The organism is Providencia sp. wls1914 (assembly GCF_009706645.1).
In the GTDB taxonomy this organism is placed as follows: Bacteria; Pseudomonadota; Gammaproteobacteria; order Enterobacterales; family Enterobacteriaceae; genus Providencia; species Providencia zhijiangensis.
The window spans coordinates 57,672-115,342 of sequence record NZ_WLUN01000006.1; the positions used below are offsets into that span (position 1 = coordinate 57,672).

Genomic DNA, 57,671 nt, shown 5'->3' on the forward strand with positions numbered 1-57,671 from the left:
TACGCTTCACCGTAGAAACTTAATGATGGCAGTGCTTGCCAGCTTAAGCCGCCGCCTAATGCAGCCGCTGCACCATCTGAACCATCTTCAGGAGATAAATACAGTGCTTTACCGCCAACATAGGCATTAATTGGACCTAATGGCAGGCCGAACGTTGCACCTAGGCTACCTAGCTGACCATTGTGATCGCTGCGCGCCCATGAGCCATTAAATGCTAAACCAGAACCTTGAGTACCAAAACCACCGCTTAATTCGGTAAAGTGCTCACCTGCGCTGAAATCAGCAGAAATTGCTTGAGCAGCACCCATATAAAATGCAGAGGTCGCTGCAACAGCTAAAAGAACTTTGCGCATTATCATTTCCTTTATTATTAAAAATTAAAGTATCGTGACGATGTTACGTGATTTAGTGCACGTACTCAGTCTTTTTTGCTTAAATTTACGTTAGAACACCGTTTAACGCACAATAAGTGAAATTCATCAGTGATTTACTTCAATTTAATTCTTCATTTCCTGACTAAACTTCTTACTATGATTACAGTGATTGGTCAGAGCGATTAGATAATTAATTCTTTGCTTATTATACTGTTCATCAAGTTTATTATAGAGATGAAGTGATATTCTACAAATATTCATCCAGTTAGTTACTTTTGTGTAGTCTATAAATCTAATAGCTTGGGAGTATTGTGATGAAAAAAAGAGGTCTAACTACCGCTTCAGGCGCACCTGTAGTGGATAACAATAACGTGATGACTGCGGGCAAACGTGGCCCGATGCTGTTGCAAGATGTTTGGTTTTTGGAAAAGCTCGCCCACTTCGATCGTGAAGTGATCCCAGAGCGCCGTATGCACGCTAAGGGTTCAGGCGCATTCGGTACTTTCACGGTCACCCATGACATTACCCGCTATACCCGTGCTAAATTATTCAGTGAAATTGGCAAAAAAACTGATTTATTTGTCCGCTTCTCCACCGTAGCAGGTGAACGTGGTGCCGCTGATGCCGAGCGCGATATTCGTGGTTTTGCCATGAAATTTTATACCGAAGAAGGTAACTGGGATATGGTGGGCAACAACACCCCTGTATTCTATCTGCGTGACCCGCTGAAATTTCCAGACTTAAACCACGTCGTTAAACGCTGCCCTTACACCAATATGCGTAGTGCAGCCTATAAATGGGATTTCTTCTCTCATTTACCTGAAGCACTGCATCAATTAACCATTGATGTGAGCGACCGTGGATTACCAAAAAGCTATCGCTTTATGCATGGCTTTGGTAGCCATACCTATAGCTTTATCAATGCGAATAACGAACGTTTTTGGGTGAAATTCCACTTCCGTAGCCAGCAAGGTATCGAAAACCTTATGGATGACGAAGCAGAAGCGCTGATTGGTAAAGATCGTGAAAGCTCTCAACGTGACCTGTTCGATGCTATCCAACGTAAAGAATATCCTCGCTGGAACTTACAGATTCAGATCATGCCAGAAAAAGAGGCGTCAACCGTCCCTTATAACCCATTTGATCTAACCAAAGTGTGGCCACACAAAGATTATCCATTGATTGATGTGGGATATTTTGAACTGAACCGTAACCCAGATAACTATTTCTCAGATGTGGAACAAGCGGCATTTAGCCCTGCGAATATCGTTCCGGGAATTGGGTTCTCTCCAGACAAAATGCTGCAAGGCCGCTTATTCTCTTACGGGGATACTCAGCGTTACCGTTTAGGTATTAACCACTATCAAATTCCGGTGAATGCGCCGCGCTGCCCATTCCACAATTATCATCGTGATGGTGCAATGCGCGTTGATGGCAATAGCAGCAATACCGTAACCTATGAGCCAAACAGCGCAGGTATGTTCCAAGAACAACCGGACTACAGCGAACCGCCATTATCCATCGAAGGTGCGGCTGATCACTGGAATCACCGTGAAGATGAAGATTACTTCAGCCAGCCTCGTGCACTGTATGAATTACTGGACGATGCCGAACACCAACGTATGTTCCAACGTTTAGCGGGCGAGTTGATTGAAGCGTCAGAAGAGACGCAAAAACGTCAAATCGAGTTGTTTAAGAAAGTGCACCCAGAATATGGTGCGGGTGTTGAAAAAGCGTTGAATGCACTGAAATAAACAAGCATTTCCTGTTATAACCAAGCGCTAGAGCTTTCTAGCGCTTTTTATCTATTCCTTAATTCATTCCGCGTTTAATTCATCACTGTCTTTGTGTTAACACCCACTGCTTCACCTGCTTGCGAGACACTTTAATCCCCCCAGCTTTCAATTCAGGATCTAAACGATAAAATGCCATTGGGAATTGATACGGGGCTAATTTATCTTTTAGCCAATCCGCCAGCATGTTTAAATCCATTGATTCATCCTCGTCAATAACTGCCACCGGGCGCTGCCCAAATTGCACATCATCAACAGGAACAACAAAGCTTTGGTGCACATCAGGGTAAGCATTGATCACCGCTTCAATATCTTCCGGCTGCACACACTCCCCACCACTGATAAACAGATTATCCAAACGGCCTAAAACCTGATATTCACCATCAATAAAGGCGCCTTTGTCATTGGTTTTAAACCAGCCATCCACTAAATTTAAAGGGTGTAATTGCCCATCAAACCAATACCCTAAGGATTGGCTGTCCGACTGAATTTGAATTTCATCATCCACCAGCCGTACTTGTTTACCCGTTAACGGAAGCCCCACGCCTTTCTTACCATCTGTACGTTTAGCACACACGGTTGACGCCATTTCCGTCATCCCATAACCGCTCCAGCATACAATACCGCGCTGCTCGGCTAGCGCCGTTAAACTGGTAGGGATCATGGCCCCACCCAACAACACTTCTTTCAACGAAATATTTAATGGCATCTCGTCATTCAGTAACCGCCATAGCTGAGTCGGCACTAATGATGCATGGGTGACACCCTGTAATGCCTCTGGCAATGGTGTAGAACGAATGGCAAGTTTTGCACCGCTCAGTAACCAACGCCATACAATTCCTTGCCCTGAAACGTGAAATAATGGCAACGAGAGTAACCAGCAATCCTCTTGCTGATAATTCATGGCATTCAGTACGCCAGCCGCACTGTTCAAGTGAGCCGAAACACTGTGAACTGCCGCTTTAGGTAACCCTGTTGAACCTGAAGTTAAAATTAACGTTGCAGGTTGCTCAGCGATTTTCTGAAAACTCACCGAAGGGAAATCATCATATTCAATAAAATGATAATAAAGCTGGTGATCCAAATGGCGATAATCCGCTAACGCGTTCTGCTCATCGGTAAAATCAATCACTGCACCAATATCAAGATGCGGTAATAATTCATTTAATAGCCGCTCAGGAAGGCGAGGATTGAGAGGCAAAACTTTCGCCCCACAAGCTAACAATGCCAATTGACTGAGTAGCAGTTCGACGGAGTTTTTACCGCGCAAAGCGACACATAGCCCTTCTTGCACACCTTGCATCGTAAAGTAAGTGACTAAATCGGCAATCTGCTGATTTAACGCCGCCCACGTTACCGATTCGGTATCCGTAAAAAGTGCGATGTTATTTGGTTGAAGACTGGCCCAATGCTGCCAAGGCCAGTCGGTAAAGCGGCTAGACGATGATGCTAACTCTGCCATACAACGGTCAGCTCATCTAACTGTTGAACAGGAATTTGGCATTGTGGCCAAGGCCTCACTAACTGAGATTGGATCAGTGAAACCGTATCTAAACCAGGGATGGTGTTCGGTGTTAACCAATTTGCGACCCGTGCCAATTGGGTTAAACCAAAGCTACTTTCGATGGAGGAACTGATCACGGCTTGCATCCCTAACTGATGAGCTTGTTCCACCAAACTACGGCAATAACTCAAGCTGCCCGTTAAGGTCGGCTTAATGATAATCGCCGCCACACCCGGCTGTGCTTCAACTTTGAAGCCTTCTTCACGCACACTTTCATCCCATGCGATAGCGATGCCAGTCTCCGCGGAAAATTGCAAAGATTCCTCACGGGTTTTACATGGCTCTTCAAGGAACGCAATTCGTGCACGGTAATCTGGATTCACATATTTAGCAAAGCCATCTGCTTTTGCTCGAGTCCAGCTACGGTTAGCATCTAAACGCAGCTTTAGCTCAGGCACCGCTTCCAATAATAAGTTTGCCACCATGCCATCACGTACCGCTTCGTAGAGCCCCACTTTCACTTTGGCGACTTTTTCCCCGTCCATGGCATCGAGACTTAGGATCAGGTCATCAGGGTCACCGCTGCATAATGGCGCTTTACGATAATCCGCTTGTTGTGGAAGCTCACCGGTCAGCTCTGCTAATGCACAGCTACAGCCAAAGGCAACTGAAGGTAAATGGCTTGGCGTCATTGTGCCTTCATTCACCCATTCATTTAGCCATGCGATGGTGTCTGCGGTTGCTTCTTCCAAGGTTTCACGGCTAAATTCTGGCAGAGGTGAAATTTCCCCCCAGCCTTCGCTATCCCCATATTGTAAACACACCAAAAGCCCATCACGGGTTTTTAGTCGTTGATAGCGAAGGATAACGCCTGCCTCCATCGGCAGGCTGAACGAGTAAAGTTTGGCTTTTCTCATTATGGGTTACGCTTATATTTAGAGAAATCTGGCGCACGTTTTTCGTTGAATGCGTTACGCCCTTCTTGACCTTCATCCGTCATATAGAACAGCATCGTTGCGTTACCCGCTAGCTCTTGCAGACCCGCTTGACCATCACAATCAGCGTTCAGTGCTGCTTTCAAGCAACGTAATGCCATTGGGCTGTTTTCCAGCATTTCACGGCACCAGCGTACGGTTTCTTTTTCTAAGTCAGCATAAGGGACAACGGTGTTTACCAGACCCATGTCTAACGCTTCTTGGGCATTGTATTGACGACACAGGAACCAAATTTCACGGGCTTTCTTTTGACCGACGATACGCGCCATATAAGATGCGCCCCAACCGCCATCAAACGAGCCAACTTTAGGGCCGGTTTGACCGAAAATCGCGTTATCGGCTGCGATAGTCAAATCACACATCATATGTAAAACGTGACCGCCACCGATAGAGAAACCAGCAACCATTGCCACGACAGGTTTTGGACAGGTACGAATTTGACGTTGGAAATCTAATACGTTCAGATGGTGCGTACCGCTTTCATCGCGATACCCGCCGTAGTCACCACGGATTTTTTGGTCACCACCTGCACAGAAGGCTTTTTCGCCTTCACCCGTTAGGATGATAGTTCCGATATGGTCGTCATAACGCGCGTCTGACAATGCTTGGATCATCTCTTTCACGGTTTGAGGACGGAATGCATTGCGCACTTCAGGGCGGTTAATGGTAATTTTAGCAATCCCTTCTGGGGATTTGTGATATCGAATATCGTCAAAACCTTCTGAGCAATCTTGCCACTCAATCGGTGCGTACAGTTTTTCTTCGCTTGGATAAATCATTATCAAGTTCCTTTAACCACAGTGTGATAAAAAATAGTGAAGTGCAGCTGCATAATGTTGGGGATTTTCCCGATGCGCATTATGCCCTGCATTCTCAATTAGCGTAAACGGCAATGCATATTGTTGCGAAACGCCTCGAAATTTTTGGTCTTTCTCACCGCAAAAATAGCAGTAAGGGACCGATAATTGCTTTAGTGACTCAACTAAAAATGGTTGTTTGGATAGCGACGTATTTTCCAGCATATCAGCAACCGCCAATGGGTTATTTTGACCTCGGAGTGCTACCAGCTTTTCACGTTGGGCAAGAGTAAGGTCGGCAAAAACCGCTTGTTGGTACCAGTCATTCAAAACCTGTTCGATAGGCTGATGTCGAAAACGTTCTGCCCAGCGATGGTCGTTATCCGCACGCGCAATACGTTCTTGTTCACTCTGTAAACCGACGTTGCCCCCCTCTATCACCAAGCCTTGTAGCCCTTTATGAGCGCTAAAGCAGGCAAAGTGCATCGCTAAGCGTGCACCGAGCGAATAGCCAATCAACACAAATTGTGAAGCCGAGTAATGCGCTAACAGCTGAGTCAGTTGCTTGTCAAAATCTATAAAGCCTTGGCAATCGATGCGGTGTGAATCACCATGCCCCGGCAAATCGACCACTAAACGCGGATAATTGGGGCAAGCCGCAACAATCGATGACCAATCATCGTGACTACCTAATAAACCATGAAGGAAAACTAACCACGGTGTTTTTCCGCCGTTGGCAGGCTGTTCCTGACTCGGATAATAGTGCGCCGCTAGCACGGTAAACTTTCCACGTCTTGCAGTAGCTGTTTGAGTGTTCGGGCACCTTCATCCCCATCAACCACTAACTCAATCAGCAGTGTACCGTGTTGCTTGAGCCAGAATTCTTGCACTGTCTCTTTTAAGCTCGACCAATCTGTTGGCGCGCAGTATTGCAGACCAAACATCATCGCCGCACCTTCAAAGCTCACATTTTGTGGCATGCAATAATAGTTTTGGCGAGCTTCAGGGGAAGTTGGCAGCATCGAGAAAATTTGTCCGCCATTATTGTTTACTATAATCAATACGCTAGGAGCTGAAGGTTCACGCAACAATGCCAAACTGTTTAAGTCATACAAGGCAGAGATATCCCCGACGATACCAAGTGTTGGCTTCGCTGTTGCTCGCTGTACGCCAGCCATCGTCGAGATCAACCCATCGATACCACTGGCGCCACGGTTACTAAATACCGGGTAACCCGCAGGCAATTGAGCCAGTGCATCAATTAAACGCACAATTAAGCTATTCCCCACGAAAAGTTGCCCGCGAGGCGGGAGAAGCTCAGGGAGTTGATGCGCTACCGCAGCTTCAGAAAACTGGTTTTGCAGCTGAGTTTGAACATGTCGCAAGGTACGATTTGTTAAGTCCATTAAGCCTTCGCACCATGTACCGCGCGGTTGAGCTTGATGTTGCTCTATCCACCCTTTTACGCTGCAAGTGAGCTTACGGCCCTGATGGCTGGCAGGATCTAAACGCCCAGGGATGGTATCAATTATCCAGTACTCTTGAGGATGACACTGGCTTTGCCACTGTAATGCGCGTTTTCCTGTTATGCTGGAGCCAAATTGAACCACTAATTCTGCTTCATCTAACCACGCTTTGGCGTTTGGGTGCTGTAACCATAAATCAGCACATGGATAAGGTTGTCCAGTCTGAGAGAGCACATCACCGATAACTGGCCAGCCAAGTTCTGCAGCCCATTTTGCAACAAGCTCGCCATCACTGCTGCTCATACGCCCAGCGATAACGACCCCTTTTTTCTGGCGCCAAAAATACCAATCCGCCACCAATGCGACTGTGTGAGTCGGAGGTTCACTTAGCCACGGGTGAGACGATTGCCACCAATCACCTAAACTCGCTTGCCACTCAGTTTCCCCTTCCGTTTCACCATATAATGGTTCAGCAAAAGGACAGTTCACATGAAATGCACCATGGCGTAACTGATTCATACCGTTATCTAGCGCAGAAACCAACCATTTCGCTGAAATATCGCGAGTAGGTCTTGGTAACATGAGATTTTCAAACGGATGACTAGCAAAAATATGGGTTTGGCGAATAGCCTGATTAGCACCACAGTCAATTAATTCTGGTGGCCTATCTGCCGTAAGGAAAATGACTTTTTCCCCCGTTAATCCGGCTTCTATCAATGAGGGATACAGGTTAGCGACCGCCGTACCAGAGGTGACAATCACGCCAACAGGTTCGCCACTCGCTTTCGCAAGCCCAAGAGCAAGATGGCCTAATCCGCGCTCATCAAAGTGCGTATGGCAATGAAGTTTTGCATTATTTGCAGCAGCTAACGTTAACGGCGTGGAGCGAGAGCCGGGAGCAATACAGATATTTTTCATTCCGTGGCGGGCTAGCGCCTCAATAATTACCTCAGCCCAACGGAGATTAAATGCTGAATTCGACATAATGTGCTCGGTAAATTATTCATGATGCTGAGTGTAATAGGATTGAGAAAAATTTCTTGATCTCAAAACAATTTTTCATGAACTAATTGAAAATAAAAAAGAAATAACCATTTTAGCTATAGGGTTTTTAGCCTGTTTTTCATTGTGCTTGGTTTTTCATTGCGTTTTCAGTAAGGATTTTAGCCCAGCCGCTTTGTTTTCAATTTCTTCCCACTCTTGCTCGGGATCTGAACCGCTCACAATCCCTGCGCCTGAATAGAGGGAAATTTGGGCGCCATCAATTTGAGCACAACGCAGCGAAACCGCAAACTCACTGCGATTTAAACTGATAAAGCCACCTGTTCCAGCATACCACCCACGAGAAAATGGCTCGTGCTCAGCAAGGAATTCACGGGCAACGCGACGGGGTAAACCACATACCGCCGCTGTCGGTTGTAAACGCTGCAAACAGTCACTGTCTGAAGGCGCTAGCAGCGTTGCTGCAATAGAGCGATATAAATGTTGGATTTTTCTCAGTCGGATCACCTTCGCGGGTGAAACATCAATACCTGTTACTGCACCTTGTAATTGCTGACAAATATCATCAACCACCACTAAATTTTCATGCTGGTTTTTACTGTCTTCCATTAACCATTTGGCATTTTCAGCCGCAATCGAATCATCGACATGGTTCGCAACCGTGCCAGCTAATGCTTCAGAGTTAAGTTGAGTACCTTGGCGCAAGTAAAGACGCTCTGGCGTCGATGACATAAAGCCGGAATGCGCACTAAACGCCATCATAAAATGGTAGCAATGGTGATTCACTTTTTGGCTAGCGGATAGAAACTCCGCCACAGTTATAGGCTGAGATAGAGACAATTTGGTTTCCCGTGCCATCACCACCTTTTCCATTTTGCCTGCGCGCATATCGTGAATTGCCCCAGTGAGTAACGCACACCATTCATCATGATCGGGAATATGCTGCTGCCCAATGATTTGAGTGGATAATGGGGATACATCGTTCGATACCGAATTTAGCTGCCGTACAAAGGCAATTGCGGCTTGGAGATCCTCAGCACCATCAATGTTTAGCGCAACAGTCACCGTTGAGCGCAAGCGGAAGATTTCTAATCGAGGTAGAAAATAGAATGCGGATTCTCGCTTAAGGGTTTCACTGATACCTTCACCCACACCATTCCAACCATTTAGCCCCCATAATCGCATATCAGGAATTTCAGTATGCTCCGAGATAAATTGCTCAGCATCCGTGATCGCATTAAATGATTTTACTGTGCCTAAAGCACTGCATTCCTCGGAACCAGTACGATGATACCAATAGAACTGAGGGTAGCTATCTTGAGACGATAACCACGCTAATCCCGGAAACGCCTCTTTTGCGTCCATCTTCCACGCTAAGCGGATATATTCGTTAGAATTGAGTACTAATGTAGACAAATGGGTCAGAATTTCAGCTAATAATTTATCAATTTTTGTTTTTGTCACTTTAGATTCCCACTGCACATCACAACGACATCGATTTACTTATAATTATTATATATCGCAATGTAATTTATTAATACATTCATTATTAATAGCACAAGATGTTTAAAAAACCGTCAGGTAAAAATCAAAAATGATACGCTTACGACATGTGCACGTTTTCGAAATCATGTCATATCAAGCTGTTAAATAAGAGCTTATACCCTTCTTATTTGTATAAATTGACTATCAAGTTACGAATTAAATATAAAATATTAATAATTCACCTTATAAACTATTTTTATTCTCTAATTGATTCTAGATATTGAATTCTAATTAAGACTAATTTCTTATTATTTAAAAACCATAACATTCACTTAGAAACTCAGTGACGGCTCTATATCTAGATTTGAAAATGGTAATTTATGTAATAGATAAATATTTAAAACTACAACCAATGAGTTATTTTTTAGCGCTGATTTTCATTTTTTAATATCAACATAAGCTCTACGTTTCTAGTAGGTTATGCGTTATAACTTTGAACGTGATAAGCCTATTGTTTATTACTATTAAAAACTTATAACGATAAAAATTTCACAGTAAATCGAAATTCATCATCATTAGAATCTTATAACTATTAAAAACGAAACGTAAATCGATAAATTAATCATCTAAGTAATAAGATAATTAGCTCTCTAACTTTATCATTCCATCTTTATTTAATTAATTGGAAATCCAGAATGAATACTCAGCTTAACTATGACCGAATTATTGAAAAGGAAAACATTGGCGATGCAACATTGGCATTATTAACCAATCAAGATTCCTTATCCGCAAGATCCGCAGGTATATTCACCCTTGAAGATTTAATTAATATTCACCGGCACGTCCAGTTTGCTTTAACCCTTCCCACTAAAGAAATTGATATTTTCAAATGGTTCGGTATTAATGATGAAAATGATTCATTACTGCCAGCTAATGAGTTAACTGAGATAATCCTGAGTATTCGTAAACACGCCAACACCTGGGATAATGTTGAGCTCAAAGTGAAAGAGCAATCTATCGATTTATCTTTAACCAGTCGTAATATCATACAAACTGGCGCCCAAATTCTTGAATATATTAACCATATGCCGATTATTCAAAAAATCTCAGACAGTTTAGAAGATTTATCGGAGAGTGATTTAAATCAGATTACATACCAAAACGACGACCAACAAATTGCCACCGAGCTTTTAAGTATTCTGCATTTAATAAAAGGAGATATAAAACAGCAATCAATTAAAACCATTCAAATTAAAAACACAGTCTCAGATTTTCGATCTCATATTACCGGTGGATATCTTTCAGACTATACCCATGTAGATTCATTACTCTTCACAATAAAAGGACTATATCAACAATTAGAATCTAACGAGGACCCCAGCAATAACGAGTCATTCTATAAAGAACTTATCGCCTTTAAGAAAAATGAACTACACCAATTAGAGCAGGAGTATAACCACTTTGTTAAGCTTTGTTTTACAGGACTTGCTGGAGGCATTATTGGTTTAGTGATTACAAGCAGTATTTTTGGCGTAAAAGCAGAAAGCATCCGAGATAGGAAGAATAAGTTAATTAAAGAAATCGAAGAAATAAATCACAAATTGCATCAAGAAGAGCTACTACAGAAAACTATCTTTGATATTCAAATTAATTTGCAAAAAATTGAAGGCTTATTTAAAGATGCACGCCTCGCTATTGACCACTTAGATTATATGTGGCTCGTGATCCTCACAGAGGTTAAACAATCTATTGATATATTTGCAAGGATAAACAATGCAGAAAAACTGATCCGGTTTATCACGCAATTCAAACGTATCATCACATCTTGGACTTCTATTCAAGATTATTCAGTTCATTTGATTAAGCTATTTGATGAGCTACAAATCAATGAAAAAAACTCACAATAAAAGGCGTTAATATGCATGATAACCTCGATTTACCTATGTTACCCTCCATTGACATCTACCAATTAAGGTGTATTTCAAATAGCATTAGTTCTTTTAATAAAAATATCCTTAACTATGATTATATTATCTATGGTCGAATTCAAAAAATCGCAATTAAGATTGAAAGGCTCAATGAACTGATTAGAAATTCCGTTCCTATTCTAAAAATTAAATTGAATTATATTATTAAAAATGATGATTATGCATTGCTATCGTCTGAAAATAGTGATGATTTATCAGATATGCGCCGAAAGATTGCGATTACAGGCTTTGTAGATGACTTAATGGATGTCAAATTCGAACTTGAAAAACTTATTTCAAAAACACGCTATACATTAGAATCATTATTGGTTTTTCATTTAAATGAGCCAAACAAACTAAAGCTTTCACAATATACCAAACAAAAAGAGTTTCTTGTGAACTCTAAAAATAGTAAGCAATCCAAGGTTAATGAATTAAATAACAATCTCTCTGTAATCCTTGCAGCGGAAGATATTATATTAAAACATAAAATTACAGATTTCTTTGACCGCTATTTTCAAGGAAAAGAGCTTATCGATTCTATTGATATCCAACCCAATAAAAAAGATATTCTGAAAGCAGCTATTAGTTATATCCGTAACTTATTAACGATGGTGGATGATGGGCTCGAATTTAGTCAACTTGTTGATGTAAGAATCTATATCAGTGACCAAATTATTGAAGCGCGAGAAGAGATAAATACGATGGATAATAATATATTTCGACTCTCGCAGCTCATGAGCTATGCCAATGATATCAATCAAATAGAAGTCCACAAACAGACCATTATCACTCAATCTAGTGCTTTAAAATCTTATTGGGAATCTTGGTGTGGGTTTATGAGTGAGAAAGTCTCTGAGGAGTGTTTGAATTTCAGTCAAATTAAGACCGTTAGCCAAATGCTAATGACCTATTTGAACGATATTGAGTATCAATATCAACGACAATTACCAGATTAAAAAAAGCCCCGTTACTGTTAAGTAGCGGGGCTTTTATCGGAACTGATTTGTTTACTCTAAACGAGTTATCTATCTAAACTTAGTTAAGAGATGGCAGTGTTGATGTTGCAATATCAATAATCGGTTGTGGCCACAGACCAAACACGATAACCGCTATCGCACACAGCGCCGCAAACACAGTTCCCAACGTCATTTTTTGTGGGCCAGTATAACGGTCTGCATGTTCTGCATCACGGCTATACAAGCTCGCCATAAAGCGCAAGTAGTAGAATAATCCAAGTGCACTACCTACCACAACAGCCCCTGTTAACCACCACAATTGTGCGTAAACGGCCGAAAGAATGGCATAGAACTTACCAATGAACCCAAGCGTAATTGGAATACCCGCTAGAGATAACATCATCACTGTCATCACCATTGCCAAGACTGGCTTGTGCCAGAATAAGCCGCGGAATGCACTGAAGTCATCTTGGTCATCACCACGGTATGGGCTCGAAATCACGCTAACCACACCAAATGCACCCAAGCTCGCTAATAAATAGCTCACCAGGTAGATAGCAATAGTGACTTGTGCCAATTGAGCATCCACACGCATTGCCACTAACGTAACCAGTAAGTAACCCATATGGGCGATAGATGAGTAACCAAGCAGACGCTTAGCGCTCTTCTGAGTCAATGCCAGTAAGTTACCAAACAAGATTGACGCAATTGCAATCACACCAACAACAGCTAATAACGTATCTGTTTGCGCGATACCATCAACATGTGTAATCGGTGCTTCTAAGAAGATACGAACCAATACCGCAAAGATAGCGATTTTACTGCCGGTTGCTAAGAAAGCGGCAACAGGCGCAGGCGCACCTTGATAAACGTCTGGTGTCCATAATTGGAATGGGAACAACGATAATTTAAAGCCGAAGCCCACAATCATCATGCCTAAACCAACTAAAATTAGAGGCGCGTGAATGCTGCTATTCGCTAAGCTTTGACCGACTACGCTGAAGCTTAAGCTACCTGATTCTGCGTATAATAAAGCGATACCAAACAGCAGGAATGAAGACGCGGCTGCGGATAACACCATATACTTGATACCCGCTTCCAAAGTACGGCTGCGCTCAAAGGTATAAGCAACCAAACCAAACAGTGGGATAGAGATCAATTCGATACCGATGAACATCGAAGCCATATGGTTCGACATTCCCAGCAGAACGCCACCCGTTACCGCAATGCTCAATAAGAGGTAAAACTCTTCTTTGTTATCATTAAAGCCTTCTAACCAATGATAAGCAAAAATAGCGGTACCCATACCTGCGATCAGAACCAGTCCTGAGTAGAACAGAGCAAAACCATCAACTAACAGCAGTGAAGTCACTGCTCTTGGCAGTAATGCTTCCTCGCCCACCGGTGTAGGAATGGCATAGCCATTAACCCAAATCAGTGAAACAAATGTCAGGAGAAAGCCAACAACCGTTATTGCGGCACTGGTTAAATGATCTCGCCGCCACGCAATTGACAGCATCACAATCACTGCGGTCAATCCGGAAAGGATTAACGGCAGCATTGCTAACAATTCTAAAGTTGTTATTGTCATGGCGAATTACTACCCTTGTGTTGAAAGTGAAGCAGAATACAGGTTATGCAGTGTTTCCATCGAACCCGCAGACGTATCTAAGATAGGTTGTGGGTAGAAACCAATGATAACCAATAAAGCCGCCAGAACCAGTAAAACACCAAACTCACGAGCCGTTAGCCCTTTCAGTTCAGTTTCTGATTTCGGCGTTCCGTAGTAAGTCTGCTGCATCATCCATAGTGCATAGATAGAGGCAAACACCACACCAAACACCATAATGCAGGTCACTAATGTGAATTGGCTGAAGCTACCGAAGAAGATCATGAATTCGCCGATAAAGTTACCTGTGCCCGGCATACCTAAAGTTGCTGCGGCAAAGAACAAGGATAAACCCGGTAACCATTTGATACGTTTCCATAATCCACCCATCATACGCATATCACGGGTCTGAGTACGTTCGTACAACTGACCACTGATAATAATCAGCGCCGCACCCGACAGACCGTTAGTAATCATTTGCACCACAGCACCTTGATAGGCCAGTGTTGATGCTGCGTAGATAGCCACAGTCACAAAGCCCATGTGGGACAAGCTACTGTACGCCGCTAAACGTTTAATATCCGTCTGTTTGAATGCTAACCATGCACCGTAGAAGATACTGATCACACCCAGCGTCATTGCCACTGGCGTGAATTGCAGTGAAGCTTCAGGAAACAGTGGCAGTACAAAACGTAATAAACCGTATGCGGCTGTTTTCAGCATGATACCGGAGATATCGACAGAACCCGCCGTTGGCGATTGTTCTTGGGTATCGGCCATCCAGCCGTGGAATGGCACTAATGGCATTTTTACTGCGAAAGCAATAAAGAAGCCCAGCATCAGTAAGAAACTAGCAGTACCTGACAACGCACTTTCAGTACCTAATAACGCGTTATAGTCGAATGTCAGTTCATTGAACGCAATCCAGTGAAGGATAACCAAGCCGACAATCGCCACCAGCATGATCAAACCGCTGACTTGCGTATAGATAAAGAATTTTGTCGCTGCCTTAACATGCTGACGGTTACCTGACCCTTTGTGTCCCCAATTCGCAATCAGGAAGTACATCGGGATCAACATCATCTCCCAGAAGAAGAAGAATAAGAACAGGTCAACCGCCGTAAAGATCCCCATTACACCTGCAATAATCCATAACAGGTTAAAGTGATAAGCACCTTGGTTCTCTTGCTGCTCGCTCCACGAACTGAGGATTGAAAACGCGCCCATGATGGCGGTTAACACCACCATCAACAGCGATAATCCATCAACCGCTAACGAGAAATTGATACCTAGCGCAGGGATCCATTCCGTTGAGTATGTGTTTTGCCACTCTGGAATACCTTGCGGGTTAACCAGCGAATAATCCCCTTGCGCCCAAAATAGTACCGCAAGGATAAGCGTGATCCCCATCGTCCCCAGCGCAACCCAACGAGGTGCGCGGTGACTGAATCGGTCAGCCTGCCAGCTTAGCAGGGCACCGATAAAGGGAATAAGTATTAGCCAATATAATTGCATGGCGCAATGTGTCCCTTAATTAAACCAAAAGCAGCAGAGCAAGAATCAGCACTGCACCCAGCCCCAGAGAGGCAACATACCAACGGATCTGACCGTTTTCACTCACTGCTAGCCCTTTGTTTGCCCAACGTGAAAGATGTGCAGGGATATTCATCAGTGAGTTAATCGGATCGCTTTCGAGTAACCATGCAATCCCTTTGAAAGGTTTTACAAAAATTACATCATACAACCAGTCGAAGCCCCATGCGTGGTACCACCACGTTGAGAAGAAACGACCAATTGCTGTTTTCGCAATCGCATCAACGATAGAACGTCTAAACAGATAGAGGAACGTCGCAATCAACAGACCTGCGATAGCAAAACCACCCGAGATAGCTTCGATAAACAGTTTACCGTCTTCAGCTTCCATTGGTTTTGCAGGGAATACGCCCTCTAATGGCTGATGGATCATCGCACCCACGAAGGTTGCGAGAATTGCCAAAATAGCCAGTGGTACAGTGTGAGTGATGCCTTTAACTTTATGCGCTTTGATTTTTGCTTCACCGTGGAACACGATGAAAATCATACGGAAGGTGTAAATTGCGGTCATTAATGCACCGAGGATACCCGCCCATAACAGCACAGTTTGTCCATCCACTTTCGCGCCCCACAAGATGGCATCTTTACTGTAGAAACCAGAAGTAAACAGAGGCAACGCGGCCAATGCACTACCACCGATTAACATCACAATATAAACGAATGGAATTTGCTTACGCAGGCCACCCATCTTGAAGATGTTTTGCTCGTGATGACACGCGATGATCACCGAACCTGCGGACAGGAACAGTAATGCTTTGAAGAAGGCGTGAGTCATTAAGTGGAAAATTGCCGCATCCCATGCTTGTACGCCCAGGGCCAAGAACATGTAACCAATCTGGCTCATAGTTGAGTAAGCAAGAACGCGTTTGATATCCGTTTGAACCAGTGCTGCGAAACCTGCAAACAGCAATGTTACCGCACCCACAACACCCACTAAATGCAGAATGTCTGGGGTTAACAAGAATAATCCATGAGTACGCGCGATTAAGTACACACCCGCGGTAACCATGGTTGCGGCGTGGATCAGCGCAGAAACTGGGGTTGGACCCGCCATCGCATCGGCTAACCATGTTTGTAATGGCAGCTGAGCTGATTTACCGACCGCACCACCTAATAACATCAGCGTTGCCCAGTTCAGCATCGATAAGCCTTCCGGAGACAACTGAGTCGCACGTTGTGCCATTTCGCTGAAGTTTAAGGTGCCCAATTCGTTGTACAGGATAAACATGCCGATAGCCAAGAACACGTCACCGATACGGGTCACGAAGAAGGCTTTCATTGCCGCTTTACCGTTCTCTGGGTTGGTGTAATAGAAACCAATCAACAGATAACTGCACAGCCCTACCCCTTCCCAACCGAGATACATCAGCATCATGTTATCGGCCAGCACTAATACCACCATGCTCGCGATAAACAGGTTAGTGTAAGTGAAGAAACGTGAGTAACCTTCCTCGCCACGCATATACCAAGAGGCATACACATGAATAAGGAAGCCCACACCCGTTACCACACCTAACATGGTCAGTGAAAGACCATCAAGAGATAGGCTAAATGGGATAGTGAAATTACCCACAGACATCCAAGTCCATAACATTTGTGGATAAACATACCCAGCTTCATGAGTTAAAAACTCAGAGCCCGCATAAAATGCAACTAGAGCGGCCAGACCCACTGAGCCTGCACCGATAATCGCGGATACATTTTCTGACCAACGACCGCGGGAAAATGCGAGAAGCACAGACCCTAACAGCGGGAACAGAATCGTTAAATAGAGTAAGTTCATTCGCGCATCTCACTGACTTTATCAATGTTCAGGTTTTGACGATGACGATGGAGTTGCAGTAACAACGCCAATCCAATACTCGCCTCCGCTGCCGCCAGAGTGATTGCCAGAATATACATAATCTGACCATCTGGTTGCCCCCAAAAACTGCCTGCGACCACAAAGGCTAATGCCGTTGCGTTCACCATGATTTCCAGTCCGATCAGCATGAAAAGCAGGTTACGGCGAATAACAAGACAGCTCAGTCCCATTACAAAGATAATTGCCGCTAAAATCAGACCATGTTGAAGAGGTATCATTGTTTCTCCCCCGCATTACGGCTGTTGCTGACAAGATCAGCGCTGTTTTCTGAACGGTCACGACCCACGTGGAAGGCAACAACCAGACCCGCGAGTAATAATAACGATGCTAATTCAACGGCTAAGACGTAAGGACCAAACAAGCTGATACCCACTTCTTTCGCTGTGATAATCACACCTTCCGTTTTTTCTTGGTGAGAAAGGCTGGTGATCCCATACACTAAAATACCCAGTAAAACGGCAGATAACACTGCGGGACCAATCCACGTTTTCGGTGTTAACCAAGCGCGCTCTTGTTCTTGTACTGAGCGACCTAAGTTCAACATCATCACCACGAAAACAAACAGAACCATAATGGCGCCAGCGTAAACGATAATCTCCAATGCTCCGGCAAAATACGCACCGAGCGAGAAGAACACCATTGACAGTGCCAACAGAGAAACCACCAGATACAGTAGCGCATGCACTGGATTGGTATTAGTAATCACCCTCAAAGTTGCTAGAACAGCAACTAGACCGGCGATATAAAATGTAAATTCCATGAATATCGCTCCTTACGGCAACAGGTCTTTGACGTTGATAGGTTTCGCTTCGTTATCCGCTTCGCCTTTATCTTTACCTGCGATCGCCATACCTGATTTACGGTAAAAGTTATAATCAGGATATTTACCCGGCCCTGAAATCAACAGGTCGTTTTTCTCATAAACCAGATCCTGACGACGCCAATCTGCCATTTCGAAGTCTGGGGTCAATTGGATTGCCGTAGTTGGGCAAGCCTCTTCACACAGACCACAGAAAATGCAGCGAGAGAAGTTCACGCGGAAAAATTCGGGATACCAGCGTCCATCTTCGTGCTCGGCTTTTTGCAGTGAAATACATCCCACAGGGCAAGCAACCGCACACAAGTTACACGCAACACAACGCTCTTCACCATCAGGATCGCGCGTTAGCACGATGCGCCCACGGTAACGGGGTGGCAGATAAACCGGCTCTTCTGGGTACATTTGCGTTTCCCGTTTATCGAACGCATGTAGACCCACCATCCAAATACTGCGTACTTGGGTGGCGAAACCGACCAATAACTCTTTTAATGTCATGGTTCAATCACCCCTTACTGAGCGTTGTATAAAATCACTGCTGCGGTACCCAGCAGGTTAAGCAGTGTCAGTGGCAGACAAATTTTCCAGCCGAAGGACATTACTTGGTCATAACGTGGGCGCGGTAATGAAGCACGGATCAAGATGAACATCATCATGAAGAAGGCTGTTTTAATCGCAAACCACAGGAAAGCCGGCAGGAACGGACCATGCCAACCACCAAAGAACAGCGTTACAATCAGCGCAGACACAGTCACGATACCGATATATTCACCCACGAAGAACAGACCGAATTTCATACCGGAATATTCCACATGGTAACCGTCGGCAATCTCTTGCTCCGCTTCTGGCTGGTCAAATGGGTGACGGTGACATACCGCGACACCCGCAATCGCAAACGTGATAAAACCAAAGAATTGTGGGATCACGTTCCACATACCCTCTTGGGAATTCACGATGTCGATTAAGTTGAATGAACCCGCTTGCGCGACCACACCCATCAATGACAAGCCTAAGAACACTTCATAACTCACCGTTTGAGCCGATGCACGCATCGCACCCAATAAGGAGTATTTGTTGTTACTTGACCAACCGGCGAACAGTACCGCGTACACTGCCAGACCTGCCATCATCAGGAAGAATAAGATCCCGATGTTCAGATCAGCGACGTGCCAAGTCGGACTGACTGGCACAATGGCAAACGCTAAGAACAGAGAACAAAATGCGATAACTGGTGCAAGCGTAAAGATTTTCTTGTCCGCAAACTCTGGGATCCAGTCCTCTTTAAACAACATTTTGAACATGTCGGCAATCAGTTGCCCCATTCCAAATGGACCTACACGGTTTGGACCGTAACGGTTCTGGAATAGACCGAGAATACGGCGTTCGCCGAGACTCATGTATGCCCCGCAGGTCACGACAACCAGCAAGATAACAACCGATTTAAGGATGGAAATCAGGACTTCCATCACCGCAGGAGAAATCCAATCCATCATGCGCCCCTCCGCAGATTATTCACTGACACGCCCGCCATTACCGGAGCAATTCCCGGCATACCCAGAGGTAAACCGATTTGACCCACAGCAAGGTGCTGACTAATGCGCACTGGCAGATTAAAGGTTTGACCTGCATGACTAAATTCAGCTTTTACGCCAGTATTTAGACCGAGTGTCGCCGCATCTTGCGCGTTCAACATGATATAAGGCTCTGGCATACGTTGCTGGATCACATCAGAACGTTGTGAGGTTTCATCACTACCAAATAGATGATAGTAAGGTGCCACAACCCACTGTGCTTCGCCGCTTTGGTAAGCCGCAGGAACTTCAGTGAAGTACGCTAATTTGCTTTCTGTCGAATTGAATAAACGCACACCCGGATCACCAAACAGTAAGTGTCCGCCCACTTCCGCTTGGAATTTGTTCCATGCTTGTGGTGAGTTCCAGCCCGGTGCCCATGCAAATGGAATTTGCTGGCGTGGCGCTTTCGGTTGGTTATTCCCTTCCATTGAGAACGCAAATGGTGAGTCGATATCTTGCGGTTGACGCGGTTCATGAACCGATTTGTCCGCCAGCATTGCCGTACGACCACTGTAACGATGCGGTTCACGCGCCAGTTTTTGTCCACGAATACGGAAAGAGGCTTTCGGTGCTGTGTCTCTAATTCCCGCAAACTGCGGCAGTGCAGCCACACACTCTTCGATAACGTGGTCTAATTGTGACCAATCGGCATCACGTTGCTGCACTTCAGTTTGCAGTGAATGCATCCAGCGCCAGCTTTCGTTCATCACGATGCTGTTATCGTAGTAAGTTGGGTCAAAGACTTGGAAGAAGCGTTGAGCACGACCTTCTTGGTTGATAAGCGTACCGTCTGCTTCAGCAAAACTTGCCGCTGGCAGCACTAATGTCGCTTTATCCATGATGTCCGTGTGCTGATGGTCTGCCACGATCAGGTGCTTCAATTTCGCTAATGCGCTATTGACGGCATCCACGGTGCTATGACGATAAAGGTCATTTTCCATCACGATAGCCACATCCGCTTCGTTCGCTTCAATGCGTGAGAACGCATTTTCTAATGGCAATGCGTTCATCATCGCGAGGCCAAAGCTGTTGGCATGAGATGCGACATAAGACAGACCGACGTTCGCCCCTTTCGCTTTCAGCGCAAATGCCACGTTAGCTGCGGCTTCGATCACTGCATCGCTAGCGCTATGGCTACCACTGATAATCAGAGGTTTTTTCGCACCCGCTAAAGCTTGAGCCACAGTTTCTACTTTCGCTTTCACATCAGCCGGTAAATCATTCACTGCTGGTGCGTCACCGTTGATCAAGTTAGCAATCGCAAAACCGAAACGCGCTTGATCCGCCACTGGTGCACGGTAGTTGTAAGCTGCTACATCATCTAAACGCGTGTCATCCACGTTAGTGATAAACAGTGGATACTTGGCGTGTTGACCAATGTTTTGAATCGCTGCGATTTGCCAGTCAGCGACTTTCTGTGCCGCTGCCATTTCACGGGCTTTACCTTTCACCGCTTGGCGAACAGATAATGCCATACGTGCGCCCGTCTGAGTCAAATCCTCACCCAGAACTAAAACGGCATCGTAGCCTTCGATTTCACGCAATGTAGGGGTGTAAACACCGCCGTTTTGCAGGATGTTTTGCATCAGCGCTAAGCGACGCTGTTCATCCTTAGAAATGCCGGAGTAGAAGTTTTCCGCACCGACTAAAGCACGCAGTGCGTAGTTGCTTTCAACGCTAGCACGTGGAGAACCGATACCAATCACTTTCTTCGCATGATTGATGATCTGCGCACCGCTTTGCATCGCTTCAATCGCCGAAACCACCTGCTGGACGCCATCTTTCGTTAACAGCGCTTGGCGAGGACGGTCTTTACGGTTTACGTAACCATAACCGAAGCGACCACGGTCACACAGGAAGTAATGGTTTACAGAACCGTTATAGCGGTTTTCAATACGGCGCAGTTCACCATAACGCTCACCTGGGCTGGTGTTACAACCGATGCTGCACTGTTGGCAGATACCCGGTGCAAATTGCATATCCCATTTACGGTTATAGCGTTCTGAGTGCGTTTTGTCGGTGAATACCCCTGTTGGGCACACTTCGACGAGGTTACCGGAAAATTCACTTTCCAGCGTGCCATCTTCAGTACGACCAAAGTAGACATAGTTATGCGCACCATATACACCTAAGTCGGTGCCATCGGCATAATCTTTGTAGTAACGAACGCAACGGTAACACGCGATACAGCGGTTCATTTCATGACTAATGAATGGACCGAGATCTTGGTTTACGTGCGTGCGTTTTGTAAAACGATACTTACGCATGGTATGACCGGTCATCACCGTCATATCTTGTAAGTGGCAGTTACCGCCTTCCTCACAGACTGGACAGTCGTGTGGGTGGTTGGTCATCAGCCATTCAACAACACTTTCACGGAATTGTTTGGCTTCTTCATCATCGATTGAGATGTAAGTGCCTTCCGTTGCCGGTGTCATACAAGACATCACGAGGCGACCACGAGTGTCATCCGCGTTTTGATACTGCTTCACCGCACACTGGCGGCAAGCGCCAACGCTTCCCAGCGCCGGATGCCAGCAAAAATAAGGAATATCTAGCCCCAACGATAAGCAGGCTTGTAACAGGTTTTCAGACCCGTTTACGTCATATTCTTTGCCGTCTACATATATCGTAGCCATAGTCAGCATGCTTCCCAAAGGCCCGCTTTAGCAGGCGTTAAACATAAATACGTTCTTCGTCAAAAATTCGTTTAGCGGTTGCTCAATCGCTAAATGCTTACCAACGCTGCTTGAGCAGGTTTGGCTGGATCCCAGCAATCTGTACGATGTTACGCAGATCTTTTTTCGAGATACCCGCTTCGAACTCTCCACGGAAATATTTGATGGCGCTTTGTAATGGCTCAACCGCACCCGGTGCGTGTGCACAGAAGGTTTTGCCGGGTCCTAAGAAACGGCAAAGCTGTTCAAGAGTTTCGATATCCCCTTCTTGACCTTCGCCTTTTTCCAGTGCCTGTAGAATTTTTACGCTCCACGGCAGACCATCACGGCACGGTGTACACCAACCACAGGATTCACGCGCAAAGAAGGTTTCTAAGTTACGCACTAAAGAAACCATGTTAATTTCGTTATCGACTGCCATCGCTAGCGCTGTACCTAAACGGCTGCCTGCTTTTGCAATGTTTTCGAAATCCATCGGTAAATCGAGGTGATCGTTGGTCAGGAAGTCAGTTCCTGCACCACCCGGTTGCCATGCTTTGAGTTTTAATCCATCACGCATACCGCCCGCGTAATCTTCTAAGACTTCGCGCGCCGTTGTACCAAATGGCAGTTCCCACAGACCTGGATTTTTCACACGTCCAGAGAAGCCCATCAGCTTAGTGCCCGCGTCTTTACTCTTGCCCGCGCTTAAATCGATATACCACTGGTCACCGTGCTCTAGAATTGCAGGCACGTTACAGATAGTTTCGACGTTATTAACGCAGGTCGGTTTACCCCATGCACCTGAACTTGCAGGGAATGGTGGTTTAGAGCGTGGGTTTGCACGACGACCTTCAAGGGAGTTAATCAGTGCGGTTTCTTCACCGCAGATATAACGACCTGCACCGGTATGCACGAATAGCTCAAAATCAAAGCCCGAACCGAGAATGTTTTTACCTAAGAGACCCGCTGCTTTGGCTTCTTCGATGGCGCGACGTAAATGTTTCGCCGCTTCAACATATTCACCACGTAAGAAGATATAACCACGGTAGGCTTTTAATGCATAAGCGCCGATGATCATCCCTTCCACTAATAAGTGAGGTAGTTGTTCCATCAATAAACGGTCTTTATAAGTGCCTGGCTCCATTTCATCCGCGTTACATAAGAAATAACGCAGTTTCATGTTTTCGTCTTTTGGCATTAAGCTCCATTTCAGACCCGTCGAGAACCCTGCACCACCACGACCTTTCAGTCCGGCGTCTTTGACAAGGTTAACCACTTCATCAGGAGCCATGCCTTTGAGGGCACGTTCGACACCTTTGTATCCGTTTTTGCTGCGATACTCATCTAACCAGACTGGCTGCGCGTCATCGCGTAGGCGCCAAGTTAATGGATGAGTTTCCGCAGTACGGATCACAGGGTTTGCGGAGAAGTTTGTCATGGATACTGCTCCAGTAGCTTTTGAATATTTTCAGGCTGCACATGACTGTGGGTATCGTCATCGATCATCATCGTTGGACCCTTGTCACAGTTACCTAAGCAACAGGTTGGCAGCAGCGTAAAGCGACCATCAGCGGTGGTTTGACCTGGGCGAATACTCAGCTGTTTAATAATTTCAGCTTCTAAGCCTTGGTAGCCCGTAATATGGCAAACAACGCTGTCGCAATAACGAATAATGTGGCGACCCACTGGTTGGCGGAAAATTTGGCTATAGAATGTTGCCACGCCTTCTACGTCACTCGCAGGAATGCCTAAAACTTCAGCGATAGCGTGAATAGCGCCATCTTCTACCCAGCCACGATTTTTTTGCACAATTTTCAGCGCTTCAATTGACGCCGCGCGTGCATCTTCGTAGTGGTGTTTTTCCCCTTCAATTTCCGCACGCTCATGTTCGGTTAAAACAAAACCGTGATTAGCTTGCGGTTCGAAGGTATTCACCACGTCAGACTGGCTGTTACAGCCGCATTGGCCAGTGCCACATTGACCTTGTTTATCTTGTTCATTATGCATGGTTAGCGATCCACATCCGACATTACAAAATCGATACTACCCAGATAGACAATTAAGTCAGAAACCAAGCTACCTCTGATTGTCGCCGGAATTTGCTGCAAGTGCGCATAACTCGGGGTACGAATACGTGTACGATAGCTCATGGTGCTGCCGTCACTGGTTAGGTAGTAGCTGTTGATCCCTTTGGTTGCTTCAACCATCTGGAATGATTCGTTAGCTGGCATTACCGGGCCCCAAGACACTTGTAAGAAGTGGTTGATTAGGGTTTCGATATGCTGCAATGTGCGCTCTTTCGGCGGCGGCGTTGTCAGTGGATGATCAGCTTTAAATGGACCTTCAGGCATATTCTTCAGACACTGCTCAAGAATACGGATACTTTGACGCATCTCTTCCACTTTGATCATTACGCGGTCATAACAGTCACCGTTATGGGCGATTGGAATGTCGAATTCAAAGTTTTCATAACCTGAATAAGGACGTGCTTTACGTACGTCAAAATCCACACCCGTTGCACGTAAGCCTGCACCTGTCACGCCCCACGCTAATGCCTCTTCCTTGGTGTAAGATGCCACACCAATAGAACGACCTTTCAAAATGGAGTTTTTCAGCGCAGAAGTCACATAGGATTCTAGGCGTTTCGGTAACCAGTCTAATAATTCACGCAGTAATTTATCCCAGCCACGCGGTAAATCGTGAGCAACCCCACCGATGCGGAACCATGCTGGGTGCATACGGAAACCAGTGATCGCTTCAATCACGTTGTACACTTTTTGTCTATCAGTGAACGCAAAGAACACTGGCGTCATCGCACCAACGTCTTGAATATAGGTACTGATATACAGTAGGTGACTGTTGATACGGAACAGTTCAGACATCATGACACGGATAGTTTTTACGCGATCCGGTACTTCAATACCTGCCAGTTTTTCAACCGCAAGAATATATGGCATTTCATTCACACAACCGCCGAGGTATTCGATACGGTCGGTATAAGGAATATAGCTATGCCATGACTGACGCTCACCCATTTTTTCTGCACCACGGTGGTGGTAGCCGATATCGGGAACGCAGTTAACAATCTCTTCACCATCCAATTGCAGCACGATACGGAATGCACCGTGAGAAGATGGGTGGTTTGGACCCAAGTTCAGGAACATGAAATCTTCGTTTTCATTTCCGCGATCTAAGCCCCACTCTTCTGGTTTGAAAGTCAATGCTTCCATTTCCAGATCTTGCTTTTGCTTAGTCAGAACAAAGGGATCGAATTCCGTGGCGCGCGCAGGGTAATCTTTGCGCAGCGGATGACCTTCCCAGCTTGGAGACATCAGCAGGCGACGTAAATTTGGGTGACCTTGGAAGGTGATCCCGAACATGTCCCATACTTCACGCTCATACCAGTTGGCATTGGGGAATAAAGAAACCACCGATGGCACGTTTAAGTCTTTCTCATTAAGAGCCACTTTCAACATGATGTCGCGATTTCGGTCAATGGAAATGATGTGGTAGAACACACTAAAGTCCGCTTCAGGCAGACCTTGGCGATGAATACGCTGGCGTTCATCGACTCCGTGTAAGTCGAACAACATCACATAAGGTTTAGGTAGTTTCTGTAAGAAATCTACAATTTCCAGTAATTGTTCACGGCGTACCCAAACCACTGGCATGCCAGTGCGGGTTGCTTGAACTGAAAAGGCATCCGGGCCAAATTGGTTGCGCAGTTCCAGAAGCACAGGATCATTAATGTGATCTTGTGTCTGCCATTCTGGCTGATTATGACTCGCTTGCGCTATCTGATCTGTCATCATTCTTCACCATAACGCTTGATCAGGTTTATTATTTCGCAACAACATTGCTCTGTTACGCTGTATGGCTAAAAGCCTTAAATTTCGTCAGGGGTACGCAGGTTGGTTACTGCGATACGTTCACCGTGTTTTCTTTCTCTTTCTGACTGCATATTCGCACGATAAACACCCTGATCACCGACAACCCATGAAAGTGGGCGACGTTCTTTGCCGATGGATTCTTGTAACAGAAGGAGAGCCTGCATATAGGCTTCAGGGCGTGGTGGGCAGCCTGGAATGTACACATCCACGGGAATAAATTTGTCGACGCCTTGAACAACAGAGTAGATGTCATACATCCCACCTGAGTTCGCACATGACCCCATGGAGATAACCCATTTTGGTTCAAGCATTTGGTCATAAAGGCGCTGGATGACGGGAGCCATTTTGGTAAAACAAGTTCCCGCAACAACCATAAAGTCGGCTTGACGAGGAGAAGCACGCAGTACTTCCGCACCAAAGCGGGCTACGTCATGAACAGCCGTGAACGACGTCACCATTTCTACATAGCAACATGAAAGACCGAAGTTGTATGGCCACAGAGAGTTTTTACGTCCCCAGTTCACCACATCATGAAGTGCATGGGATAATTTCCCCATATACACACTGTTTTCAACTTGCTGCTCAAGGGGATCAGTAACGATTTCTTGAGTTTGCAGTGGGTAACGGTCGTTCTCACCGTTCGGATCTATGCGGGTGAGCGTATAATCCATTGTATAATGCCTCGCTTTTTACTGCGGATGACGATTGCTGATTTTAATAACTTCACTAGGACCTTTAACTGCGCGACGTGAACGGATTGGAGTCCAATCGAGTGCACCAACGCGGATCAGATAAAATAATCCCGCCAACAATACCAAGATAAAAATAGCGGCTTCGATGAAACCGACCCATCCCGCTTCGCGGATGGCGACAGACCATGCAAATAAGAACATAGCCTCCACATCGAAGATCACGAAAAACATCGCGACCAAGTAGAACTTGGCTGACATACGAAGACGAGCACTACCGACAGAGTCAATACCTGACTCGTAGGGAACGTGTTTTGTTCTGGCTTTGGCGCGGCTACCCAAGAAATGACCTGCGGTCAACATGAAAGCGCAAAGACCAATAGCGCCGAGAAGGAATATAGCAAAGCCCCAGTTATGGGCTAACTCTAGGATTGATGTAGACATACTCGTTGCTTACTCATTACTTATGGTACTTAACTGCTCTTTTTTATAACACGGCAGTATTGCACCACAATTGCCCAGTTAATCGAGAAGAAAGACCAAAATTGACCTCAAAACTAAAAGATCCCCCAAACTAAAATCAGCCTGACGACCGCTGTTTGGTTTGCCCCTCTCTCACTACATTTTATTTTGCTCAAATGAGACAAAATAACCGTATTTATTACAAATAATTCACACGTGAAAAACATCTGCGAAACAAAAATAACTCATTAACTGCTAAAACGTGTCAGTGTTACTATACACAAATAAACACGCAAAGTAGTCTAACTGATTATTCGCTTTTACTACACCATTATCTCAGGAAAAACCTGTCTTAACAGACGAAAAAATGTGCTTTTTATTTGATCTAACGCACAGATTTATTGAAAAAATACTCAATTTGTTTACATAACATCCGAATTTAATTTAAGAGGCAGTAACGAATTTTTATTCATCATCCCCACTAAGCCTATGACTACTCTCAGCTATTTTATCAATTCAGCAAATAAATATTGTTAACAGCGTAACAAATCGTTAACTAACTAATGAATTTCATGTTATGCCATATACATCACAATTATTTCATGCTCTTACGCGTAAATCCATACTTAATAAGTGGTTAATTCGTGTATTTTGTCACCTATTGAACAGAAACATTGTTCACTTTTTTATCACCTCATTCTTAAGTAAAATATCGTACTGCAAAAATCGCCTTCCTCCCCTATTAACCACTTAATGAGTACGGTCAGTAAATTTCAGTTAAGAACATTTTGATAACAATTGGAATGCGTAAAATTGTGAAGGCGGTTTTCAGGTGGGATATTCATAAAAATAAAACGGCTGAGTCAGGATTAACTGATTCAGCCGGATAATGTCACTCTATGTATGTTTGCCACTTATCATTGATAAAAAACCTATTTTATCGATAAGGACAAATTGCTCTCTTATTGGGCGCTGTTCTCAGTTTGGTCAGCAACAGCATAAGAGATTTTTTTGTTTTCAATGGCATTAAAGACAGTGAGCACAAAATCTTTTTGCTCATCCGCATTTTTATATAACCAGTACTGAATATCTGGTAGACGCGGTAAACCATCTGACTCACCTAAAACACGCAGATCTGCGTTTTGCATTTCCATTGGGCGAGCAGTCACTCCGACTTCTGCATTCACCGCGGCACGAACAGCGGGTAATGATGCAGCTTCATAAGCCACATGCCATGGTAAGCCTGCTTCATCTAATGCCTGAGTACATAACTTACGGTATGGATTCGTTTCATCCATTACCACCAGTGGGATTGGCTCATTTGTACGTAGCTGAAAATCAGGTGCGCTGTGCCATAAAATCGGGACAGTTCTTAATGCTGTTTTTGGGTGCTGAGGAATACGGCTTGTCGTCAATGCTAAATCAATTTCATGATTATCTAACATCGACTCAATAAACTGAGCACGTTTAATTCTCACTTCTACCGCGATGCGTGGAAATACGGAGGCAATACGGTTTAGTAAGAAAGGTAATAAGATATCGACTGTATCGTCGGATGCCCCGATACGCAATTCACCGTCTGCATCGTTATAGGTTAAAGATGCGGTGGCATCGTCATTAGCACGTAAAATCTGTCTCGCATAGCCGAGTAATTGCAAACCGTGGGCGGTTAATAGCTTATTACGCCCGTGGCGTGCAAATAATTCACGACCAACTAATTGCTCTAAACGTTGCATCTGCTGACTAACAGCAGACTGGGTTCGACATACTGCGGCAGCAGCAGCGGCAAAAGTGTTAAGATCAGCCACTGCGACAAATGTGCGTAGTAAATCGAGATCTAAGTTCATTATGGGACGATTGGAATTTATCATCGTACATTCTCTTTATATAATTTTATGATACCTGGTGTTTCTGCTCTCCTCCGTGAGAATCAGCGAGTCTTAAAAATAATCCAACTTTTTGCATTTCTAATCCATAGATCTGCATTTATTGTATTCAATACTCTATATTGCTATATCTATTTGATAATTAACTTAAACAGCTTAATTATCCAATTAGCGTTTTAAATTTCTATCAATTAAAGCGGGGTTGATTAACGTAAAACTCAATAAGCACGAATTAATTGAAGAAGACTAAATAGTAACATATTTAATGTAGTTGCAATTATTTTAATGTAAGCTCTTTATGTAACATATGATGTAAATTAACAATTTTATTAATTATCAATACACTAAACATTATAACCACGGTTTCACTAAGAATATTCTCATTAAAATAATCAATATTGCTAACAAAAAAAGCCAAAAACCACCCAAAACGCCCCGACCAATAGTTAAATTTATTTCTAATTTAATGATTTAAGATGCAAACTTACAGAGTGATACAATTTTTGTCACTTTGTCATTACGCGACTTTTCCGCCATTTTTTTACGACTCATTCACTAACACACTCCAAAACCACGATAATTATCAGAATTAGATTCCAACTTAATAGCCATAATAAGAACCATCATCTGACTTATTCAATACTTTAAGATAGCACATATCTGTTTTATGTCTAAACCAACCTTTTGCACCAAAAATTATCTAGCATCTTCAAAAGCTTCCGAGGGAGGAGTACAGTAGATAGTAACGCCGGAAGTCCCCTATGATTGCGAGCCCGTTAGGGTAATGAGAGAACCATGAATACGATAATGAAATCCAATAAGCTCGATAATGTTTGCTATGACATTCGTGGGCCAGTTTTAAAAGAAGCGAAACGCTTAGAAGAAGAAGGCAATAAAGTCCTAAAACTGAACATTGGTAACCCGGCACCGTTTGGCTTTGAAGCACCTGATGAGATCCTCGTTGATGTCCTGCGCAATCTGCCAAGCTCGCAAGGTTACTGTGATTCCAAGGGCTTATATTCCGCGCGTAAGGCAATTGTTCAACACTACCAAGCCCGTGATATCCACGATATGACCGTTGAAGATGTCTATATCGGTAACGGTGTTTCTGAATTAATCGTTCAAGCCATGCAAGCGCTATTAAACAATGGCGATGAAATGCTGGTTCCAGCCCCTGACTATCCACTCTGGACAGCGGCTGTTTCGCTATCGGGCGGTAATGCTGTTCACTATATGTGTGATGAACAACAAGGCTGGATGCCGGATATTGACGATATCCGCAAGAAAATCAGCCCACGTACCCGCGGGATTGTCATCATCAACCCAAATAACCCAACAGGGGCGGTGTACAGCAAAGAGCTATTAATGGAAATCGTCGAGATTGCTCGTCAACATAGTTTGATTATCTTCGCCGACGAAATTTACGATAAAATTCTGTATGACGATGCGCAGCACCACTCTATCGCTGCACTGGCACCTGACTTACTGACTGTCACGTTTAACGGGTTATCAAAAACTTATCGCGTCGCAGGTTTCCGCCAAGGCTGGATGGTATTAAATGGCCCGAAAAAACAAGCCAAAAGCTATATTGAAGGGTTAGAAATGCTGGCATCTATGCGCTTATGTGCTAACGTGCCAATGCAACACGCTATCCAAACAGCATTAGGCGGTTACCAAAGTATCAGCGAATTTATCCAACCGGGTGGTCGTTTATACGAGCAGCGTAACCGTGCATGGGAACTGATTAACCAAATTCCTGGTGTCTCTTGTGTTAAGCCACAAGGTGCCCTGTATATGTTCCCGAAAATTGATATTAAACGTTTTAATATCCACGATGACCAAAAAATGATCCTTGACCTGTTACTGCAAGAAAAAGTGCTATTAGTTCAGGGAACCGCATTTAACTGGCCACACCCAGACCATTTCCGTATTGTCACCCTCCCTTATGCAGATGACTTAGAAATGGCAATCAATAAATTTGGGCGTTTCTTAGAAAACTATCGTCAATAAATTTTCGTTTTATCAAAATAAAATAGCCCAAATAAGGGCTATTTTTTTATCTTAATAAAAACAAGTTTCTCTATGAAACTCCAAATTCAATAGTCTTTATTAGATTAATTAAATAATAGAAATAAAGTAAACAGCTGCTAAGAAAAACAGAACTAAAATTATTGGGAAATATTTCATCTCATCCTCAGATTATTTTCAATTAAATATCATCTTGATTGTAATGATTTAAATAAACCATTCAAATATTAATTGAAATAAAATATAAAAATACAATTGAGACCCTCCTAATATGAGCATCTTTATTTGTATTTATTTTTAGATTGAAAAATATTATTTATTAATTCATCTTTAATAGAATTTAATACTGACATTATCTTTGTCTTAACTAACAATCTATTAGCGAATAAATTCCATTATTCTGATATCCCTGTCGCTGTAATAGCGCTATAATTTTGCAGATTAATCCATCATTAATGAGGGTCTTATGAGTTACTTTTTTGCCCATCTCGCTAGAATGAAACTCATTCATCGCTGGCCACTAATGCGTAATGTGCGTACCGAGAATGTCTCCGAACATAGCTTACAAGTGGCCATGGTGGCACATGCTCTCGCGGTCATTAAAAACCGCAAATTCGAGGGAAATGTCAATCCCGAAAAAATTGCGCTATTCGCCATGTATCATGATGCCAGTGAAGTCATCACCGGTGACTTACCAACGCCCATTAAATATCACAATCAGCAAATCGCCCACGAATATAAAAAAATCGAGAAGTTTGCCCAACAAAAATTGTTGGATATGCTGCCAGAAGAGTTGCAAGACGATTTTAAATGTTTGCTGGTAGAAGAACTGCAGTCTAAAGAAGAACATTTTATTGTAAAACAAGCAGATACTTTATGTGCCTATTTAAAATGTTTAGAAGAGCTATCCGCAGGTAATAGCGAATTCAAGTTAGCCAAAAGACGCCTTGAAAAAATGCTCGCGGAGCGCAATAGCCCTGAAATGGAATATTTTATGAAAACGTTTGTACCCAGTTTTACGCTTTCATTAGATGAAATCAGTAATTGATAAAATATAAGGAATGGCAAATGTCATTCCTACTTTTACCTTCCCTGATATTGCATTATCGAATATGAATGGCGGTTGAGCCGCTCGAAGAACTCAGGAAGCTCACATACATTCTTTCCGATTCACCGTTAATCCCTAATGTTGCCTTTCCATGATCTTTCGCGGTGATATTGCAAGAAAACCCTAAAGATGATTCATAAACACTGCCTGTCTGTGTCCAGAATGTAATATGCCAACAATTAGTTGTTGCTCCAATTAAATATTTAAATCCCAAAAACATCCGTCAAAATTTCTTTATCCGCAACAGGACCCAACTCTTTTTTGTCATCCAATAATACAACAGCCGTACCTAACGAATGCGTTAAAATAACCTTTTTAAATCTTGCCCCCAAAATTTTTCAAGTTTCAGGTAGCCATAATAATAATTCGATAATGCTTTTTCATTCAGATTTATATTTTCATTCTACGCCATAGTAACCTCCTAATTTTTTCACTGGTAAGGTGAAATTCAATCTAGCAGTATTCACGATGGAAACAGTAGCCGAGTGAATAATATTTCGTACTATTTTTAATTTATATTAAGAGAACTTAGGCTCTACTATTTAGAGCCTAAGTTATTTTAAAATGGGAATAAAACGGGGATCACAGCCACGCTGATAAACATCACAATTATCGTAAATGGCACGCCAATCTTAAGAAAATCTGCAAATTTATAACCACCGGGGCCCAATACCAATGTATTCACAGGGGAAGAAACGGGAGTCATAAACGCAGCGGATGCCGCAATACCAATCACCATCGCAAACGGTAGCGGAGATACTTCCATTTGGCGCGCGGCGGCAATGGCAATCGGTGCCATTAATACTGCAGTGGCCGTATTGGAAATAAACAAGCCTATCGTCGCGCATAGAATAAACAGGCAGACTAGCATGACATGAGGCCCCAATCCGCCAGCTACCTTCATCAGTGCGTCTACCGCGAGGGCTATCCCCCCCGTTTCCTGTAAAGCGATAGCGAATGGCATCATCCCAACGATCAAAATAATGCTCGGCCAATGAATTGACTTATACGCACTTTCCATATCAATACAGCGAAATTTTCCCATTAATAAACAGGCAATTAATGCCGCAATAAAGTTAGGAATTTCATTGGTGACCATCATCGCCACCATGAGTGCAAGGCAAAATAATGCATGAGGGGCTTGTGAGGAGGCTGGGGCAACGGCCTCAACTTCAGCGGCTAAGTTCAATACGATAAAATTACGTGGTTTGGTCGATAGAATACGGATCAGCTTCCAGTCTCCAATGACCAGCAAAATATCCCCTAAGCGCAGAGGTTCATCCACTAGCTTTCCATCAAGGGCCTTTCCATCACGGCGGATCCCTACGATGTTTAAACCATATCGGGTACGAAATTTAATCTCTCGTAACGTTTTACCCAATAATTCTGAGTCTGGGTTCATGGAAACTTCCGCCATCCCGACATCCCTTGATTGCTCGGAAAAATAATCCCCACGCAAGATCATCGGTTCAAGAAGTTGCTCACTGCAAAATTGGCGTAGTTCATCGTCAGTCACTGAAATATCAATCAGCAAAACATCGCGCTCGCGTAGCTCAGTTCCCCCCGTTGCACTCACCATCACACGGCGAAACTTACGCCAGCGCTCAATCCCCACCACGTTTGCACCATAACGGGAACGTAAATGAAGCTCATCAAGCGTGTGTCCTATCAGTGAAGAGCCTTTACGAATAGCTAATCGGCGAGCGCGTCCTGCTAATTTATAATCGCGGATCAGGTCACGGAAACTGCGTTGATATTTAACAGGTTGTTTATCCGGCTCATTGCTCCCTAACCAGCGACGAGTTAGCCACATATAGCCAATACCCGCGATTAAAATAAGCAGCCCTATCGGGGTAATTGAGAAAAATTGAAAGCTGGGTAATCCTTCGCGAACTAATTCACTGTTCACCACCATGTTGGGCGGTGTTGCGACTAATGTCATCATGCCGCTGATTAAGCCAGCAAAGCCCAGCGGCATCATTAATCGACTTGGTGAGGTTTTCATCCGTGCCGCTACACTGAGCACTACCGGAATAAAGATAGCGACCACGCCAGTGGAGCTCATAAATGCACCGAGCCCCGCCACCGTCATCATTAAAAAGACCAGCATTTTACTTTCGCTGCTGCCTGCGACTCGGACGAGCCACTCCCCCATTTGGTAGGCAATTCCGGTACGAACCAGACCATCACCGATGACAAATAGAGCGGCAATCAACAAAACGTTAGGATCCGCAAAACCCGCCGTTGCCTGTTGTAAGGTCAGTGTGTCACTTAATACAAACGCCACAATCACTAATAAGGCAACCACATCCATGCGGACTTTATTGGTAGTAAATAGAACAACCGCGATCAATAGTAGGGTTAGCACCCACAGCAATTCTCCGTTCAAAGTATCCCCTTTCGACGAAAAAAAACAGGCTAAAGATTTTAGTTAGTTAACCATGTTTTTCAGAGGATTTCTTTGATTAGATCGCAATTAGACGTTTTTCGACACGAAAAGCTCAAAATAGCCGTTATTGTCAGGGCCTGTCACGGAAATTTGTTCTAATGTACTAATAATTGCAGAGATTTCATCTCGTCTTGGCATACCTTCAGGATCATGAACCGCAATAACTTGGCAACCCGCACTTAATGCTGAATGGATCCCTGCTGGCGCATCTTCAAAAGCAATGCACTCTTCAGGAGGCAGCTCGAGGCTTTTCGCCCCTAATTGGAACGGTTCTGGATCAGGTTTGCCTTTAGAGACTTTTTCAAACGTGACCCAGTGCTTCGGCTCAGGTAAACCCGCTGCTGCTCGGCGTCCGTGAGCAATTGGCACTGTGCCCGAAGTTACAATCGCCCAAGGGGCACCTAATTTATTCAGTAAAGATAACAGCGCTGTTGCACCCGGCAGTGCAACAACACCGTCCATATCTTCGCTTTCCATTTTCTCTAACCAACGAAAATGGCTCTGTAGCTCTTCTTCGCTTGCATTAGGTAGGAAATGGCGCAATGTGGTCATTGCAGGTTTTCCATGGATATAGTCGATAATCGCTTGATGATCTTCACCAATTCTATCGCCGAATAAACACCAACAACGCTCAACGACAGCCAGTGAGTCCGCCAATGTTCCATCGAGATCGAATAAAAAACCTTTTGCTTTTAACTTCACATCAAACCCTTTTTTAGAAAATCAGCTACCTAATACAAGACGTAAATGCGTCCACCTAAAAAGATAGGTTAAGCATTGAGAATTTGAGAAACCTCAACCGCTGAAAGGTGATATTGGCGAGGACAAGCTTGCCAAATTTTCAGCATTCTTAAATATTTATCCCACATTGGTGTTTGTGAGTTAAAGCCATGAGTTCCGCTATCGAAATGGGTGTAGCGCCCTTCGGTATTGACCATAAAGCGCACGTAACTCAGATAACGCGCTTCCGTTGCAGCATCAAAGCCCAAAAACTGCACACGACGGCCATCCACACCATGTTTGTCTTCCATGTTGCCGTAAGAAACTTGCAGCGCATGGTACATTTCCATTACTTCAATAACCGTACGGCACGTTTGCTCGCTGAGTTCACCAAAATCCCTATCCAGCTCGCGCATTTGTAAACCAAATCCACGCTCAATGATAGTTTGTAGACGACGGTAACGCTCTGCGTTATCTGGGTCTAACATGGTCATCATTTTATATTGATTGGATAAAATTAAGCGTTCAGCATTGGTCATTTCCATCACAGCTCTCCGTTGATAATTTTCTGCAATCTTCGCATTCAATGTTGATAATGCACAGATTAAATATCACTTTTATTGATCTAAACAGTTATTTTGCGTTAATTACTGTTAAATAACGGTTTGTTATCAAATCGAATGCTAAATAAGGTTCAATGAACCGTTTAGATATCTTCCATAAAGGTATGATCTAACTGATTGAACGCTTTTTTCAAAAGTTCGGCTAACGCCATATAGTCAGGCTGCTGCTCAACGGGTGCCATCGCAATTCCCGCTTCAGTGAATTTATCGCGAATTTCATAGAACCAGCTTAATAACCCTGCCGGTAATGGTGTAACGGCACGCTTACCTAACCACCATAACCCTTGCATTGGCAAGCTGCAGGCAAATAATGCCGTCGCGACAGCTGGGCCTAACTGCCCGCCTAACGCAATTTGCCAAGCCAGCGTAAATATCGCAATGGGCGGCATAAAGCGGATCCCAAACCGAATCGCTTTATTGATACGTAGTTCAGGAAACAGTGGCGTTAGCTTTTTTTCCATAGGAAAAACCTTCAGATAGTGATTACCTAATCTGAAGCGTTTAAAAAAACCTGGAGGGGTACTTTGCATTGTGCTCATCAATTAATTTCCTACTACTTATTCATTTTTTTACTGCTATTGATTTTCAGTGACTATCAATTTCAATCTGCCATCACAAAAACAATATCAATCTATGGCTAGCTTACGTCAAATTCAGCGTGAACGCACACTCAGTTTTTAAGTTAATTTTCACAAATTTAGCTTTAATTAAGCTAACTTAAATGAAACCCGCTATTCTCTTGAATACGTAACTCACCGCTATAACTACACTTTATATGGCATTTATGATTTTAATCAACCAAACGCCCTATTTTTAAAAAAAACGTATAAAATATAAAATAGTTTTAGTAGAATCGACCGTAATTAGAATTACTGCCGAACTATGTTACTTAATAGTTCTCTTTAATAAGTCAACAACAGTGATATATTGGGGTTCTGCACGTTATTTCAACACGATACTGTGACTTATTTTTCACAGTTATTTAACAGCATCACGTAACGTTTGCGCGAGAAAACCCTGTAAAATCATCGACCCATGTACTTTTTTGCACATATCATGATATCAATCATGAATTGGTCGGATATAAATGCGCTAGGCTCTAGCGAATTACATTTTTCAACTAAGTCTGTGTGTCCTCATAACGGGCTTCACAACATCAACTAAGATAGGTATTTCCATGTCAAGTAAGCTGGTACTGGTTTTAAACTGCGGTAGCTCCTCACTGAAATTTGCAATCATCGATCCGACTAATGGAGATGAATTTCTATCAGGTTTAGCTGAATGTTTTAATTTACCTGAAGCTCGTATTAAATGGAAAATGGACGGTGAAAAACATGAAGCACCTTTAGGTGCAGGCGCTGCACACAGCGAAGCACTGAATTTCATCGTAAACACAATTCTTGCTGCTAAACCTGAATTGTCCGCACAGATTTCCTCTATCGGTCACCGTATTGTTCATGGTGGCGAGAAATTCACTTCTTCTGTTGTTATTGATGACGAAGTCATCGCGGGTATTAAAGCGGCAATCCCATTCGCGCCATTACATAACCCTGCTCACCTTATCGGTATTGAAGAAGCGAGAAAATCATTCCCTCATCTGATCACCAAAAACGTAGCGGTATTCGATACAGCATTCCATCAGACAATGCCTGAAGAAGCTTACTTGTATGCACTGCCATACGAGTTATATTCCGAGCACAGCATCCGTCGTTATGGTGCGCACGGTACTAGCCATTTCTACGTTTCTCGTGAAGCGGCGAAAAAACTGAACAAGCCAGTTGATGAACTGAACGTTATCACTTGCCATTTAGGTAATGGTGGTTCAGTATCTGCTATCGTTAACGGTAAATGTGTTGATACATCAATGGGTTTAACTCCATTAGAAGGCTTAGTCATGGGTACTCGTAGCGGCGATATCGACCCTGCGATTATTTTCCACTTACATGATTCATTAGGCATGAGCGTTGACCAAATCAACAAAATGCTGACTAAAGAATCTGGCTTACTGGGCTTAACTGGCGTGACTAGCGACTGCCGTTATGTTGAAGATAACTACGGCACTAAAGCGGATGCAACCCGTGCAATGGATGTGTTCTGCCACCGTTTAGCAAAATATGTTGGTGCGTACAGCGCGCTGATGGAAGGTCGTCTTGATGCAATTATCTTCACTGGCGGTATCGGTGAAAACTCTGCACAAGTGCGTGAGATCACGCTGAAGAAACTGGCAATCCTTGGTTTCGAATATGACCACGAGCGCAACTTAGCTGCACGTTTCGGTAAAGAAGGTGTTATCACCACCGACAACAGCCGTCCGGCACTGGTTATCCCAACCAATGAAGAGTTGGTGATTGCCCAAGATGCTGCACGCTTAACAGCATAAAGACTTTCTTGCCGCCAGCCTTATGCTGGCGGTACTGCTTTAGAGTAACCAAAAAACGAGGTTCCTGTGTCCCGTACAATTATGCTAATTCCTACTGGCACCAGCGTTGGTTTAACCAGCGTTAGTCTGGGTGTCGTCCGCTCAATGGAACAAAAAGGTGTCCAGCTGAGTGTGTTTAAACCTATCGCACAACCACGCGTTTCCGGTAATAAAGACCAAACCACTGAAGTTTTACGTTCACACTCCAGCATCACGACCATTGTTGAACCACTAACAATGGAATATGTGGAATCTCTGCTGACTTCATCAAAGAAAGATATTTTGATGGAAGAGATCGTGGCTCGCTACCACGACCACACTAAAGATGCGGAAGTGATCCTAATCGAAGGTTTAGTCCCAACTCGCAAGCACTCTTTTGCACAATCACTGAACTACGAAATCGCCAAAACCTTAGGCGCTGAAATTGTCTTTGTTACTGCGCCGGGCAATAGCTCAATCCAGCAAATGCAAGAGCGTTTAGAGCTGGTTCGTAACGAATTTGGTGGCCAACGTAATGAAAGCATCATTGGGGTTATCGTTAACAAAGTTAACGCACCCGTTGATGAGCAAGGTCGTACTCGCCCTGACCTGTCTGAAATCTTTGATGATTCAACCAAAGCGACTGTGGCAAATATCGATGCCAAAGCGCTGGAGTGTTTAAATCTGCCAGTATTAGCGTCAATTCCTTGGAACTTTGACCTAATTGCCACTCGTGCAATCGACATGGCAAAACACTTAAATGCAAAAGTCGTTAACGAAGGTGAAATCAACACTCGCCGCGTTAAATCCGTCACTTTCTGCGCACGTAGCATTCCACACATGCTGGAACACTTCCGCCCAGGTTCATTGTTAGTGACTTCAGCTGACCGCCCTGACGTGCTGGTTTCTGCCTCTTTGGCGGCAATGAACGGCGTAGAAATCGGGGCTATCTTACTAACTGGTGGCTATGATATCGATGCACCTATTCGCAAACTTTGTGAACAAGCATTTGAAACGGGCTTACCTGTGTTTATGGTGAACAGCAACACATGGCAAACTTCGCTGAATCTGCAAAGTTTCAGCCTTGAAGTTCCAGCTGATGACCATGAGCGTATCGAAAAAATTCAAAACTATGTGGCTCGCCACATTAGCAGTAATTGGATTGAATCTCTGGTTGCTGATTCTGAGCGCCCTAACCGTCTGTCTCCTCCTGCATTCCGTTACCAGTTAACTGAACTGGCTCGTAAAGCAGGCAAACGCATCGTGCTACCAGAAGGTGATGAGCCACGTACCGTTAAAGCAGCATCGATTTGTGCTGAACGTGGTATCGCAACCTGCGTACTGTTAGGTAATCCTGATGATATCCGCCGCGTTGCGGCATCTCAAGGTATCGAATTAGGCGCTGGCATCGAAATCGTTGACCCAATTAAAGTTCGCGAAGAATATGTTGCTCGTTTAGTCGAACTGCGTAAAAGCAAAGGCATGACCGAAGTCGTTGCTCGTGAACAGCTGGAAGATAACGTTGTTCTGGGCACATTGATGCTGGAAAAAGGCGAAGTAGATGGTCTAGTCTCTGGTGCTGTTCATACAACTGCAAACACCATTCGCCCACCATTACAGTTAATCAAAACTGCACCAGGTAGCTCATTAGTTTCTTCTGTATTCTTTATGCTGCTGCCAGAGCAAGTGTTTGTTTATGGTGACTGCGCGATTAACCCAGATCCAACAGCTGAGCAACTGTCTGAAATTGCAATTCAATCTGCGGATTCAGCAAAAGCGTTTGGTATCGAACCTCGCGTTGCAATGATCTCTTACTCTACGGGTAATTCCGGTGCGGGTAGTGATGTTGAAAAAGTACGTGAAGCAACACGTTTAGCACAAGAAAAACGCCCTGACCTGATGATCGACGGCCCATTACAGTACGATGCTGCGGTAATGGCTGATGTGGCAAAATCTAAAGCGCCAAACTCGCCAGTTGCGGGTAAAGCAACTGTGTTTATCTTCCCAGACTTGAACACCGGTAATACCACCTATAAAGCAGTACAACGTTCTGCTGACTTAGTCTCTATCGGTCCAATGCTGCAAGGTATGCGTAAACCCGTTAACGACTTATCCCGTGGCGCACTGGTAGACGATATTGTTTACACTGTTGCACTGACTGCGATTCAAGCGGTACAAAACGAAAACGCATAATCTTAGTTATTAAGCTTTGTGTTAAAAGGTCAATCCGGAAACGGGTTGACCTTTGTTTTTTCATCGTTATATGAAAATGATATTCCCCTCATTTCATATCATTAACCTCTATATTTTCACAAAAATATTGAGGATGATTATGATTATCCCCCAAAGAGCCAGTATTAAGTTTAAACAGATAAAATTAACAGATCATTTTAAAGATACCGTTAAAAATGAGTTTTCCCGTAATATAATCGGTATTAAAAATATTCAAGAAGCCGAAAAAGGTGTCTGTTATGGATTAACACATGCTTTCTTATTTTATGCCCATGCAAATGATGAAAAAACATATATAAAAAATCTGGCGATAGCATTGAAAAAAACACATAACTCCAAGAAGAATATTCGCCATTATCACACTTTTTTAAATGATGCCTTTTGTCAAATTATTTATAGACAGAAAATAATTGATTATGTTCTGCATATTGACTATGCCATAAAAAAATTTGATTTTTCAAATGATAACAGAGAGTTAAAACAAAGAAACATGCTTAACTCAATCAATGCCGTATTTTTTAAAAACAGTGCGTTATTACTGGATAATATAGGAGAAGATGATGCCATTGATTTTAAAAAATTATTACATCAGTTATATTTTTATACCTATTCCACATCAGCAAGTGCCCGGGATAATATATTAAAATTGAAAAGTAAATTTGAAGTTAATTTAATAAAATCAACTGTTCGAGAAATCAAGAAAAAATGTTCTAACTTTGCAATGACTGATTTATCAATCAACGGCATTAAACCATTTTTTGAATTAGTTAAAAACCACCAGAAAAAAATCATTAAGTATCAAATAACACAAAGAAATAGCCAATATAATATAAAATATGACGCCTATACGATTATTGATAATAATGTAAAATTAAATCCAAAAAATTATATAACCTTTGAGCAATTCAAACAGCGAATTAATAATCGACTACAACAACAGAAAGATACCATTTGTGATTTTCTAACTAAAGATCATGCTATGGGGATCACGATTAAACATATTAACGATGAAATCATATTCAAGTTCTTTGAGCCTAATAAAGGCCTTTATATAACAGAAAATAAGAAAAAATTTTTTAATCTCATTGAAAAAATAATGTCTCAGCAAGAATGCTTAGTTAATTCTCAACATGAGAAAATCATCGAGATTAATACGTCCTACGCCGATAAACTTCATCAATATCCACTGTCCAATAAAATCAAAGAACCTAAATTTTATAAATCATAAAAATACAAAAGGACTACCAAAGTAGTCCTTAATTCAATACTCACATTTATTCTGGGTTTGAACAGCTAATCGCTTTATCCGCTTCATTATTGCGCGTTAACCATAATGACAGTGCTTTAAGCGAATCTGGCGTAAATTCATCACAACGAGCGGTAATTTCCTTGGGAGTCAACCAAGTTACTTCCACGACTTCACTTTCTTGCAAAGCAAAAGGACCGTGACTCACACAACTAAATAATCCACCCCACACGCGGCAAATTTCATTTTCATAATAGAAAGTACCATGTTCTGCAAACGGAACACCTGCAATCCCCAACTCCTCTTCAGCTTCACGCTTAGCTGATTCAAGGATCTGTTCATCTTGCATCACGACACCACCCGCCGTCGCATCCAAAAGCCCTGGGTAGAAATCTTTAATGTCCGTTCTCCGTTGCACCAGAATTTTACCCATTCCATCGTGCACCACGATGTAGGTCGCACGGTGACGTAAGTTTTCTGCACGCATTTGGCTACGGGTTGCTTGCGCTATTACATTATTATCTTCGTCAACGATATCTACCCATTCGACGAATTCGGTCTGTTGTTCCATCCTGAAAACCTTATTTAGCTTGTCCACCAAAATACTTTGATACAAGGTATTCTTTTCGCATATATGTTGCAAGAGATCCTAACCAAATTTGACCTTGCTTTCCATCACAAAAATCAATGCATCTCTTTAAGATACAGTACAAAATTCTTTTTTGTGAAGCGTTAACTGAAACCCAACAATTCCTATTTGCAAATGCTATAGTTATCTTTATAGGGTGGTAAAAATTGGATTATTTAGAGTGTGATAGCGCTTTAAATATAGGGGATAAAAAATGAGAATTCTAATAACAGGCGGAACAGGGTTAATTGGCACCCAACTGGTTCAAACGTTAGTGATGCACTCACATCAGGTCACCGTATTAAGCCGTTCACCGCAAAAAGTATACAGTTTATTTTGTAAAGCCGTTGAGTGCTGGACAACCCTTCAAGATAAAACAGACCTCGATGGCTTTGATGTGGTCATCAACCTTGCCGGCGAACCTATCGCAGAAAAACGCTGGACAGCAGCACAAAAACAGATCCTCTGTGACAGTCGCTGGAAAATTACGCAGCAATTGACGAATTTAATCAAAGCCAGTCAAAACCCACCGAGCGTATTCCTGTCAGGCTCTGCTGTAGGCTACTATGGCGACCAAGGCCAATCCGTCGTGACGGAAGAGGATCAACCCCATGATGAATTTACCCATCAGCTAGCGGCTCGCTGGGAAGCTATCGCCCAAGAAGCGCAATCGGATAAAACCCGAGTGTGTTTATTACGTACTGGATTAGTTTTATCCCCTAACGGTGGTTTACTTGCCAAAATTCTGCCTATTTTTAAAATGGGTGCTGGCGGGCCGATTGGTCATGGAAAACAATATATGCCGTGGATCCATATTAACGATATGGTGAAAGCTATTTTATTCTTGATGGAGACGCCAACCCTTTGTGGCCCATTTAATATGACTTCGCCTTACCCTGTCCATAATGATCAATTTGCCGCCATGATGGGGGATGTGACCAACCGCCCTTCCTTTATCCGCACCCCTGCATTTGCAGTTAGAGGCGTGCTTGGGGAGTCCGCGACATTATTGCTTGGTGGACAGCAGGCCATACCTAAACGTTTAGAAGAGGCTGGCTTTGAATTTGAATTTATTGAACTGAGAATTGCACTAGAGGATTTATTAGCACCAAAATCATAATCATTTAAAACAGGCGCTATTTAGCACCCTGCCAACGGGTGAATAAATCATACTCAAGCTCGATATCAAATTGGTCAAGAATCCGGTTAACGGTCTGGTTAACAATATCTTGAATGGATTGAGGCTGATGATAAAACGCAGGCATTGGGGGCATAATCACCGCACCCATTTCTGCGGCTTGTACCATCAATTTCAAATGGCCAATATGCAACGGTGTTTCACGCACGCCCAACACCAATTTTTTTCCTTCTTTTAAAACAACATCTGCGGCACGGGTAACTAACGTGTCTGTATAGCTGTGAACGATGCCAGAAAGGGTTTTCATAGTACACGGCATGATAACCATACCCGCAGTACGAAAAGAGCCTGAGGAGATGGCAGCGGCAATATCGCGGCTATCATAAACATGGTCTGCGAGCTGTTGTACATCTTTAACACTGAATTCTGTCTCCAGTGCTAATGTCTGACGCGCTGCTGCACTCATCACTAGGTGGGTTTCCACATCTTTCACAGGTTTAAGCACTTCCAGCAATCGAATACCGTAGATCGCTCCACTCGCACCCGTTAACCCAATGATAAGTTTTTTCATGTTCAGCCCCAATTCACGTAATTTCCTGCATTATATACCAAATATCGTGAAGTAGTGAGTGAGGAACCTTATGTGGCCTTAAGGAAGGTAAAGACAATAAAAATAGAGAGCTGATTTTTCAGTTCTCTATTCTAGACAGATTAGTTCGATGGGATTGATGTTTTTTTCTGTCCTGCTATTTCAGGAGCTCTAGTCTTAAAATGTTTAGATGTTAAAGCCTTAGCATTAGATAGCACCAATAATCGTAACTCTTCAGTAGTTAACCGTTTAGTTTTACCGTTATTCATATTTAGCCTCTAGATATAAATATGCATAAACATATTGTATGCAGCGATAATATTATATCGCTTGCTGTTTAGAATTCAATCAGAAATAATCTAATTTATTGTTCTTCAATGTTTTCTCTGAATAGATTTAACTGAGCCAACTGTAATTCTTCAACAGTTGCATACATTACTAATTCATTTTCTAATAACTTAAAACCAAACTTTTCATAATACGAAATCAGTTCTGGATGAGGCTCTATAATATAAACCCCTTTACTATCTGAATATTGTGACAAAAAAAACATCGTAGCCACAATAACAAACATTGTTAGTCGCCCTGATAGCGGATGATCGGGATTATTTCTCACAAACGATTCAATGAGAAGAATGTGTAACTCACCATTTTCAGAGGCATAAATACCCAGCATGGCACCATCAATATTAGATTCATCATCTAACCTAATCCCTAGGTGAAAACTACTTTCACTCAAGTAATGAGGAAATTTATCTCTCCAATTCAATATTGAACGTTCATCTCTAGTTAAGGATTCAAAATCATCTTCACAAAGGGCATCGACTTTTAAACCTAATTGAGTGCTATCTATGAATTCTTGCAATAATTCAATCGTTTTAGAAAGATTAGATGTTAATGACAAAGTTCACTCCTAAATCTCGAATTTAATATTCAATACAGAGCAAAACTTTACTCACGGAATAAGCAGTCATCAATAAAGGAAACTTGAGCGGAGGGTAATTCAGACTAACTTCATTTTCAGCTTAGTTTTAGATGTAATCCTCTAAATAATTCATGTTGTAGCTAGGCGGCAAGTTAGCTAATCCCTAGGAACATACACAAGTATGTGACTAGGGTTAGCTAATGCAGCCAACAACGCTATAGCGTGAAGTATGACGAGGATTCCCTAACGTTTAGCCTTCGTTGTAAATCTCAAGATCCTCAACATCACTCTGATCTTTCAACTTCAACTCATCATCTTTACGCAGATTTTCCAGATAATCTAAATAGGTCTGGTCAATATCTTTGGTCACGTAAATGCCATCAAATACGGAACATTCAAATTCGTTGATTTCAGGGTTTTCTTCACGAACCGCATCAATAAGGTCGCTGAGATCTTGGAAAATTAGGCCATCTGCGCCAATCAGTTTACGGATTTCATCCACTTCCCGACCGTGTGCAATCAACTCATTGGCATTTGGCATATCGATGCCATATACGTTAGGGAAGCGAACTTCCGGTGCTGCTGAAGCAAAGTAGACATTCTTTGCACCCGCTTCACGAGCCAGTTCAACGATCTGTTCTGATGTGGTACCGCGCACAATAGAGTCATCCACCAGCAGAACGTTTTTATCACGAAACTCTGCACGGTTTGCATTCAGTTTACGGCGTACAGATTTACGACGTTCTTGTTGCCCAGGCATGATAAAAGTACGGCCCACATAGCGGTTTTTCACAAAACCTTGGCGATACGGTTTATCGAGGATATGGGCGATTTCTAACGCGATATCGCATGAAGTTTCAGGGATTGGGATCACCACATCAATATGCAAGTCTTCCCATTCGCGAGCAATTTTCGCGCCCAGTTTTTGCCCCATACGTAATCTTGCGTTATACACCGAGATTTTATCGATAAACGAATCTTGGCGAGCAAAATAAACATATTCAAAAATACACGGTGTCAATTGAGGGTTTTCTGCACATTGGCGGGTAAATAATTTACCGTCTTCAGTAACATACACCGCTTCGCCTGGCGCAACATCACGCAGGAATTCGAAACCTAAAGTATCAAGTGCTACGCTTTCAGACGCGACCATATACTCATGCTCACCAGTCGCAAGAATACGGCGGCCAAGGACTAATGGGCGAATACCATGAGGATCACGGAATGCCACCATACCATGACCAATAATCAGTGCCACGCAAGCATAGGCGCCACGGATTTTTTTGTGCATTGATGCTACGGCACTAAAAATGTTGTCGGGTTCGAGAGGAAAATGATCAAACTTATCTAATTCGTATGCTAATACGTTTAGAAGAATTTCGGAGTCTGACGTGGTATTCACATGGCGACGTGCTGTTTCAAATAGACTCCGAGCGAGTTCGTGAGCATTTGTCAGGTTACCATTATGTGCAAGGGTGATACCAAAAGGAGAGTTAACGTAAAAAGGCTGGGCTTCGGATGCGCTGGAACTACCCGCAGTTGGGTAACGCACATGTCCAATACCCATTGAGCCTTGAAGGCGCAGCATGTGGCGCGTTTCAAAGACATCTTTTACTAAACCATTTGCTTTACGCAAACGGATATTGTTTTTACCATCAATAGTCGCAATACCCGCTGCATCTTGCCCACGATGCTGTAGCACCGTTAACGCATCATAAATTGATTGGTTTACCGGTGAAACACCGGCGATACCGACAATACCGCACATTTAGTCTTTCCTCATCAGCCAGACGGAGAGATATTCTCCGGTAGGAAACTTGACGCATTTTGCAGGTAGTCAAAGAACCACCTAATAATATGACTGAACTGCGGAATAAGCTGTGAACGATGCCAATCCTCACTTTGAGGAAGCGGTGTAAATGTATCGAGAAAGAACAATAGCGCCGATACAATTAATACCCCACGCAACGCACCGAAGCAAATCCCCAGTACACGATCTGTACCCGATAATCCGGTTTTTTGTACTAATGAGCTAATCACATAGTTCACCACTGCACCGACAATCAATGTCGCGATAAACAGTGCTGCAATCGCAATACCATTACGAACCAAAACATCCTCAAAGTTCGTAAAGTAACTCGCTAAGTAAGGATAGAACGTACTTGCTACGAAGAACGCACAACCCCAAGTGATTAACGATAATGCCTCACGTACAAATCCACGGATCAGGCTTACCAGTGCCGAGAAGCCAATAATGGCGATAATTGTGTAATCAATCCAGACCATATTTCATTCCAAAATTCGCATTCACGTCAGCGGCGAATGCATTCTAACAGAAAACGAAAACGTTTGCGTAACCATTTTTCATTGAATTTAAAAAAATCAGCGGCGAAAAGAAAAAATCATAATCGCCGCAGTAAGTTACTAAATACCCTTATTTTTTAGGGATAACTGAATGTCAATTTAAGGCTTAAAAGCTTGGATTATCCCTTTTGTGCCGGTAATTGCGTTCAGTTCAGGTAAAGCTGATTCCAGCTTCTGCCTTGACGCTTCAGGCCCCACATAAATACGAGTTAATTTGTTGTTCACCGGCTGCGCTGGCACCGTATAAACCTGATACCCAGACAGTCTTAGTTTCGCCACAATTTCTTCAACCTTGCTGGCATTATTGAGAGCAATCACTTGCACCACATAGGCTTTACCTTGAGGTTCTTGTTTTGGCTCTGGCTTCGGTTCTGGTTTCGGTTCCGGCTTTGGCTCCACCTTAGGCTTAGGCTCAGGTTTTGGCTCTGGCTTAGGTTCCGGTTTCGGCTCTACCCGTGGTTTTTCTGGAGTGACATTGGCAGGAATGGCGCTTCCATTTTGATTCACCACGTTTTGACTATTATTACTTTGATTTGCACTGTTTGCGGCTACAGGAGGCTGCTCACTTTGCTTTTGCTCAGTAATAGCTTCCGATAACATCGCTTCAGAAGTTCCTTCCGAAGAAGCGGTCGATGCACTGTGTGTAATTGGCGCAATTGACTCAATATCTTCTTCATCACCCGGTTTGGGAATAATCGGAATGGCTGCAAATTCATTCTCATTGTATTTTTTATCGCCATCCAGCAATGCAGGCAATACGATGACCCCTGCAGCGACTAAAACAATGGCGCCAGCAAGACGATTCTGGAATTTACTAGCCACTGGCTTTATCCTTCTGTTTTCTCTAATAGCATCATGACATGAGCCACGGTATGGAATGATCCACACACCACAATCACATCTTGTGGTTGCGCATCCGCACACGCTTGTTGCCAAGCTGCTTCCACGGAATCAAACTCATGTGCACCGTCAACGTGCTGGCTAAGCTCAGTCACATCTGCACCACGAAACTCTCTCAGCGGTGCAAGATACCAGTCAGTTACCTGCTGGGATAAACAAGTTAATGTCCCTTGAATATCCTTATCCCCCAGCATTCCCACTACCGCACGAATTCGGCGACCTTCTGTCACTGGTAATTGCGCAAGTTTGGAGACTAAATAGCCTGCAGCATGAGGGTTATGGGCTACATCTAAGATCATTAACGGATGTTCACCAATGATCTGGAAACGTCCCGGTAACTGAGCGGTACTTAAACCTTGATGGATAGCTTGGTCAGTGATTTTCTGCGCTAAGTCCGCATCAATCTCCATCAAGCAGCTGATCACACCCATCGCGGTTGCTGCATTGGCCAACGGCACATTCGGTAATGGTAAATTAGCCCATGACCTCTGAGAACTTTCCCAAGACCAATGTTGTCCCTGCTCTTGGTAATGCCAATCCTTGCCACGACGAAACAGCATGGTGCCTATTTTGTCGGCATAAGCGCCTATAGAGTCCGGCATATCAGGCTCACCCACCACGCCATAATGGCCTTGACGGAAAATACCCGCTTTCTCATGGCCAATATGCTCACGGTCAGAACCTAGCCAATCGGTATGGTCAAGCGCAATACTGGTGATTGCCGCGATATCTGCATCCACGACATTAGTTGCATCAAGGCGACCGCCCAACCCTACTTCAAGGATCACAATATCTAACTCAGCTTGCTTAAATAATTGTAGTGCAGCTAAAGTGCCATATTCAAAGTAGGTTAACGAAATATTTCCACGCTGCGCTTCGATAGTCGCAAATGCTTGGCAAAACTCACTTTCAGTAAGTTCTTTGCCTTGGATCCGGACGCGTTCCGTGTAGCGCACTAAATGTGGCGAACTGTAGACACCCACCTTCAAACCCGCCGCCATCAAAATGGACTCAAGCGTATGGCAGGTTGTGCCTTTTCCGTTGGTTCCAGTGACAGTGACGACGCGAGGAGCTGGTTGAGTGAGATGCATTTGACGGGCAGCTTGCCCTACTCGTTCCAACCCCATATCAATATTTTGACTATGCAGGTCGGTGAGATAAGAAAGCCAAGCCTCCAATGGAGACTTGGCGGTAGGAATGATTAGATTACTCATCATCTTTTTTATGTTTAGCGCCTTTTGCTTTATCTGCACCATCGACAGCATCAGCAAGATCAATTTCCACGTCAACCACTTCAACAACCAGCGCTGGCGCGGTGTTTAGACTTGGTTGATTGGTTAACATCGCTAGGACATCAGCCAAACGATCACGCATATCTTGACGACGCACGATCATGTCAATTGCCCCTTTTTCCAGCAGGAATTCACTGCGTTGGAAACCTTGAGGTAATTTTTCACGAACGGTCTGTTCGATAACGCGAGGACCCGCGAAACCAATCAGTGCTTTAGGCTCGGCAACGTTAATATCACCCAACATCGCTAAACTTGCAGAAACACCACCCATGGTAGGGTCGGTCAGTACAGAAATGTACGGTAAGCCACGTTCTTGCATTTTCGCCAGTGCAGCACTGGTTTTCGCCATTTGCATCAGAGACAGTAACGCTTCTTGCATACGCGCACCACCACTGGATGAGAAGCAAACTAATGGACAGTTATCTTCCAATGCTTGTTCCACAGCACGGACAAAACGTGCGCCCACAACCGATGCCATTGAACCACCCATGAAGGAGAATTCAAATGCAGCCGCAACAACAGGCATCTCTTTGAGCGTACCTTTCATCACGACGATAGCATCTTTTTCACCCGTTTCTTTCTGGGCTGAGCTAATTCTGTCTTTATATTTTTTAGAGTCGCGGAATTTGAGCACATCTTTTGGCTCTAATTCGCTACCTAATTCCGTTGTTGAGTTTTCATCAAGGAAAGATTCAAGGCGTTGGCGAGCATGAATACGCATATGGTGGTCACATTTTGGACACACTTGTAGGTTACGCTCAAGTTCAGCACCGTAGAGGACTTGCCCACAGCTATCACATTTAGTCCAAACACCTTCAGGGATGTTTGCTTTATGGGATGGGGTTGAAGTACCTTTTTTTAAAATTTTCTCAATCCAGCTCATTAATGGACCTTTTCGTCTGATTGCACTCTGACGACACTTCGAATAATACTGCCCCTGAATTTTAGGGATGGTTATATAAGAAGCATCTATCAGTATGTTATTTTTTTGCCATTAAACCACAATGATATCTCACTGTAGATAAAAACTTTTTTCAAACCGATTATTGGTTATCGTTTTTTTGCGTCGCCGCACTCTTTTCTTTTGCCACTGCATTTTTTTCTTTTGCAGCAGCTCGACGGTGGCGAATAATTTCAATGACACCCGGCAGAATCGAAATAAAGATAATCGCGACTATCAGTAATTTCAAATTCTTTTGTACTATCGGTAAATCACCGAATAAATACCCTGCATAGGTAAAGAGTAACACCCATAATAGCGCACCTGTCACATTATAAAAGGCAAAATGACGGTAAGACATTTTACCCATACCCGCAACGAAAGGTGCAAAGGTTCTCACGATAGGCACAAAACGCGCCAAAATAATCGCTTTTCCGCCATGTTTCTCATAAAACTGATGAGTTTTATCCAAATAGCTACGACGGAAAATTTTTGAATCTGGGTTTTTAAACAGTTTCTCACCAAAGATACGCCCAATGGTGTAGTTCACTGCATCACCAATAATTGCTGCAATAATCATCAACAACACCATGACGTGTACGTTTAAATCATTACTTGGCAATGCTGCTAACGCACCCGCGACAAATAATAATGAATCTCCAGGAAGGAAAGGCGTAACCACCAGCCCCGTCTCGCAGAATAGGATCAGGAATAAAATTCCGTAAACCCAAACACCATATTCGGCGACCAATTCCGCAAGATGCACATCAATATGTAAAATAAAATCAATGATAAAACTGATAAACTCCATGGGGTTCCTCATGTGGAGATTTATATTAACGACCTTTACAGTAGCTCATCCGCGAGAAAGAGAGGCCCCATCACATTCTGTGGCAGGTCAAATTTTTCAGGATAATCCACGCTCACTAAATACAGTCCTTCCGCTTTGGCTGTCGCCGCCGCTTTCGTTCTATCTTTTAATTCTAGAAGATGTGCCATCCAATCAATATCTTGATTCCCACAGCCTATCTCCAACAAACTGCCAACAATGTTTCTCACCATATGATGCACAAACGCATTGGCTTTAATATCCACAACCACATAGTTTCCGTGACGCGTTACATTCACGTGCATCACATTACGCCAAGGAGTTTTTGACTGGCACTGCACCGCGCGGAATGAGGTAAAATCACGCTCCCCCAGCAATGCTTGTGCCGCTTGGTGCATACGCTTTTCATCAAGCGGAAAATGAAAGTGCGTGACACCATTCGATAAAATTGCAGGTCGATAACGGTGATTAAAAATCACATAGCGATATCGACGTGCAGTTGCACTAAAACGCGCATGAAACTCATCATCCACAGGTTTACACCAGCGAACCGCTATATCGTCAGGAAGATGGGTATTCGCCCCCATCGTCCATGCCGCTTCTTTACGGTTAGCTGAAGTTTCAAAATGCACCACCTGCCCAGTCGCATGAACACCAGCATCTGTACGCCCTGCACAATTGACAGTGATTGGCTCTGCAGCAATTTTAGACAGAGCAGCCTCAAGGCAGCCCTGTACGCTTTTCACTTCTTGTTGGCGTTGCCAACCATAATAACGGCTACCGTTATACTCAATTCCGAGGGCAATGCGATGCAAGTTTGGGGACTCCGACATTAGTAATACAGCTCCTGAGCCAGTTTTTCTGCTGTCTCAACCGCCATTAACGCGCCACCAAAACGAACGTTATCCGCCACTGACCAGAATTGTAAAATTTCCGGGATACCGTAATCGTTACGAATACAGCCAATGCTTAAGAAATCATTACCTGATGCGTCAGTCACTTGAGTTGGGTAATCACCCTCTTCTGAGACCTGAATATCATCAAAACGTTCAAATTCTTCGCTCGCTTCTTCTGCGCTAACTGGGCGTAGTGTCTCTAAGTGCACCACTTGCGCATTACCATAAAATACGGGTGACTGAATAAAGCTTACGGAGACTGGCAAACCGTCGTCTTGCAGCACTTTACGAACTTGCTCAACTAAACGGCGTTCTTGCACAACACTGCCTTCGCCATCCGCTAATAATGGCAGCATGTTAAAGGCTAATTGCTTAGTAAAACGACCTTCTTCAGCAGGGATGCCATTCAATAAACGCGCGCTTTGCCCTGCTAATTCATCAACGGCGGCTTTACCGTACGCTGACATCGATAGCATATTGGTCAGTGTAATACGCCCTACACCAGCCGCATCCACTAATGGTTTGATAGACGTTAGTAGCTGGCTAACATAACTGTCTGCCACTGAAATAATATTGCGGTTACGGTAATCCGCTAATACTTGAGGGTTAACGCCCGGTACCACTAACGGTACATCAGGGTCTAACGCAAAAATACCACTGTTATCAATCACAATGCAGCCTTCTTGCGCTGCTAATTCCGCATACTGTGCCGCGGCCTCTTCACCTGCGGCAAAAAAGGCAATTTGTGCCTGCGACCAATCGAAGTCCGCGACATCTTGCACTTGATAGCTTTTACCGTTGAAGCGAATGCTCTCCCCTGCACTTCGCTCACTGGCTAGTAAATAAAGCTCACCAACGGGAAACTCTCTTTCTTGAAGCAGGGAAAGAATGCCTTCGCCCACTGCGCCGGTTGCCCCGAGTAATGCAATATTCCAACCTTCTGTCATGGTTTTTCCTCTAAAAAAATCAAAGTGAAACAAGCCGTGCTTAGCCGCTCATTTCACCTAAAAGAATCTGTTATTAAATTTTTGTGGTAAAGCCTAATGCGCTCAGTAGCTGGGCTGTCTCTTGGTTATCGCACTGAACAGTTAACGATGACCATTCACGGCGTTCTTGGTAATGTTTACGTAATTTATCGAACTCACCGGGAATGCCAGCCACTGCGCGCAGTGATGCATCATCACGGCGCACATCATACACGAGATGCACTAATCTTTTGAGCTGGCTTTGCGTTAATTTACCATTGAAATTAATGCAGTCGATATCCGGCTTCGGTAACAGCGATGTCAGAGACACGTTCGCAGGTTTACCTAGGAATTCACAATAAGCTTCAAAGACTTGGGTTGTTCCTCTTGCTTTTCCTTCTAAAGTATAGCCTGCAATATGCGGCGTACCGATATCCACATATGCCAGCAATTCTGTATCCAGATCAGGCTCAGGTTCCCATACATCCAATACCACACTCAGCGGCTTACCTTGTTCAAGCAACTGTAATAGCGCTTGGTTATCCACCACTTCACCACGGCTCGCATTAATCAAAATGGTACCGTCGCGTAGATTTGCTAATCGAGGCCCATCCATTAAGTGGAAAGTCGAATATTCGCCTTCCATATTGAGCGGCGTATGGAAGGTTAAAATATCAGCCTGTTCCAGTAGCGAATCGAACGGAACAAAAACTTCTTGGTCGCCTTTATCTGCTCGAGGAGGGTCACATAATACGGTATTAACGCCCCACGCTTGCAGACGTTTATACAAGCGCCCTCCCACATTCCCGACACCCACTATCCCTACGGTTTTATCGCGTAAATCAAAATTATCGCGCTCCGCCAGCATCAGTAATGCCGAAAAAACATACTCAACGACAGCAATGGCATTGCACCCTGGCGCTGAAGAGAATCCAATATTGGCTTCGGCAAGCCACTGGGTATCAACGTGGTCAAACCCTGCTGTTGCCGTGCCGACGAATTTTACTGGCGTATTGCTCAGTAATGATTTATTCACTTTGGTAATTGAGCGCACCATTAATGCATCTGCATCAACCAGTTCCTGTTCTGGCACTGGGCGCCCTGGTACTGCTTTAACTTCGCCTAGCTCACTAAATAGTGTTTGAGCATATGGCATGTTTTCATCAACCAAAATTTTCACGGAATTCGTCCCAATAGAATGTGTGTCATGCCCGATTTGGCTGCCACACTATACTCCAAATCGTCGATAGGCTGAATCATTTACATGACAATGCTTTTGGTTGAAATTAATAGTCTAATCGGTGACATTTAATTTTTCTTTTTATTAAACAAACTTACAGATGAGTCTGACTACCTAATCCCAAGGATTTCATGTTTAATCAGCAAAACTACATTAAAAGTTATTCATTTTTCAGGAAGGCATTTATTTTGAAAGGCATATTGATTGTGAAAAAAGTATTACTGTCGCTACCCCTAATGTGCTCGTTTTATGCCTATGCTGGCGAACAAAACTGCTCTGCGGACACCCTCGCTATCAACAATTTTAATAATTTCGTCTTTGCTCAAGAGCGCCCGTTTAACGACGCATTGAAAGAGATGAATTTACACACCACCAGCCAAGATGACTATATTAACAATACGGTTCAAACGAAGTTTGATGATTGTGGAGCCTTAATCGAATTAACGGGTCATGAAGTTGTCAAATTCAGCATCCACGACAGTGTATCCATCAAATCCATTGATATGAGCATGAAAAAAAATGGTCACGGTTGGGACTACAAATCCGCATTTAAACTGTCTGTTATTAATCAAGATAATGTTGAAAAAACCATCTTGCAGCAAAAAATGAACGGAAAGTTTTTCACTGATCAGAATGGAAAAATAACCGAAGCTAAAGATTCTTCTTATACAACGACGCTCGACAAAGAGCGCATGTTAACGAGAGCTGTCACTACTTTTTTAACTGATGATAAAGGACGATTATCTGAATCCAACCGAGTCAGTACGCTCGAAAATGATAGTGTGAAAACAGCCTTCCATTATGATGCGAAAAATCGCTTAGTTCGTATGCAGTCTGACTCAACCGTCAAAGAGTTTACCTATGATGATAATGACAGACCGTTAACCGAAAAAACCATTGAAGAATTTTTTACCACCGAAACAACCGTGACGACCTGTAAAAGTTGGAATACGTTCGGAAGATGCACCGACGCGGAAAAAAATATCACCACATTAATTAAAGATGAACACGGAGGGAAAGATAGCGTGTACAACTATCACGCTAATATCAAATACGATTATGTATATTGATTTTCCCTCTACTATGGGGTCAACTCTTTCATCCGAAACCGGTCTGGAGTGACCCCTGAAATTTGCTGGAACATCGCAATAAATGCAGACGCCGAACTATACCCCACATCCAAGGCAACTTCATGGACACTTTTACCTTTGTCCAGCCCTGCCACTGCATGTAAGTAACGCAGTCGCTGGCGCCACTCGCTGAATGACATACCCAGCTCTTGTTGGCAACGGCGAGATAACGTTCGCTCCGAGGTATAGGCCCGTTTTGCCCACTGGGCAAGCGTTGTATTATCCGCAGGATCTTGCTGTAACTCCGCTAAAATAGGCGCTAACAATTTATCTTTGCTGGTGGGTAAATAGGTATCTTGGCACGGTGAAATGGCAAACTGGTCAATCAACACTTCTCCCAAACGAATATCCTGCTCGGTTTCGGGCTGCACAATGCCCCGTTGATACATATCCGTCATGATCGTATGGAAAATGGGACTTAATCGTACAACACAGGCCTTACTCGCCAGTCGCGGCGTATAGGCTTGGGCGAAATCAATAATACGAAATTTAACACTCTGCTTATTAAAACTCGCATGTTGGGTATTGGCGGGGATCCAGATGCAAAACTCTGGCGGCGCCATATAATGCTTACCTTCCACTTCCATTTCCATAATTCCGCAGACCACATACAGCAATTGACCAAAGGTATGGGAATGGGATTTATATTCGGTTTGCTGGTTGATTTGTTCATGACGTAAGGCAATAAATTCAGGCTCAATAATATTGCATTCGTTAATCTGCAGAACATCACTTTTTAAATTATTCATAGGCTGTCTGAAAAGCGTTATCGATTGTCTGAATATCAGTATATATAATATTTCGGACAGATGTATACTCCTGTGACTGATTAGGGAGAACGTTGTTAATGAAATATTTCCTGTTTCCGCTGACCGCGGTTTTATTATGGTCCATAAATGCCATCGTCAACAAAGCCGCTGCAACGGCAATTGACCCGGCTGCCATTTCGTTTTATCGCTGGGCTCTGGCATTTTTAGTCATGACCCCATTTGTTCTGCGCTCGGTACTGCGCCATGCCAAAGTGGTTAAGCAACATTGGTGGCAACTGGCCATCTTAGGTGCTTTGGGGATGATGCTGTATCAAAGTTTGGCTTACTATGCCGCACATACGGTAAGCGCGACATTTATGGGTGTTATGAACTCATTTATCCCGCTATTAACTGTGGTGATTAGTATTTTTGTTCTGAGGGTGATCCCAACCGTTGGGATTGTTGTTGGTTCCGTTCTGTCTCTGTTTGGATTGGCTTGGCTAGTTAGCCAAGGAAACCCAAGCTCATTACTGGATAATGGATTGGGTCAAGGCGAATTGCTGATGATCGTCGCTTCCGCCGCTTATGCCCTATACGGAGTATTAACTAAGCGCTGGTCGATTCAACTTTCTAGCTGGGACTCCTTGTATGTTCAGGTATTCTTTGGGGTTTTATTATTAATTCCAAACTTCTTGATGGCAGATGATGTAAGCCTTAACAGCAATAATATCGGGTTAGTTTTATTCGCAGGGATTGCCGCATCGATTCTGGCACCCGCAATGTGGATCCAAGGTGTTCTCCGCTTAGGCGCCAATACCACCTCTATCTTTATGAACCTCGCTCCGGTATTTACTGCCGTTATCGCAGTGTTCACCCTTGGGGAAGAGTTAAAGAGT

The 57,671-nt window shown here is 43.6% G+C and carries 41 protein-coding genes and 8 pseudogenes (2 of these 49 cut by a window edge); 11 read left to right on the forward strand and 38 right to left on the reverse strand.

Annotated features, from left to right (window positions below; translation table 11 throughout):
- Window positions 1-353, reverse strand: the 5' portion of a protein-coding gene (locus GKR74_RS05665; RefSeq protein WP_154602865.1) for a YfaZ family outer membrane protein. 190 nt of this gene lie to the left of the window's left edge; only the first 353 of its 543 coding nucleotides appear in the window; the start codon lies at window positions 351-353; its stop codon lies beyond the left edge, outside the window.
- A 335-nt stretch (window positions 354-688) separates the two neighbouring features.
- On the opposite strand from GKR74_RS05665, the gene GKR74_RS05670 reads away from it, so the two are divergent.
- Window positions 689-2,128 (forward strand): catalase, encoded by a 1,440-nt coding sequence (locus GKR74_RS05670; protein ID WP_154602866.1) that lies wholly within the window; start codon window positions 689-691, stop codon window positions 2,126-2,128.
- An 88-nt stretch (window positions 2,129-2,216) separates the two neighbouring features.
- Here GKR74_RS05670 and menE read toward each other — a convergent pair.
- The 6 genes and pseudogenes from menE to GKR74_RS05700 form a co-directional block, all read right to left on the reverse strand.
- Window positions 2,217-3,629, reverse strand: a pseudogene (gene menE / locus GKR74_RS05675) (o-succinylbenzoate--CoA ligase); the annotation flags it as partial.
- Window positions 3,617-4,588, reverse strand: a complete 972-nt coding sequence (gene menC, locus GKR74_RS05680) for an o-succinylbenzoate synthase (RefSeq protein WP_154602868.1) — start codon at window positions 4,586-4,588, stop codon at window positions 3,617-3,619. The pseudogene menE and the gene menC, both read right to left, overlap by 13 nt.
- Window positions 4,588-5,445, reverse strand: coding sequence for a 1,4-dihydroxy-2-naphthoyl-CoA synthase (menB, locus tag GKR74_RS05685; RefSeq protein WP_154602869.1), 858 nt, complete (start codon window positions 5,443-5,445; stop codon window positions 4,588-4,590). Before menB ends, menC begins: the two co-directional genes overlap by 1 nt.
- 12 nt (window positions 5,446-5,457) lie before the next feature.
- Window positions 5,458-6,240 (reverse strand): 2-succinyl-6-hydroxy-2,4-cyclohexadiene-1-carboxylate synthase, encoded by a 783-nt coding sequence (menH, locus tag GKR74_RS05690; protein ID WP_336431301.1) that lies wholly within the window; start codon window positions 6,238-6,240, stop codon window positions 5,458-5,460.
- Window positions 6,234-7,913 carry a 2-succinyl-5-enolpyruvyl-6-hydroxy-3-cyclohexene-1-carboxylic-acid synthase gene (gene menD / locus GKR74_RS05695; RefSeq protein ID WP_154602870.1) on the reverse strand — a complete coding sequence of 560 codons (1,680 nt, stop codon included), beginning with the start codon at window positions 7,911-7,913 and terminating at the stop codon, window positions 6,234-6,236. The genes menH and menD overlap by 7 nt, the downstream gene beginning before the upstream one ends.
- Window positions 7,914-8,075: 162 nt before the next feature.
- Window positions 8,076-9,395 (reverse strand): annotated as a pseudogene (locus GKR74_RS05700) (isochorismate synthase); the annotation flags it as partial.
- Window positions 9,396-10,111: 716 nt separating this feature from the next.
- Between GKR74_RS05700 and GKR74_RS05705 the strand changes: the two are divergent.
- Window positions 10,112-11,323: an alpha-xenorhabdolysin family binary toxin subunit A gene (locus GKR74_RS05705; RefSeq protein WP_154602871.1), complete on the forward strand. Its 1,212-nt coding sequence runs from the start codon at window positions 10,112-10,114 to the stop codon at window positions 11,321-11,323.
- Window positions 11,324-11,334: 11 nt separating this feature from the next.
- Complete coding sequence (locus GKR74_RS05710) at window positions 11,335-12,342, forward strand: alpha-xenorhabdolysin family binary toxin subunit B (protein ID WP_154602872.1); 1,008 nt, start codon at window positions 11,335-11,337, stop codon at window positions 12,340-12,342.
- Between the two features lie 79 nt (window positions 12,343-12,421).
- Here the strand turns inward: GKR74_RS05710 and nuoN are convergent, their stop codons facing one another.
- The 14 genes and pseudogenes from nuoN to GKR74_RS05780 form a co-directional block, all read right to left on the reverse strand.
- Entirely contained in the window at window positions 12,422-13,933 is a 1,512-nt protein-coding gene (gene nuoN, locus GKR74_RS05715) for an NADH-quinone oxidoreductase subunit NuoN (protein ID WP_154602873.1), read from the reverse strand.
- Window positions 13,934-13,942: 9 nt separating this feature from the next.
- A complete protein-coding gene (gene nuoM, locus GKR74_RS05720) occupies window positions 13,943-15,466 on the reverse strand; it encodes an NADH-quinone oxidoreductase subunit M (RefSeq protein WP_154602874.1) in 1,524 nt (507 codons plus the stop codon).
- A gap of 19 nt (window positions 15,467-15,485) precedes the next feature.
- Window positions 15,486-17,327: an NADH-quinone oxidoreductase subunit L gene (gene nuoL, locus GKR74_RS05725; protein ID WP_154602875.1), complete on the reverse strand. Its 1,842-nt coding sequence runs from the start codon at window positions 17,325-17,327 to the stop codon at window positions 15,486-15,488.
- Window positions 17,309-17,626, reverse strand: a pseudogene (gene nuoK / locus GKR74_RS05730) (NADH-quinone oxidoreductase subunit NuoK). The gene nuoL and the pseudogene nuoK overlap by 19 nt, the downstream one beginning before the upstream one ends.
- Window positions 17,596-18,168 (reverse strand): annotated as a pseudogene (gene nuoJ / locus GKR74_RS05735) (NADH-quinone oxidoreductase subunit J). The pseudogenes nuoK and nuoJ overlap by 31 nt, the downstream one beginning before the upstream one ends.
- A gap of 12 nt (window positions 18,169-18,180) precedes the next feature.
- Window positions 18,181-18,723 (reverse strand): NADH-quinone oxidoreductase subunit NuoI, encoded by a 543-nt coding sequence (gene nuoI, locus GKR74_RS05740; RefSeq protein WP_004259834.1) that lies wholly within the window; start codon window positions 18,721-18,723, stop codon window positions 18,181-18,183.
- 14 nt (window positions 18,724-18,737) lie between these two features.
- On the reverse strand, window positions 18,738-19,715 hold the full coding sequence (gene nuoH / locus GKR74_RS05745) for an NADH-quinone oxidoreductase subunit NuoH (RefSeq protein ID WP_036952747.1): 978 nt from the start codon (window positions 19,713-19,715) through the stop codon (window positions 18,738-18,740).
- Between the two features lie 2 nt (window positions 19,716-19,717).
- Window positions 19,718-22,447 (reverse strand): annotated as a pseudogene (gene nuoG, locus GKR74_RS05750) (NADH-quinone oxidoreductase subunit NuoG); the annotation flags it as partial.
- 88 nt (window positions 22,448-22,535) lie between these two features.
- Entirely contained in the window at window positions 22,536-23,897 is a 1,362-nt protein-coding gene (nuoF, locus tag GKR74_RS05755; protein ID WP_036952742.1) for an NADH-quinone oxidoreductase subunit NuoF, read from the reverse strand.
- A pseudogene (gene nuoE, locus GKR74_RS05760) lies at window positions 23,843-24,466 on the reverse strand (NADH-quinone oxidoreductase subunit NuoE). Before nuoE ends, nuoF begins: the two are co-directional and overlap by 55 nt.
- Window positions 24,467-24,468: 2 nt before the next feature.
- Window positions 24,469-26,271, reverse strand: coding sequence for an NADH-quinone oxidoreductase subunit C/D (gene nuoC, locus GKR74_RS05765; RefSeq protein WP_181477305.1), 1,803 nt, complete (start codon window positions 26,269-26,271; stop codon window positions 24,469-24,471).
- A 74-nt stretch (window positions 26,272-26,345) separates the two neighbouring features.
- Entirely contained in the window at window positions 26,346-27,020 is a 675-nt protein-coding gene (locus GKR74_RS05770; RefSeq protein ID WP_004912254.1) for a NuoB/complex I 20 kDa subunit family protein, read from the reverse strand.
- A gap of 18 nt (window positions 27,021-27,038) precedes the next feature.
- Entirely contained in the window at window positions 27,039-27,482 is a 444-nt protein-coding gene (locus GKR74_RS05775) for an NADH-quinone oxidoreductase subunit A (protein WP_036952734.1), read from the reverse strand.
- Window positions 27,483-28,462: 980 nt separating this feature from the next.
- Window positions 28,463-29,371 (reverse strand): LysR family transcriptional regulator, encoded by a 909-nt coding sequence (locus GKR74_RS05780; RefSeq protein WP_154602877.1) that lies wholly within the window; start codon window positions 29,369-29,371, stop codon window positions 28,463-28,465.
- Between the two features lie 810 nt (window positions 29,372-30,181).
- On the opposite strand from GKR74_RS05780, the gene GKR74_RS05785 reads away from it, so the two are divergent.
- Complete coding sequence (locus GKR74_RS05785) at window positions 30,182-31,396, forward strand: pyridoxal phosphate-dependent aminotransferase (protein WP_154602878.1); 1,215 nt, start codon at window positions 30,182-30,184, stop codon at window positions 31,394-31,396.
- 484 nt (window positions 31,397-31,880) lie between these two features.
- Window positions 31,881-32,465 (forward strand): annotated as a pseudogene (yfbR, locus tag GKR74_RS05790) (5'-deoxynucleotidase).
- 616 nt (window positions 32,466-33,081) lie between these two features.
- Here yfbR and GKR74_RS05795 read toward each other — a convergent pair.
- The 4 genes from GKR74_RS05795 to yfbV form a co-directional block, all read right to left on the reverse strand.
- Window positions 33,082-34,911 carry an SLC13 family permease gene (locus GKR74_RS05795; RefSeq protein ID WP_154602880.1) on the reverse strand — a complete coding sequence of 610 codons (1,830 nt, stop codon included), beginning with the start codon at window positions 34,909-34,911 and terminating at the stop codon, window positions 33,082-33,084.
- Between the two features lie 87 nt (window positions 34,912-34,998).
- Window positions 34,999-35,673 carry a sugar phosphatase gene (locus GKR74_RS05800; protein WP_181477307.1) on the reverse strand — a complete coding sequence of 225 codons (675 nt, stop codon included), beginning with the start codon at window positions 35,671-35,673 and terminating at the stop codon, window positions 34,999-35,001.
- 68 nt (window positions 35,674-35,741) lie between these two features.
- The gene (locus GKR74_RS05805) at window positions 35,742-36,236 is read right to left on the reverse strand and encodes a YfbU family protein (protein ID WP_036952716.1); all 495 of its coding nucleotides are present in this window, start codon (window positions 36,234-36,236) and stop codon (window positions 35,742-35,744) included.
- 161 nt (window positions 36,237-36,397) lie between these two features.
- Window positions 36,398-36,853: a terminus macrodomain insulation protein YfbV gene (yfbV, locus tag GKR74_RS05810; protein WP_036952713.1), complete on the reverse strand. Its 456-nt coding sequence runs from the start codon at window positions 36,851-36,853 to the stop codon at window positions 36,398-36,400.
- A 638-nt stretch (window positions 36,854-37,491) separates the two neighbouring features.
- On the opposite strand from yfbV, the gene ackA reads away from it, so the two are divergent.
- From ackA to GKR74_RS05825, 3 genes are all read left to right on the forward strand, one after another.
- Entirely contained in the window at window positions 37,492-38,694 is a 1,203-nt protein-coding gene (gene ackA, locus GKR74_RS05815; protein WP_036952711.1) for an acetate kinase, read from the forward strand.
- Between the two features lie 81 nt (window positions 38,695-38,775).
- Complete coding sequence (pta, locus tag GKR74_RS05820; RefSeq protein ID WP_154600249.1) at window positions 38,776-40,905, forward strand: phosphate acetyltransferase; 2,130 nt, start codon at window positions 38,776-38,778, stop codon at window positions 40,903-40,905.
- A gap of 139 nt (window positions 40,906-41,044) precedes the next feature.
- On the forward strand, window positions 41,045-42,172 hold the full coding sequence (locus tag GKR74_RS05825; protein WP_154602881.1) for a hypothetical protein: 1,128 nt from the start codon (window positions 41,045-41,047) through the stop codon (window positions 42,170-42,172).
- Window positions 42,173-42,218: 46 nt separating this feature from the next.
- On the opposite strand, the gene yfcD is transcribed toward GKR74_RS05825, so the two are convergent.
- The gene (gene yfcD / locus GKR74_RS05830; RefSeq protein ID WP_154602882.1) at window positions 42,219-42,761 is read right to left on the reverse strand and encodes an NUDIX hydrolase YfcD; all 543 of its coding nucleotides are present in this window, start codon (window positions 42,759-42,761) and stop codon (window positions 42,219-42,221) included.
- Window positions 42,762-43,032: 271 nt separating this feature from the next.
- On the opposite strand from yfcD, the gene GKR74_RS05835 reads away from it, so the two are divergent.
- Window positions 43,033-43,938, forward strand: a complete 906-nt coding sequence (locus GKR74_RS05835; protein ID WP_154602883.1) for a TIGR01777 family oxidoreductase — start codon at window positions 43,033-43,035, stop codon at window positions 43,936-43,938.
- Between the two features lie 16 nt (window positions 43,939-43,954).
- Here GKR74_RS05835 and GKR74_RS05840 read toward each other — a convergent pair whose 3' ends face one another.
- From GKR74_RS05840 to pdxB, 11 genes and pseudogenes are all read right to left on the reverse strand, one after another.
- On the reverse strand, window positions 43,955-44,527 hold the full coding sequence (locus tag GKR74_RS05840; RefSeq protein ID WP_154602884.1) for a UbiX family flavin prenyltransferase: 573 nt from the start codon (window positions 44,525-44,527) through the stop codon (window positions 43,955-43,957).
- 382 nt (window positions 44,528-44,909) lie between these two features.
- Window positions 44,910-45,449, reverse strand: a complete 540-nt coding sequence (locus GKR74_RS05845; RefSeq protein ID WP_154602885.1) for a hypothetical protein — start codon at window positions 45,447-45,449, stop codon at window positions 44,910-44,912.
- Window positions 45,450-45,720: 271 nt separating this feature from the next.
- Entirely contained in the window at window positions 45,721-47,238 is a 1,518-nt protein-coding gene (gene purF, locus GKR74_RS05850) for an amidophosphoribosyltransferase (RefSeq protein ID WP_154602886.1), read from the reverse strand.
- A pseudogene (gene cvpA / locus GKR74_RS05855) lies at window positions 47,199-47,756 on the reverse strand (colicin V production protein). Before cvpA ends, purF begins: the two are co-directional and overlap by 40 nt.
- A gap of 177 nt (window positions 47,757-47,933) precedes the next feature.
- Window positions 47,934-48,656 carry a cell division protein DedD gene (dedD, locus tag GKR74_RS05860; protein ID WP_181477309.1) on the reverse strand — a complete coding sequence of 241 codons (723 nt, stop codon included), beginning with the start codon at window positions 48,654-48,656 and terminating at the stop codon, window positions 47,934-47,936.
- Between the two features lie 5 nt (window positions 48,657-48,661).
- The gene (folC, locus tag GKR74_RS05865; protein WP_154602887.1) at window positions 48,662-49,951 is read right to left on the reverse strand and encodes a bifunctional tetrahydrofolate synthase/dihydrofolate synthase; all 1,290 of its coding nucleotides are present in this window, start codon (window positions 49,949-49,951) and stop codon (window positions 48,662-48,664) included.
- A complete protein-coding gene (gene accD / locus GKR74_RS05870; protein ID WP_108478580.1) occupies window positions 49,941-50,909 on the reverse strand; it encodes an acetyl-CoA carboxylase, carboxyltransferase subunit beta in 969 nt (322 codons plus the stop codon). The genes folC and accD overlap by 11 nt, the downstream gene beginning before the upstream one ends.
- 160 nt (window positions 50,910-51,069) lie before the next feature.
- Window positions 51,070-51,777, reverse strand: coding sequence for a DedA family protein (locus tag GKR74_RS05875; protein ID WP_154602888.1), 708 nt, complete (start codon window positions 51,775-51,777; stop codon window positions 51,070-51,072).
- 35 nt (window positions 51,778-51,812) lie between these two features.
- The gene (gene truA / locus GKR74_RS05880) at window positions 51,813-52,628 is read right to left on the reverse strand and encodes a tRNA pseudouridine(38-40) synthase TruA (RefSeq protein WP_154602889.1); all 816 of its coding nucleotides are present in this window, start codon (window positions 52,626-52,628) and stop codon (window positions 51,813-51,815) included.
- Window positions 52,628-53,638 (reverse strand): aspartate-semialdehyde dehydrogenase, encoded by a 1,011-nt coding sequence (locus tag GKR74_RS05885; protein ID WP_154602890.1) that lies wholly within the window; start codon window positions 53,636-53,638, stop codon window positions 52,628-52,630. The genes truA and GKR74_RS05885 overlap by 1 nt, the downstream gene beginning before the upstream one ends.
- Before the next feature lie 73 nt (window positions 53,639-53,711).
- A complete protein-coding gene (gene pdxB, locus GKR74_RS05890; protein WP_336431302.1) occupies window positions 53,712-54,836 on the reverse strand; it encodes a 4-phosphoerythronate dehydrogenase PdxB in 1,125 nt (374 codons plus the stop codon).
- A 266-nt stretch (window positions 54,837-55,102) separates the two neighbouring features.
- Between pdxB and GKR74_RS18160 the strand changes: the two genes are divergently transcribed.
- Entirely contained in the window at window positions 55,103-55,966 is an 864-nt protein-coding gene (locus GKR74_RS18160) for a hypothetical protein (RefSeq protein ID WP_336431303.1), read from the forward strand.
- A gap of 11 nt (window positions 55,967-55,977) precedes the next feature.
- Here GKR74_RS18160 and GKR74_RS05900 read toward each other — a convergent pair whose 3' ends face one another.
- Entirely contained in the window at window positions 55,978-56,775 is a 798-nt protein-coding gene (locus tag GKR74_RS05900) for an AraC family transcriptional regulator (RefSeq protein ID WP_154602892.1), read from the reverse strand.
- A gap of 98 nt (window positions 56,776-56,873) precedes the next feature.
- On the opposite strand from GKR74_RS05900, the gene GKR74_RS05905 reads away from it, so the two are divergent.
- Window positions 56,874-57,671, forward strand: the 5' portion of a protein-coding gene (locus tag GKR74_RS05905; RefSeq protein WP_154602893.1) for a DMT family transporter. Its footprint extends 123 nt past the window's final position; only the first 798 of its 921 coding nucleotides appear in the window; it begins with the start codon at window positions 56,874-56,876; its stop codon lies beyond the right edge, outside the window.

Bases quoted from the DNA above. Each gene is read 5' to 3' on its own strand.
- nuoM (WP_154602874.1), bottom strand. From the start codon at position 15,466: ATGCAATTATATTGGCTAATACTTATTCCCTTTATCGGTGCCCTGCTA.
- GKR74_RS05900 (WP_154602892.1), bottom strand. From the start codon at position 56,775: ATGAATAATTTAAAAAGTGATGTTCTGCAGATTAACGAATGCAATATT.
- nuoI (WP_004259834.1), bottom strand. From the start codon at position 18,723: ATGACATTAAAAGAGTTATTGGTCGGTTTCGCCACCCAAGTACGCAGT.
- menD (WP_154602870.1), bottom strand. From the start codon at position 7,913: ATGTCGAATTCAGCATTTAATCTCCGTTGGGCTGAGGTAATTATTGAG.
- pta (WP_154600249.1), top strand. From the start codon at position 38,776: ATGCTAATTCCTACTGGCACCAGCGTTGGTTTAACCAGCGTTAGTCTG.
- yfbV (WP_036952713.1), bottom strand. From the start codon at position 36,853: ATGAGCACAATGCAAAGTACCCCTCCAGGTTTTTTTAAACGCTTCAGA.
- GKR74_RS05710 (WP_154602872.1), top strand. From the start codon at position 11,335: ATGCATGATAACCTCGATTTACCTATGTTACCCTCCATTGACATCTAC.
- GKR74_RS05875 (WP_154602888.1), bottom strand. From the start codon at position 51,777: ATGGAGTTTATCAGTTTTATCATTGATTTTATTTTACATATTGATGTG.
- GKR74_RS05835 (WP_154602883.1), top strand. From the start codon at position 43,033: ATGAGAATTCTAATAACAGGCGGAACAGGGTTAATTGGCACCCAACTG.
- menC (WP_154602868.1), bottom strand. From the start codon at position 4,588: ATGAGAAAAGCCAAACTTTACTCGTTCAGCCTGCCGATGGAGGCAGGC.
- GKR74_RS05670 (WP_154602866.1), top strand. From the start codon at position 689: ATGAAAAAAAGAGGTCTAACTACCGCTTCAGGCGCACCTGTAGTGGAT.
- GKR74_RS05780 (WP_154602877.1), bottom strand. From the start codon at position 29,371: ATGATAAATTCCAATCGTCCCATAATGAACTTAGATCTCGATTTACTA.
- nuoL (WP_154602875.1), bottom strand. From the start codon at position 17,327: ATGAACTTACTCTATTTAACGATTCTGTTCCCGCTGTTAGGGTCTGTG.
- menB (WP_154602869.1), bottom strand. From the start codon at position 5,445: ATGATTTATCCAAGCGAAGAAAAACTGTACGCACCGATTGAGTGGCAA.
- yfcD (WP_154602882.1), bottom strand. From the start codon at position 42,761: ATGGAACAACAGACCGAATTCGTCGAATGGGTAGATATCGTTGACGAA.
- GKR74_RS05825 (WP_154602881.1), top strand. From the start codon at position 41,045: ATGATTATCCCCCAAAGAGCCAGTATTAAGTTTAAACAGATAAAATTA.
- GKR74_RS05775 (WP_036952734.1), bottom strand. From the start codon at position 27,482: ATGTCTACATCAATCCTAGAGTTAGCCCATAACTGGGGCTTTGCTATA.
- truA (WP_154602889.1), bottom strand. From the start codon at position 52,628: ATGTCGGAGTCCCCAAACTTGCATCGCATTGCCCTCGGAATTGAGTAT.
- nuoC (WP_181477305.1), bottom strand. From the start codon at position 26,271: ATGATGACAGATCAGATAGCGCAAGCGAGTCATAATCAGCCAGAATGG.
- purF (WP_154602886.1), bottom strand. From the start codon at position 47,238: ATGTGCGGTATTGTCGGTATCGCCGGTGTTTCACCGGTAAACCAATCA.
- GKR74_RS05705 (WP_154602871.1), top strand. From the start codon at position 10,112: ATGAATACTCAGCTTAACTATGACCGAATTATTGAAAAGGAAAACATT.
- nuoN (WP_154602873.1), bottom strand. From the start codon at position 13,933: ATGACAATAACAACTTTAGAATTGTTAGCAATGCTGCCGTTAATCCTT.
- GKR74_RS05840 (WP_154602884.1), bottom strand. From the start codon at position 44,527: ATGAAAAAACTTATCATTGGGTTAACGGGTGCGAGTGGAGCGATCTAC.
- ackA (WP_036952711.1), top strand. From the start codon at position 37,492: ATGTCAAGTAAGCTGGTACTGGTTTTAAACTGCGGTAGCTCCTCACTG.
- accD (WP_108478580.1), bottom strand. From the start codon at position 50,909: ATGAGCTGGATTGAGAAAATTTTAAAAAAAGGTACTTCAACCCCATCC.
- folC (WP_154602887.1), bottom strand. From the start codon at position 49,951: ATGATGAGTAATCTAATCATTCCTACCGCCAAGTCTCCATTGGAGGCT.
- GKR74_RS05885 (WP_154602890.1), bottom strand. From the start codon at position 53,638: ATGACAGAAGGTTGGAATATTGCATTACTCGGGGCAACCGGCGCAGTG.
- nuoF (WP_036952742.1), bottom strand. From the start codon at position 23,897: ATGACAAACTTCTCCGCAAACCCTGTGATCCGTACTGCGGAAACTCAT.
- GKR74_RS05805 (WP_036952716.1), bottom strand. From the start codon at position 36,236: ATGGAAATGACCAATGCTGAACGCTTAATTTTATCCAATCAATATAAA.
- nuoH (WP_036952747.1), bottom strand. From the start codon at position 19,715: ATGGATTGGATTTCTCCTGCGGTGATGGAAGTCCTGATTTCCATCCTT.
- GKR74_RS05770 (WP_004912254.1), bottom strand. From the start codon at position 27,020: ATGGATTATACGCTCACCCGCATAGATCCGAACGGTGAGAACGACCGT.
- GKR74_RS05785 (WP_154602878.1), top strand. From the start codon at position 30,182: ATGAATACGATAATGAAATCCAATAAGCTCGATAATGTTTGCTATGAC.